The organism is Aeromonas sp. s5 (assembly GCF_040907865.1).
In the GTDB taxonomy this organism is placed as follows: domain Bacteria; phylum Pseudomonadota; class Gammaproteobacteria; order Enterobacterales; family Aeromonadaceae; genus Aeromonas; species Aeromonas dhakensis.
On record NZ_JBFOCO010000006.1, the window covers coordinates 170,793 to 228,463 of the forward strand.

Here is a 57,671-nt window from a genome sequence, read left to right on the forward strand (position 1 = left end):
GTACAGGCCTTGTCGGCACTGCGCAGAAATTCCACTTCATGTGTAGTCGGTGCCGGGGCGGCTGCCGCATCGGCGGCCTGGCCCTGCAGGCTGGTCAGCAGCATGGCTGCCATCAGCATCAGTCGTAAGAAATCCATCGTTAAATCACCCATAGGAAGCCTCCATCCGGCGGCGGGCCCGACACTGCGGGCCCGCCTGCCTCGTCATTGTGCGAGCCGTCCGGCCGCTTTGGCCTCGGCATCCCAGGCGGGGACTGTGGTCTTGAGGAACTGGGCCTTGTCGCTGTTCATCTGCTGCATGTCCATGCCAAGCGCGGCCTGGGCCTTCTCCTTGCTGGAGATGTCAGGAATGGCGATCTCCTGGCTGATCCCCTTGGCGGCCAGCAGGCGAGCCAGCTTGGTGCGGGCATCGGCGGCCTTGTCCAGGGCGGTCCCCAGCATGCGCAGCGCCACTTCCGGGGCGTGCATCTGCACCCCGTGGGAGGCGATGGAGAAGTCCCAGCGCCACTGGGCGTGACGGATGTCCTGCAGAATGTCCTTCATCTCGGCCTCGGTGGCGCCGGCATCCCAGGCGGCCTTGGCTTCAAAGTGGGCGTGCACCAGCTGCTTCTCGACTCTGAGCTTGAGATCGTGAATGGCATCCTTGCGCTGCTTGACCACCCCTTGCAGCATCTCCTTGCTCTGGGTGTGGCAGTTGCGGCAGGTCTGGTCGAAGCGATCGAAGGGGTTGCCCACCTTGTGATCCGTGTAGACCTTGCCCTGTTCGTTCTGCACCTTGGGCATGTGGCAGTCGACGCAGGCGACGTTGTTCTGGCCGTGAATGCCGGCGCGCCAGGTCTCGTACTCGGGGTGCTGGGCTTTGAGCATGGGGGTCTTGGAGAGGGCGTGGGTCCAGTCGGCGAAGCCTATCTCGTCGTAATACTGCTCCATCTGCTCCACCGTGGTGCCCTTGTCCCAGGGGAATTTCACCGCCTTGGTGGGGCCGGTGAAGTAGTACTCCACGTGGCACTGGCCACACACCTGGGACTGCTGATCGAAGCGCCCCTGCTCCTTGAACGGCTTGCCGATGGCGGTCATGGCCCGGTCGGCATAGGGACGGGAGAGGTGCAGGGCGGGTTTGCCCTCCTTGAACTCTTTCGAGGCGGTGTCGTGGCAGTCGGCGCAGCCGATGGTGTTGACGATCTCGGGTCCGCCTTTTGCCCACATCCCCTTGAAGTAGCCATCCTCACCCTTCTCGTCGATGACGCGGGCCACGTCCGGGCCTTTGCAACTCCAGCAGGCCATGGGCAGCGGACCGTCTTCGGCGCTCTTGGGGGCGCCGGTGCGCAGGGTTTCCCGCACGTCGGTCAGCGCATAGAAGTGACCGCGCGGCTTGTTGTAATCCTTGGCGAAGGCGTAGCCGGCCCAGAGCACCACCATGTTGGGGTCCTCGGCCAGGGCATCGGTGCGCTCGCGGCTCTCGCCGGTCGCCTTCCAGCTGCTGAACTGATCGGCGTGATCCTTGGCGAACAGCTCGCTGCGCGCCTCTACCTTGCCCTTGATTTGCGCCTCATCGGCTGCCTGTGCCCAGCCGCTGGTGCCAAGGCAGGTGGTAAGCAGCAGGGCGGTGAGGCCCAGTCTGGTCTGTCTGTTGTGTGAACTCACGATCATCACTCCCAAATCGATCTCATTGCCAAGCCTGACCGTTCCATCCTGGAGCTGGGCATCAGCCCCCGCGCAAGGCAGGAGCAGGCAGGCCGATTAATTGTTATTAGTGAATAAAACCCATGTATTTATGCGATTGCTCGAGCTGGATATTACCAAATGGGTAAAACGAATGATGATTTATCGGGAGCGGGATTGCGCTAGATCAATTGGCGGAGCCGGCAACAAGCGGAAATGAGATCCCGGTTAAATTATGAGGAAACTCAACTTATTGCACCATTGTTAACGCCGCTACCTGGCGACAGTGGGCACAGTTGCCCGCCAGCCCATGTCCGGCAAGGAAATGTGCGTCAAATGGCGCGAGCTTTATTCATTTAGGGATAGAAAATTTATAATGAATATATATGCATTATTGAATTCAGGGGAGGGAGTCATGATGCTCCCCTGATTACCGGATTCAATCAGAGGACTGTCCATGGATACCATGGCTTATTCGAACGATGATCCAGTAAAAAGAGCCGGCGCTTGCCGGCTCTTTTTCTATCTGGTGTTTGCTTGTCGGCCTCTTTGCCGAGCGTTGCAAGGGGATCAAGCCAGAGCCTGGGCCAGCAGGTGGATGGGGTGTTCGCAGCGGAACGCCGTGCTCATCTCGATCTGCCATTTGCAGGTTTCGCAGTCGGTGATGACCAGGTCGGGCTTGAGCCGGTTTATCTGATCAAACAGCCCCTCGCCGATGGCCTGACTGGTCTGGTAGTTCTCCGACTTGAAGCCGTAGGTGCCGGCGATGCCGCAGCACTGGGAGTCCAGCACGGTCACCTTGACGCCGGGGATGGCGCGCAGCAGCTCCAGGGTATAGATGACGCCCCCCATCTTCTCCATGTGGCAGGGGGTGTGGTAGGCGATGTGCAGATTGAGCGGCTTCATCGCCGGCTTGTTGCCCTGGTAGAACTCGTTCCACAGGAAGCGGGTCACCAGCGAGATGCGATCGCGCACCTTGTGGTTGTCCTGCTCCAGCAGGTGGGGATATTCGTCGCGCAGGGTGAAGCCGCAGGTGGAGGAGGTGGCCAGTAGCGGCATCTCGTTGCCGAGCAGGGTGTTCTCCAGCTGCTGGATGTTGAAAGCCGCCTGCTGCTTGGCCTTGTCCATGAAGCCGTTGGCAATCAACGGCACGCCGCAGCACTTCTCCCGCTCCAGCAACTGGACGCCGATGTTCATGGCGTTGAGCACCTGCACCAGCTCCTTGCCGAGCTGCGGGTGGTTGTAGTTGACGTAGCAGCCGTGGAAGTAGGCGATTTGACGCGCAAAGCGGGCCTGAGTCGCTTTCTGCTTTTTGTACCAGCCGCGGAAGGTGCCCTGGGAGTATTTGGGCAGGTCGCGGTGGGAGGAGACCCCCAGCGCCTTGTCCAGCACCAGTTTCATCGGCTTGAGGCCGGTGGTGAAGTTGACCACCGGGGCCATCAGGGTGGACATGCTGCCCATCAGGTCGGTGTGGGAGAGCACGAACTCGCGGATCCCCGGCTTGAAGCCGCTGTACTGGTGCTTGGCCTTGGCGATGATGTCGCCGATGCGCACTCCGCTCGGGCAGGCCACCTCGCAGCGCTTGCAGTTGGTGCAGTACTTGAGGGCGCTGTCAAAGAGCTCCGGGCTCTTGATGCGCAGCCGCTCCCCATCCGGGCCTGCCTGCTTGGGGCCTGGGTAGGCCGGGTTGGCCTTGGCCACCGGGCAGTAGGCGGTACAGACGGTGCATTTGATGCACTGATCGAAGGTTTGGTTGGCATGATCCAGTAGCATGTCAGTTCTCCTCCCGTTGGGTGTGAAGGCACGGGATATGGGTCGAAATCATCATTGGGCTGAACTCAAAATATGACCGGCAGCCTGCCAGCCGGTGGCAACCGCGACACCTGAGCCTGACCCTTCTTTTATGGGGTCATAGTGCGCCAGCACGCTACCGGCGCCGTAGAGGTTGGTGAGTGGCTTGCCGCCACGCAGCACCCTGAGCTTGTCGTCGGTCTTGACCCCGAAGCCCATGAAGGGGTGGTGGTCAAACAGGCGGCGGCCGGCCCAGGCGTCGCGCTCCGGCAGGCTCAGCACATCGGCGTTGAAGATGGGCTCGCGAATACCGCGCAGGCGCGACTCCAGCCCGCGGCTGAAGAAGCTGCCGGAGGCGAGTACAAAGTTATCCGCTTCAAAGAGTTGATCGTCGCCATTCTGGCTGTGCACGCCGATGACCCGATCGCCGTCGTAGCGGGCGCCCAGCACCCGCTCGCTGGTGAGGAAGGTGCCGCCAAGGGCCATGAAGCGGCGCTTGAGGGCTTCCTGCATCCGCATGCCGATGAGTGACGGCGGCATGGTGGCCACCTCCTTGATGATGCAGCCGGTGCGCTGCTCCAGCTCCGTCAGGCGCGGGCCGACCAGCCCCAGTGACAGGCAGGCGGGCAGCACCAGGTGGCGGCATCGCGGCTCGCCGCTCTCTTGCACCATGCGGCTGATCTCGCGGGCCAGATCCGTCAGCAGGTCATGCTGGCCATTGCCCTGCTTGTCAAACAGGCGGGCGATGTCGGCGGAGCGAAACTCGTGGGGATTGCGGCTGAACTCGGCCAGCTGGGGCAGCCGAATTTCCCCGGTCAGGATGCGGCAGTGGGCGAAGCGCGCGTGGGTCGCAAGATTCGCCGCCGCGAGCTCGGGGTGAAAGTCGCGAAATCCCTCCAGGGTGGCCAGCAGGATGGCGTCGGGGGCCGGTGCATCGGTCACGCAGGCGCAGGTGTCGGGGGAGAGCCAGGTGGCTTTGAGGGTGCCGATGGGGGTCAGCCGCTGGTGGTTGCACTCCTGGCGAAACAGCGGCAAGCCCTGGGCGGCACAGTGACGTTGCAGATCATCGAGGCTGGCCGCGATATGGGTCAGCCCTACCTTGCTGTAGGGGTGCTCGGGGTTGGCGGCCATAAAGGCGGGCAGGGCGGCGCGGGGATCTCCCTCGCTCTCCAGTAGATCCACCGAGCCGGAGGAGAAGTGCAGGGCGCTCTGGCCGGAGGCCATCAGCAGGGTCTTCTGGCCGGCCTCGGCTAGGCGCAGGGCCGCGGAGAGGCCCGCCATGCCGCCGCCGATAACGATGCTGTCAAATTTCATGGCTGCGCTCCTTGGTGGGATTGGCGGTGCTGGCGTCCTGCGGGAGGGACGGCTCGGCCACCAGGTGGGGGGCCGTCCACTCGCCAAGGCCGAACAGCCCCTCGTAGATCCAGTAGGTAAATTCGGCTTCGCGCAGGGCATCGCCCCACAGCACGGGGCGGGTGCCCTTGTAGCGCTCCTCCAGGAACTGGCGCAGCATGACGCAGGCCTGGCGGCCGTCGGCCTTGCCGTACTCCTGCATCAGGCCGGCGGCGCGATAGGCGCACAGCTCCCCCTGACAGGGGCCCATGCCCAGACGAGTGCGGCGGCGCAGATCCACCAGGTTGTCCACGTCGAGCTCGCGCAGGGCGTATTCGATTTCACCCGCGGTCACCATCTCGCACTCGCAGATGAGGGCGTTGGCCTTGGGATTGTCGCGGAAAAAGGCGATGACCCGCTCGCCGTGACGGTACTGGGCCGAGCCTTCGGCCGGCACCGAGAGACCGGGGGCGGAGACCTTCTCCGGATCCCGCGAGCCGGGCAGGCTCAGTTCGGCGGTGCGGCAAGGTTTGCTGTTGCCAAGCTTCTTGGCCAGCAGATCGGTGGCCCATTCGGCCATCAGCCGGTAGGTCATCAGCTTGCCGCCGGTGATGGTGTTGAATCCCTGCAGGCCGTCCCGCTCGGCGTGATCCAGCAGCACTATGCCACGGCTGATGTTGCGGCCCGACTCGTCGCCATCCACCGCCACCAGCGGGCGCACCCCGGCATAGGCGCGCAGCAGACGGGTGCGGGCCATGATGGGGGCCAGTTTTATCCCTTCGCGCAGCAGCACCTCCACCTCTTCGGGCTCGACGGTGAGCTGGTCAATCTTGTGGTAATCGATGCGGCTCGAGGTGGTGCCGATGAGGGAGATGGTATCGCCCGGCACCAGGATGTCCGCATCTGCCGGTTTGCGGCAGCGGTTGAGCACCAGCTGGTTGATACGGTAATCCATGATGAGCAGGGAGCCCTTGGCCGGGAACATGCGGATGCCGAGATCGGCGTACTCGCAGATCTGCTGGCCCCAGATACCGGCGGCGTTGATCACCTCCTGGCACTCCACCTCGAACGCTTCACCGGTGCGGGTGTTGATGGCCTTGACCCCGTGCACTCTGTCTTGGGTGCGCAAGAGCCCAAGCACCTTGCTGTGGGTGAAGATGCGGGCGCCGTGCTCCTTGGCATCCAGCACGTTGGCGGCGGCCAGGCGGAAGGGGTCCACCGTGCCGTCCGGCACCTGGATGGCACCGATCAGCGCCGGGTTGACGTTGGGTTCGAGGCGCAGCGCATCGGCGGGATCCAGCTGGCGGGCGTCGATGCCTGCCAGGGCGCAAGCGTCCATGAAGGTATTTTGAAAATGGATGTCATCTTCCGGCAGGGTAATGAAGAGGCCGCCGGTGTCCTCGACGCAGTGGCTGGCGATCCGCTTGAGGATGCGGTTTTCCTGAATGCACTCGCGGGCGGACTCCTGATCCGTCACCGCGTAGCGGGCGCCGGAGTGAAGCAGGCCATGGTTGCGGCCGGTGGTGCCGGCGGCGATGTCGTCCCGCTCAAGCAGGATGCAGTCGATGCCGCGCAGTGCGCAATCGCGCATGATGCCGGCTCCGGTGGCGCCACCCCCTATGATGACGACTTGTGTGGTTATTCTTTTCATTCTTGCCCGTCTCATCTCTTCCAGATGGTGCCAGTGTGGCCTGTCTCTGGGCAGAAATGTTTGATATGGGCCAAGTTAATGTTCGCAAACGCTCATTGAAAGGGGTGTTAATGAGCAAATCGTGATTGTTGTCACACTCTCATAACAGCAGAGGGGGCCACCGGGGCCCCCTCTGTCGACACGGCGCTCAGCCGCAGCACTTCTTGAACTTCTTGCCGCTGCCACAGGGACAGGGGTCGTTGCGCCCCACCCGCAGCGGTGCCGGATCCTGTTCGCCATCGGTATAGACCCAGCGCCCCTGATGGCGCACGAAACGGGATCGCTCATGGAGGCAGTGGCGTTCTTCACCCTCCATGAACCAGGCCTTGAACTCCACCATGCCAAGGGTGTCAGCGGGGCCGCCCTGGCTGGTGATGATCTCGAGCCCGTCCCATTGGGTGTCGGTCCGGGAGAGCTGCTCCGCGGTCAGCCCGTTCAGATAGTCAGGGTGCCAGCTGTGTACCAGATACTCCCCCAGTCCCAGCACGAAGGCGCTGTAGCGCGAGCGCATCAGCTGCTCCGGGGTTTGGGGGGCGGCGCCCCGATGCAGTGATCCACAGCACAAATCGAGAGAAAGAGTTGAACCGCAAGGGCATTTGTTCATGTGACTGGCCATCTGAGTCGATAGAGATAGAGGGCGGGGATTGTAGCGAAAGCGGGTCCCCGTCGACCAGCATCCTATACTGGTCTGGTAGGAACGGAACACTCATAAAAACAGCTGCAAGGATGTAAAAGATGACGCTAAAGCAGAAAATCCTGTTGTTGGGAGCCGTCCCCGTGCTCCTGATGGCCCTGGTGGTCAATCTCAGCAACTACATGATTGCAAAGAGTGATCTGGAAGCCGATCTGGTGGTGGCGCGGGAGAATGCGATCAAGGATCGCAAAGAACTGCTCAGCAGCTATCTGATGCTGGCCAAGACGGCCATCGATGCCGTCTACAGCCAGCCGGACACTCCGGCGGTGCGCAAGCAGGTGATCGAGATGCTGCGTCCACTGCGCTACAGCAGCGACGGCTACTTCTTCGTCTACGACTTTCAGGGCACGGCGATACTCTTGCCGCCCCGTCCCGAGATGGAGGGCAAGAACCGCTGGCAGGACAAGGATGCCAAGGGCAAGCTGCTGATCCAGGAGATCGTCAAGGCGGCGCGCCAGGGGGATGGTTTCTCCGAATACTGGACAGCCAAGCCCTCCATCGGTCGGGACGCCCCCAAACTCTCCTTCAACCTGGTACTCGACAAGTACCAGTGGATCATCGGCACCGGTTTTTATATCGACGACATCGACAACGAGCTGGCGGCGCTGCGCACCGTACGCGAGAGCAACATGCGTGACTCGCTGCAGAGCAGCGTGCTGCTCATCCTGGTCATTCTGGGGGTGACCCTGGCCGCCACCGTGGTGATCGGCAACCGGGTCACCCGGCCGCTGGCGGACGCGGTATCGGCCCTCAACGACATCGCTGACGGGGAGGGGGATCTGACCCAGCGCCTCAAGGTGCAGAGCCATGACGAGATCGGTCAGCTGGCCACCGCCTTCAACCGTTTCGTGGCACGGATCCAGTCGGTGGTGAGCCAGGTGGGGGAGACCAGCAACCACCTGTTCAGCGCGGTGGAGAAGCTGCACCACCTGAGCGAGCACTATGACCATCAGATGCACGGCCACAGCCGGGAGACGGATCAGGTGGTCACCGCGGTGACCGAGATGAGCTCCACCGCCCAGGAAGTGGCGGCCAGCGCCTCCAACGCCGCCACCGCTACCAGCGATGCAGCGCGCGAATCCGATGCCGCCCGCGGCGTGGTGGGCACCGCCATCAACAGCATCAACCGGCTGGTGGGCGAGGTGCACACCGCCTCCGGCGTCATCGAGCAGCTGGCGCAGGAGACCGCCAAGATAGGATCCGTGGTGGAGGTCATTCGCGGCATTGCCGAGCAGACCAACCTGCTGGCGCTCAACGCCGCCATCGAGGCGGCCCGGGCCGGCGAGCAGGGGCGCGGCTTTGCAGTGGTAGCGGATGAAGTCCGTTCGCTGGCCGGCCGCACTCAGCAGAGCACCAAGGAGATCAACGAGATGCTGCAGCGTCTGCAGGGCGGGGTGAAACAGGCGGTTGACGTGATGCAGGCCAGCGAGGATCGCAGCCAGGAGACGGTACAGGAGGCGAGCCACATCGCCACCTCCCTCGACAGCATGGTGATGGCGGTCAGCACCATCAACGACATGAACATCCAGATCGCCACCGCCGCCGAGGAGCAGCATGCTGTCTCCGAGGAGATCAACAAGAACCTGGTGGCCATTCAGCAGATCGTCAGCGAGCTGACTGACGCGGCGGTCGAATCCAACAGCACCACCCGCGATCTCGCCAGCACCGGTGACAAGCTGCGCAAGCTGGTCTCCCAGTTCCGCTACTGATGGGGTGACAAGAGGGGATATCCCTCACAAGATGCGGCCTGGCCCCCGGTTCAGGCCGCACTTTATTTGGGGATTGATCAATAATGTGTGAAAATTGTCGCCCTCTGTGTCAGCTGTTGCCCCTTACCCTATGAATGAGATCGTGAAAGGCAGTATCGATTTGATCCGTCAGCTCAACTATGGCCTGGTCTACGCCAGCCTGGAGGAGCACAAGGAGCTGTCCCGTACCGATCTCTCCCGCCTGACTGGTCTCTCGCCTGCCAGCATCACCAAGATCACCCGCGAGCTGCTCGACGGCGGTCTGGTGGTCACCTGCGGCGAGAGCTCGGTGGGGCGCGGTCGCCGCCAGACCCTGCTGCGCATCAACGAGCGCCGCTTCCAGTTTCTCTCCATGCGCCTGGGTCGCGGTTATGTGGACATGGCATTGTTCGACCTGGCAGGCCGCTCCCTCGCCCGCCATCGTCACGTGTTCAGCGAAGGGGAGCGCGCCGACCTGCTGGCCAGCCTGGTGAGGGCCATCGAGGGCTTCTTGCCTAAAAAAGCGCTGCGTCTGGCCTGCATCGCCCTCTGTTTGCCGGGGCAGGTGGAGCGCCACTCCGGCATGGTCAAGCACTTCCCCTTCTACGATCTGCGCAACTGGCCGCTCGGCCCGACCCTGCAGGAGGCCTTCGCAGTGCCGGTGCTGGTGAGCGGCGACGTGCGCACCTGGATCCAGGCCGAGCGTGAGTGGGGAGCCGCCAAGAACTGCGCCGATGCGGTGCTGGTGTTCGTACACAACGACATCGGGGTCGGCATGGTGGTCAACGGCCAGCTCATTGAGAGCGAGAACGCGCTGCTCGGCGATCTCAGCCATCTGCAGCTCGAACCCTACGGTCAGCGCTGCTACTGCGGCGGCTTCGGCTGTGCCTGCACCCTGGTGACCAATCAGGCGCTCGAAGCCCAGTATCGGGATCTGCGCGAGCGGATGCAGGAGCACGATCTGCCCGAGAGCGTCACCATTCGCGAGCTGTGCGAGCTGGCGCTGGCGGGCAACAGCCTCTGTCAGGACATTCTCCATCAGGCGGCTGGGCGGCTCTCCCGGGTGCTCTCCAACCTCATCTGCTTGCTCAATCCGGGCAAGTTGCTGCTGGGGGGGGAGATCACCCGCGCCGATCGGCTGCTGTTCCCCATGCTGCACCAGTCGCTGGCCAGCCAACTGCCGGCCGAGTACCTGGTACGGTTGCAGATCGAGTCCACCCACTTCTACGAAGATCCCACCAAACCCACCTCGGTGCAGGTGCACAAGGCCCTGCGCGACGGCAGCCTGCTGCTCGACTTGTTGCGAGGCGACAAGGAGGCATGAGGCTGGGGTTGCAAGGACGCATCCTGCTCATGCTCTGTCTGGTCAGTCTGCTGCAGCTGGTGCTGCTGAGCGGGGCCAGTTACTACTATGTGTCCGAGCAGCGCTACCGCGAAGTAGGGGATCAGGCCCTCGACGTGGCGCGACTGGTGGCGCGAGAGTCCGGTGTCATCGCCGGGGTGAAACGGGCCGACACCGCCCGCCTCAACGTGCTGGTGGAGCGGATCCGCGCCGAGGTGGGGGCGAGCTACATCGTCGTCGGCGATAAGGAGGCGCGCCGACTGGTGCACCCCAATGCGGATCGCATCGGCCAGCCCATGATGGGGGATGACCCGCAACGGGCCTTGCAGGGGGAGTCCTACATCTCCCGTGCTCAAGGATCCCTCGGGGTCTCGGTGCGTGGCAAGAGCCCCATCCGCGATGAGCTCGGTCAGATCATCGGGGTGGTCTCGGTCGGTTATCTGGTGCGGGACATCGAGGCCGATCTGCAGGGTTTTCTGCATTTCGGTCTCGCCATGACCTTGCTCATCGTGCTGCTCAACAGCCTGGCTGCCACCTGGCTGGCACGCCGTTACAAACGGGCGCTGCTCGGCTTCGAGCCCGAGCAGATGGGGCGTCTCTACACCGAACTCGACTGCACCCTGCGCACCGTGCGTGAGGGGATCCTCACCATCGACGAGCAGGGGCGGCTCACCTCCCTCAACCCCAATGGCATCCGCTTGCTGCGTCTGGACGAGGCCGCCGCCCGGGCCGCCATCGGCCAGCCGGTTACCCGGCTGCTGCCGGAGAGCCGCATGCTCTCCCTCATTCAGGATCCGCGCCCCCAGTTTGACGAGGAGATAGTGCTCAACGGCCAGTCCCTCATCGTCAACCGGTTGCCGCTGGTGCGCGAGGGCAAGCTGATCGGCGCGGTGTCGAGCTTTCGGCGCAAGGACGAGCTGGCCGAGCTCAGTGCCCAGCTCTCCCAGGTGCAGGCCTACAGCGATCTGCTGCGGGTGCAGACCCACGAGCACCACAACCAGCTCGGCACCATCGCCGGGCTCATCGAGTTGGGTGCCACCGGCGAGGCGCTCGCCTTCATCGGGCGGGAGGCGGCCACCGAGCAGAGCCTGCTCAACTTCCTGATGACCGCCATCGCCAAACCCAAGGTGGCCGGCCTGCTGCTCGGCAAGTACCACAGGGCCCACGAGCTGGGGCTGGTGCTGGAGGTGGACCCGGATTCTCGCCTGCACGACATTCCCCTTCGCGTCAGCGGCTCCCAGCTGGTGACGGTACTGGGCAACCTCATCGACAATGCCTTCGAGGCGACCCGCCGCCACGGCGCCCCCTACCAGCCGGTGCGGGTGGCCCTGAGCGATCTCGGCCAGGATCTCATTCTGGAGGTGGAAGACGGGGCCGGTGGCATCGATCCTGCGCTGGCAGATCGGCTGTTTGAGCGGGGGGTGAGCAGCAAGGCGGAGCCGGATCACGGCATCGGCCTCTCTCTGGTGCGCAAGACCCTGGATGCCCTGCAGGGGCAGATCACCATCGAAGCCACGGCGCAGGGAAGTTGCGTTGTCTGTTACATTCCCAAGGAGGTGTGAGTGATCAAGATCCTGATCGTCGAGGACGATCCGGCTATCGCCGAGATCCACCGCCGCTTCGTGCAGCGGCTGGCAGGTTTCGAAGTATTGGGAGTGGCGCTCACCCTGTTTGATGCCAGGGAGCAGATCGCCATCCTCAAGCCCGATCTGGTGCTGCTGGATGTCTGGCTGCCCGATGGCGAGGGGTTTGCCCTGTTGCGCGAGCTGCGCCAGGCCGGGGCCAGTCTGGACGTCATCCTGCTCACCGCGGCGCGGGAGGCCGCAGCCCTGCAGGAGGCGATGCGGCTCGGGGTGGTGGATTTCATTTTGAAGCCCGTGGTATTCGAGCGGCTGCGCGACACCCTCGACAAATATTGCCAGAGTCGCGCCGCCCTGGCGGCCCTGGCGGACATCGATCAGCAGGCGGTGGACGCCCTGTTTGGCACGCCGTTGCAGCAGGTGGCGGCGGGTGGCCTGCCCAAGGGGATCGACGGCCTCACCCTGCAGCGGGTGCTGGCTGCCTTGACCCAGCAAGGAGCCAGCGCCGAGGAGATCGGCGGCCGGGTCGGGGTGAGCCGCACCACGGCGCGCCGCTATCTGGAGTTTCTGGTGGGCCAGCAACTGGCGAGTCCGGAGCTGGAGTACGGCACCGTTGGCCGGCCGGAGCGGCGTTATCGCCAGCCCTGACTGGCGTAACTCCCCATCCACTTTTGCCAATAAAAAGAGCGCCTGTCGGCGCTCTTTTGCTGTGTGGGATCCGCCAACTCAGCTTGGCTCGGATTGCAGTGTGGCGGCCGGTGCGCGGCGCGCCTGCCACCACTGCCACAGCGGCAACAGCAGCATGGTCAGGGTGATCACCGTGAAGGCCAGGGTGATGGGGCGCTCCCACAGGAAGCTCAGGGAGCCGTCGTTGATCACCAGGGCCCGGCGCAGGTTGTCCTCCAGCATGCCCCCCAGGATAAAGCCGAGCAGCATGGGGGCCATGGGGAAGGTGAGCAGGCGCAGGCCGATGGCGATCAGTGCCACCAGGGTCATCACGTGGATGTCCATGGTGTTGAAGGAGACCAGATAGACCCCGGTCAGGGAGAACAGCAGCACCATGGGGATCAGCACGGGGCGCGGCACCGCCAGTACCTTGGCCAGATAGGGGATGAGGGGGAGGTTCAGGATCAACAGCACCACGTTGCCCAGGTACATGGAGATGATCACCGACCAGAAGACGTCCGGATGCTCCATGAAGAGGCGCGGGCCCGGCTGGATGCCGTAGGCCACCAGGGCGCCCAGGATGAGGGCCGTGGTGCCGGATCCCGGGATCCCCAGGGTCAGCAGGGGCACGAAGGAGCCGGTGGAGGCGGCATTGTTGGCCGCTTCCGGCGCGGCCAGACCGCGCAGGCTGCCCTGGCCGAATTGCTCCTGGCGCTGCTTGCCGGCGATGTTGCGCTCGGCGCCGTAGGCCATGAAGGCGGCGATGGTGGCGCCGGCCCCCGGCAGCACGCCGATGAGAAAGCCCAGCACCGAGGAGCGGGCGATGGGGGGCGCTATCTCCCTGACCTCTTCCTTGCTCAGCTTGAGGCTGCCGAGCTGCTGCATCTGCCTGGCTTCTTCCTCGCTGTTGTCCTTGCCGGGGCGCAGCACCGCCATCAGGATCTCCGCCAGAGCAAAGGTGGCCATGGCCAGCAGCAGGAAGGAGAAGCCGTCGCGCAGGTCCGGCAGACCGAAGGTGAACCTGTCCACCCCGACGCTGCGGTCGATGCCGATGGTGGAGATCATGATGCCGAACAGCGCCATGATCAGCGCCTTGAGCACCTGCCCCTTGCCGGCAAAGGCCGCCACGGCGGAGAGCCCCAGCACCATGAGGGCGAAGTAGTCCGCCGACTGGAAGGAGAGGGAGACCTTGGCCAGCAGCGGCGCCGCCACCATCAGCATGATGGCGGAGAGGGTACCGCCGGTGAAGGAGGCGTAGGCGGCGATGGCCAGCGCCTTGCCCGCCTGTCCCTTGCAGGCCAGTGGATAGCCGTCGAAGGCGGTGACCACGGTGGCGGAGCAGCCGGGGGCGTTGATCAGGATGGAGGAGGTGGAGCCCCCGAAGATGGCGCCGTAATAGACGCCGGCCATCAGGATGATGCCGGAGGAGGGATCCAGGCCATAGGTGATGGGGATCATCAGGGCGATGGCGGTGACGGGGCCAAGGCCCGGCAGCATGCCGATAAAGGTGCCGATGAAGCAGCCAAGCACCACCATCATCAGGTTGACCGGCAGCAGTGCGGTGCCGAGTCCTTGCAAGATTCCGTCTAACATGGTGACTCCTTAGAAACCGAGCAGGGTGAACAGGCGACCCGGCTCCAGATAGACGTTGAGCCCCTTGGTGAGCAGGGCCCAGAAACCGATGGAGAAGGGGACGCTGATCATCAGGCCGTAGCGCAGGCTGGGCTCACCCAGTACCCGGATGCCCACGCTCAGGAAGGCGATGGTCGAGAGCACGAAGCCAAACCAGGTGAGCCCCAGTCCGTAAATGACCATGAGCCCGAGCAGGATAAAGACCCGGCGCCAATCCCCCTCTTCCCGGCGCAGGGGCTCACCCCCGGGAAAGAGCACCAGCAGCAGGGAGAGCAGCGCCCCGATCCCGGCCAGGGCATAGGGCAGGGTACTGGCGGTGAAGGGTTCGTATTCGTCGCCGGGGTAGCCCGGTATCTCGGTGGCGTAATAGCCATAGGCGAGGGAGAGCAGCAGAAACAGCAGGCCCCCCAGTCGCTCCTTGGTGATGTTCATCTCTTGACTCCAACATGAGCGGCGGGCCTGCGCCCGCCTGCGATGTGACAACGAGGGTTACTTGATGAAGCCGAGCTCGCGCATCAGGCCGCCGATCTGCTGTTCCTGGCCGTCGAGGAAGGCGGTGAACTCGGGACCGGACTTGTAGAGGTTGGTCCAGCTGTTGCGGCTGCGGACCACTTCCCACTCCGGCTTGTCGTACATCTGCTTGAGCAGGGCGGCAAACTCGGCGGACTTTTCCGGGCTGATGGTGGGGGAGGCGAAGTAACCGCGCCAGTTGGCGAAGACGGTGGGGTTGTTCTGCTCGCTGAAGGTGGGGATCTGCTCCGCCCCTGGCAGGCGCTTGTCGGAAGTGACCCCGAGGATCCGCATCTGGCCCGACTTGACCGCTTCCATCGCCTCGCCAAAGCCGGTGGAGATGGCCTGGGTCTCCCCGGCCAGCACGGCGGCCATGGCGCTGCCGCCGGCATCGTAGGCGACGTAGCGCAGCTTGCTGGCGTCGGCACCGGCGTTCTTGAAGGTCAGGGCGGCGACCAGGTGATCCAGGCTGCCACGGGCCGAGCCACCGGCGATCTTCACCTTGGCCGGGTTCTCCTCGTAGGCGGCCAGCAGCTGGGCCCAGTTCTGATAAGGGGAGTCCGCCTTGACCGCCAGCGCCTGGTAGTCGGCGATGATGGCGGCCACCGGGGTCAGATCACGGAAGGACTGGGGCAGCTCCTTGGAGAGGGATTTGACGATGATGGGGGTGGAGTTGACCATCAGAGTCTTGTCGGACTGGGCCGAGGTCTCGATGAGGTGGGCGATGGCCTTGGCGCCGCCACCGGCGGACATGTTCTGATAGGAGACGGTCTTGACCAGACCGGACTTGGCCAGCACTTCACCGGTGCCGCGGGCCGTGGTATCCCAGCCGCCGCCGGCGCCACCCGGGATCAGGAAGTGGACTTCGTTGATCTGGGCGTGGGCGCCGAAGCTCAGTGCGAGCAGGCTACCGATCAGGGTGCGCTTGAAGGTTCCTTGCAACATGGTGCTCTCCTTGTGATTGTTGCAGGAAGGTTAATTAATCATGTCTGGCTGGAAAACAATCTGACCGTAATGGCTATTAAGGCTGTTGTGGCCATTTTGTTCATTCTGGTCACGACAGGGAGTACTGCTCGCTCATGGCAGGCCGGAAGGGGGCAGGTTGCACTGCGCCTCCGGCTGAAAAGGCGCGAGGTTCCCCGTCAGAAGGGGAGCCTCGCGAAAGAGGGGGCTGACTTATCCCTGTGATGCGGGGGCGGCGGAGACCTGGTCGCCGCTGGCTCCCTGCTGCTTGAGGGCTTCGCTCGCCTGCTGCTTGCGCTGCATCTGCTCCACCACCAGCTTGTAGGCGATGTAGTACTTGTAGATGTTGCCCACGTAGGTCACGGTCTCGGGCCCTATCTTCTCCGCCGCCACGTACTCGACGTTGTGAAACCAGACGTTGGGATCCAGCCCCCGTTTCTTGGCCTCGGTGCGCAGCCGCGCCACCCGGGCGGGGCCGGCATTGTAGGAGGCGAACGAGAAGAGCGCCTTGTCGAGGGCGGTCATGGGCTCGTCCGCATAGTAGTGGTCGATCATCCAGCGCATGTATTTGACGCCGCCATGGATGTTGGGCTCGAGCTGGCGGATGTCGCCCACCTTCAGGCCCTTGCCGGTGGCGGGCATGATCTGCATGATGCCGATGGCGCCGACGTGGCTGCGCGCCTGATGGTTGAGGGCCGACTCCTGATAACCCTGGGCAGCCATCAGCAGCCAGTCCACCTCGTATTTCTCGCCATACGCGCGAAACAGATCCACCACCTGCAGAAACTTCTTGCGCTCGGCCTCGGCGGCGGCGCTCTTGACGAACTTGTTCTGCTTGAGATAACGGGCGAGGAGCTCGTCCCCGGTCGCCTTGCCGCGCAGCGCCTTGATCTGTTTGTTGAGCATGGCCAGCAGTTGCGGGCTCTCTTTGCGCACCGCCCAGGCGATGACACCCCCTTGCCGGAACACCGGCTGTTCATGGATCCGGATGGCGGGAAAGATTTTCCGCCAGAAGCGCGCCTTGTGCTCGTCCATGACGATGAAAGGGAGCAGGCCGGCGTTGACCATCTCCACCAGATCTTCGTCCTCCAGTGCCTCGGGGGCCGGCTGAATGTCGATGAGCGGCTCTCCCGCCGCCTTGAGTGCCTGGTTGTAGGCCATGAGGCTCTCGAAGTAGCTGGAGGAGGGGCGCACGTAGATGCGCTGACCGGCCAGGTCGGCGGCACTTTCCACCTTGGGGGAGAGGGGGCCGGAGATGAGCAGCTCCCGCACGTTGTCGAGCAGGGGGGCGGTGAATGCCACGCCCTGCTCCTTGCGCTTGTCCGTGATGGTGAGGTTGGCGGCGGCGATGTCACCCTTGCCCGCGATGAGGGCATCCAGCAGGGCTTCGCGCGCCACCGGGATGAAGATCAGGTGCAGCTTGAGATGGCGCTTGAGGTTCTTTTGCTTGCGCAACTGCTCGTTGAGCCGCTTCTCCAGCAACATGAAGGCGTCGTAGGTGACGCCCCGCTGTATCCCCTTGTCGATGAAGTAACCTGTCTTGTTGTAGGTGGTGAGCACCCGGATGGAGCGCCGTGCCAGCATGGCATCGAGATCGCCAAGCTGGGGCTGGGCCAGCTGGTCGCTGTTGAACGTCAGTGCGGCCGGTTCAGCGTCGGCCTGCGTTGGCGTTGCGGCCTGCAGCGGGCCGCACAGCAGTCCGCACAGGAGGAGGATCCATAACCGCGTCATGATACTGCCCTCGTCTGTTTCATTGAGTGTAAGCGGCATGGGGCGGGCGCTTTAGCTCATTGGGTTTGCTCGGCGGGGGGTGGATAGCACCATAGGCCCTATCCGATGAGAGGGCAGGCAGCGGGGAAGTGGGGAACAGAGCAGAGAATAAAAAGGGGAGCCTCAGTGGCTCCCCTTTGAGGGTACTTGGTCGGCGCTAGAACCAGAAGCCGATGATGAAGGAGCCTGCCAGGGTCAGCATGACGTTGGCCACCGCATAGGTGCCGGCATAGCCGAGCGCCGGGATGGAGCTGTTGGCCGCCTCGTTCACCACGTCCATGGCCGGGGCGCAGGTACGGGCCCCGGTGATGGCGCCGAGCAACAGGGCCGGGTTCATCTTCAGCACCCAGACGCCGAACAGGTAGCCCACCAGCACCGGCAAGGTAGTCACCAGCATGCCGGAGAAGAGCACCACCATCCCCACTTCGCTCAGGTGATCCAGGATGCCGCCCCCCGCCTTGAGGCCGGTGCTCACCATGAAGACGGCAAGGCCGAGATCCTTGGCCAGTCGCAGGGCGCCCGGCGGCACATAGCCGACCGTGGGGTGGTTGGCGCGCAGGTAGCCCATCAGGATCCCCGCCAGCAGCAGGCCGACGGCGTTGCCGAGGCCAAACTCCAGCTGGCCGAACACCAGGGAGACGGAGCCAATCAGCAGGCCCAGCACGAAGAAGGTGGTGAAGGCCACCAGATCCGTGGTCTGGCTGTGAATGCTGATGAAGCCGATCTTGTTGGCCAGCAGCTTGACCCGCTGCTTCTCGCCACTGATCTGCAGCACGTCGCCCTTTTGCAGCATGATGTTGCGATCGAACGGCATCTCGATCTGGGAGCGCACCACCCGGTTGAGGAAGCAGCCCTTCTCGGTGAGGTTGAGCTCCACCAGATGGCGACCCACCACGGCGTCGTTCTTCACCACGATCTCTTCGGTGACGATCTGCAGGTCAAGCAGGTTGCGGTCGAACACCTCCTTGCCGTTGCGGTAGTTGACGTCGAGCTTCTCGTGACTCTCTGGGTAGCCCACCAGGGCGATCTCGTCCCCTTCCTGAATGACGGCGTCACCATCCGGACTCGCCAGGATGCCGTTGCGGCGGATCCGCTCCACGTAGCAGCCGGTGTGAGGATAGATACCGGTCTCGCGCAGGGTGCGACCACCGATCCAGGCCGCCAGTTCGGGGCCGACCCGGTAGGCGCGGATGATGGGCAGGTAGGTCTTGCGGCTCTCGTTGTCGGAGAGACCGCGCTCGCGGGCGATCTTCTGCGCCTCGGTGTTGAGGTCGAGCCGTGCCAGCGAGGGGAGGTAGCGCACCACCATCATCAGGCCCACCAGTCCCACCAGATAAGTCAGGGCATAGCCGATGCCCATGTTGTCGAGCACCGACTGCATGTCGGTTTGATGGGGGAGATTGAGCAGGCCGCTGCGCAGGGCATCCTGAGCCCCCACCAGCGCCGGGGTCGAGGTGAGCGAACCGGCCAGGATGCCGGCGGCCATGCCCGGCCCCAGGTTGAAGAACTTGGCCAGTCCCACGGTAAGGAAGAGGGCGGTCAGCAGGATCACCAGGGTCAGGGTGATGTAGTGGATGCCGTCGCGCAGGAAGACGCTGAAGAAGTGCGGCCCCGCTTCGATCCCCACGCAGAAGATGAACAGCATGAAGCCGACGTTCTCCGTGGTGGTGCTGAATTCGAAGCCCATCTGGCCGAACAGCAGGGCGGTAAACAGCACGCCTATGGTGTTGCCGATCTGGAAGTTGCCGAACCTGACTTTACCGAGCAGCAGGCCGAAGGCCAGTACCACGAACAGCAGCAGGGAGTCGCTTTGATGTAGCAGTGTCACGAAATCTATGGTCATGCCCGGAAAAACCGAGGAAAAAAGTGGGGCCGACATTGTGCCGGATCCCTCACCAATAAAGAAGCGTCAAAGGCGCATTAATCGGTACTAACCCGCCACCGCCATGGGGGTCATGAGGGAAACTGCGGGGCACCTGCGGCAATGACCTCTATTTCCCTCTGTCAGCCCCGTTGTCAATTAGTGATTCCTGCTATCTGTGATCCTCGTCTTTGGGGGCCGCTTGAAATTTTACGCTCTGCTGTTTGGTCGGCTGATTTGGCTCTCTGGCAGCATTTTTGACTGATGGGAATGGGATGAGTCTGGCGGTTGGTCGCGGCCCGCCCGTGCAGGGTGACCCATCCGTGGCGGGATGGCGAAAAGATATCTGTAAAAAGCATCTGATGGGGGCACTGGCGACCCATTCGGGGGGCGCGGCAAAAACAGCAGAAAATGAGGTTGGCGAGTCAAACGTGCCGGCCTTGCCGGCAATGGCCTGCCAGCCTAGGCCGTCATTGGCTTTGGCCTACTTACCCACAGAAACTGTGGATAACCCTGTTCATGAAACTTGGTGATCAGGCTGTAGCCCGCGCCAATACTGGGCTGCAAGGGCTGTTCAAAAAATACCAGATAAAGATTGTTTCTATAAAAATCAAATAGTTACGCGCAGCAGAACAAAACGCTGTCGAGGCGGATGGGGGAGAAAAAGGGAGAGGTCACCGCAGGGTGCGGCTTGTGCATTAAAATTGGTAGAGGAAAGCACTAAAGTGGATAACTTGCACCGAGATGGTGAGGAATTGGCTCCCCCGACTGGACTTGAACCAGTGACATACGGATTAACAGTCCGCCGTTCTACCGACTGAACTACGGGGGAACATCAGGCAAGGAGGAGCATCATACAGAGGTCGCATTTCGAGGTCAATAGCCGCTTCTGCTGCCAGAGTGGATACCCAGGCCACCCCATCTCGGAGTACACTTCTGCTCTTGCGTATTTTTTGCCGGGAGTCGTCATGAGCAAGTTATTCAAGCTGGCCAGCCAGTTTCAACCCGCCGGGGATCAGCCGAGGGCCATCGCCCAGCTGCTCGACGGCATCGAGTCTGGCCTCGCCCATCAGACCCTGCTCGGGGTGACCGGCTCGGGCAAGACCTTCACCATGGCCAACGTCATCGCGACCCTCAATCGTCCCACCATGATCCTGGCTCCCAACAAGACCCTGGCGGCCCAGCTCTATGGCGAGATGAAGGAGTTCTTCCCCGACAACGCGGTGGAGTATTTCGTCTCTTATTACGACTACTACCAGCCCGAGGCCTATGTGCCGACCACCGACACCTTCATCGAGAAGGATGCCTCCATCAACGATCACATCGAGCAGATGCGGCTGTCGGCCACCAAGGCGCTGCTGGAGCGGCGCGACGTGGTGATCGTCGCCTCGGTGTCGGCCATCTACGGCCTGGGGGATCCGCAGGCCTACCTCAGCATGATGCTGCACCTCAAAGTGGGGGACGTCATCAACCAGCGGGACATATTGCGCCGCCTCGCCGAGCTGCAGTACACCCGCAACGACATGGCCTTCCAGCGCGGCACCTTCCGGGTGCGGGGGGAGGTGATGGACATCTACCCCGCCGAGTCGGACAAGCTGGCCCTGCGGGTGGAGCTGTTTGACGAAGAGGTGGAGCGGCTCTCCCTGTTCGATCCGCTGACCGGTGCCATCGAGCAGACGGTGGTGCGCTACACCATCTACCCCAAGACCCACTACGCCACCCCGCGCGAGACCATCCTGGGGGCCATCGAGCACATCAAGGAGGAGCTCAAGGGGCGGCGCGAGCAGTTGTTGTCCCTCAACAAGCTGGTGGAAGAGCAGCGCATCAGCCAGCGCACCCAGTTCGACATGGAGATGATGCAGGAGCTGGGTTACTGCTCCGGCATCGAGAACTACAGCCGCTACCTCTCCGGCCGCGCGCCGGGGGAACCGCCGCCCACCCTGTTCGACTACCTGCCGGGGGATGGCCTGCTCATCATCGACGAATCCCACGTCACCGTGCCGCAGATCGGCGCCATGTTCAAAGGGGACAGATCCCGCAAGGAGACCCTGGTGGAGTACGGCTTCCGGCTGCCGTCGGCGCTGGACAACCGGCCGCTCAAGTTCGACGAGTTCGAGGCGCTGATGCCGCAGACGGTGTTCGTCTCGGCGACCCCGGGCCCCTACGAGCTGGACAAATCCGGCGGCGATGTGGTGCAGCAGGTGGTGCGCCCCACCGGTCTGCTTGACCCCGAGGTGGAAGTGCGGCCGGTCAGCACCCAGGTGGACGATCTGCTCTCCGAGATCCGCAAGCGGGTGGCGGTGGAGGAGCGGGTGCTGGTCACCACCCTCACCAAGCGGATGGCGGAGGACTTGACCGAATACCTGGCGGATCACGAGGTGCGGGTGCGCTATCTGCACTCCGACATCGATACCGTGGAGCGGGTGGAGATCATCCGCGACCTGCGCCTTGGCAAATTCGACGTGCTGGTGGGCATCAACCTGCTGCGCGAAGGCCTCGACATGCCGGAGGTCTCCCTGGTGGCCATCCTGGATGCTGATAAAGAGGGCTTCCTGCGCTCCACCCGTTCGCTTATCCAGACCATAGGTCGGGCGGCGCGCAACCTCAACGGCAAGGTGATCCTCTACGGGGATACTATCACCAACTCCATGAAGGTCGCCATTGAAGAGACCGAGCGGCGCCGCGCCCTGCAGCACGCCCATAACCTGGAGCACGGCATCACGCCGAAGGGGCTCAACAAGTCCGTCGGCGATGTGATGGACATGGGGGGCAGCCGCACCGCGGGCAAGGCCGGCAAGGGGAGCCGCAAGGCCGCCGAGCCGCAAGGGGAGTACCACGCCCGCTCCGCCAGCGAGATCGCCAAGGAGATCAAACGAATGGAGGAGCAGATGTTCCAGCATGCGCGAGATCTGGAGTTCGAGCAGGCGGCGGCGCTGCGGGATCAGATCCAGCGGCTGCGCGGCGAGCTGATCGAGTCATGAGCGCCCGACGCTGGCTCATCTGGCGGCGCTTGCGTCGCCTCTATCAGGGCTTTCGCCATCCTGCCACCCCCTGGTGGGCCAGGGGGTTGGTGATCCTGGTGCTGCTCTACGGCATCAGCCCGGTGGATCTGGTGCCCGACCTGGTGCCGCTGGTCGGCTGGCTCGATGATGCCACCCTGCTGTTGCTCCTCCTGTGGGGCTGGGAGCGCTGTCTGCCGGCGCCGGTGCGCAAGGATCTGGAGAGCGCCTCCTGAGCGGTCAGGGCACGACAGGTTTGCGATATCGGGGGGAGGCTGAGGCGGGATAAAGGGTTTCATTCGAGCGACGCCTGGCGGCGAGCACAGGAGGCACTCCACAGCGATTGTGGCCTGCCTGGCATTGGCGTAGACTCCACGCCGTTCACATTATGAGTATGGAAAAATGGATCTGATCCTCTTTGCAATCGACTTTATCCTGCACGTTGACGTGCATCTGAAAGAGCTGTTTGAAAACTACGGTATCTGGGTTTACGCCATCCTGTTTCTCATCATCTTCTGCGAGACCGGACTGGTGGTCACCCCCTTCCTGCCGGGTGACTCCCTGCTGTTTGCCGCCGGTGCCCTCACCGTGGGCAGCGTGCTGGACGTGCACACCCTGGCGGCCGTGTTGATCATCGCTGCCGTGCTCGGCAACGTGGTGAACTACACCATAGGTCACTTCTTCGGCGAGCAGCTGTTTCGCAACCCGGACTCCAAGATCTTCCGGCGGGACTATCTGGACAAGACCCACGCCTTCTACGCCAGACACGGCGGCAAGACCATCATCATCACCCGCTTCCTGCCCATAGTGCGCACCTTCGCCCCCTTCGTGGCGGGCATGGGGGCCATGACCTATCCGCGCTTCCTGGCGTTCAATCTGGTGGGAGGGCTCTTGTGGGTGATCTCCTTTGTCTACGCCGGCCACTTTTTCGGCAACCTGCCGGTGGTGCGTCAGAACTTTACCCTGCTCATCTTCGGCATCATCGGTATCTCGCTGCTGCCCATGGTGATCGGCATGGTGAAAGCCAAGCTCAACGCCGGCAAGGTGGCTTCCTGAGTCAGCCTTGTTGGCCGTGTCATGAGAGGGAGCCGCAGGCTCCCTTTTTTGTTTGAGCATGGTGCTGATTACTGATTTCTCACTGATGAGCCTGGAGGAAAGGCCAATCGGCGAGCAAGCAGGCAGTCACCAGGATGGCTGGCAGGGGAGCGAGACGTTGAAGAGCGATATCAGAGCTCAAGACGCCGCCCGCAGTCTTCATGAAAAAGGGAGCCACTGGCTCCCTTTTCGCGACGGATGATGTTGATCCGACCTAGTTGCAGCAGCGCCCCTTGACCAGGTTGCCGATGGCCACCACAACGAACACCAGCAAGTAGGCGGCGAAGATGGCCACCAGCCACTGGGGCATGGAGAAGCTCAGGAACTGCCAGCTGACCTCGCTGCAGTCGCCATCCGGGAAGAACATCCAGGGGATCCACTGATCCAGCGGTGCCCAGCTCGGGAAGTCGACAAACCCTTCGCAGACATTGAAGGGAGAGGGGTTCACCTGATAGTCCACATGCTTGAGCGCCAGCTTCAGGCCCCAGAAGGCACTGGCGCCCCACATCAGCAGGGCGCTCCAGCGCACATACCATTTCTGCGGAGCCACCATGCCGAGCAGCGCCGCCATGAGGACCCCGAGAGTGGCGAGCCGCTCATAGATGCACATGACGCAGGGATGCAGACCCAGCACGTGCTGGAAGAAGAGGGCGCTCAACTCGAGGAACAGGGCGGAGGCTGCAAGCAGGCCCCATGCCAGGCGATGGGCGGCTATACGGCGCAGAAACTCAATCATCTGGTTGATCTCACAGAAAAAACAGTGGCTGAATTAGAGCAGAGCAGGGGCCAAAAAGAAAGGGCCCAGGCGGGCCCTCATGGCACTCAGTAGAGTGCGGACAGTACCGCAGGCGCGGCGTTGTCGAGCGTCAGCCAGCCGGCCTGATAGTACCAGTCGGTAAGCGGGCCGAGCAGAAACTCCACCGAGAAGAAACCCACCAGACCCAGCACCAGGGTATAGGGCAGCGCCATCCACACCATCCGGCCGTAGGAGAGGCGCAGCAGCGGCGCCAGTGCCGACGTCAGCATGAACAGGAAGGCGGCCTGGCCGTTGGGGGTGGCTACCGACGGCAGGTTGGTACCGGTGTTGATGGCCACCGCCAGCAGCTCAAACTGCTCGCGGCTGATGGCATTGTTGAGCAGGGCGGTCTTCACCTCGTTGATGTAGACGGTGCCGACGAAGACGTTGTCACTGACCATGGAGAGCAGGCCGTTGGCCAGGTAGAAGAGCGCGAGCTGGGCGTCGGGTTCGGCCGCCAGCACCCACTGGATCACCGGCTTGAACAGCTGCTGATCGATGATGACGGCGACCACGCTGAAGAAGACGGCCAGCAGGGCGGTAAAGGGCAGTGCCTCCTGGAATGCCTTGCCGAGGGAGTGCTCTTCGGTGATGCCGGTGAGGGAGGTGGCCAGCACGATGACTGACAGGCCGATGAGGCCCACCGCCGCCAGGTGCAGAGCAAGCCCCAGAATGAGCCAGAGGGCGATCACCGCCTGCACGATCAGCTTGGCCTTGTCCTGAGCGGTGCGCTCGGCCTCTTCATAACGGTTGTAATCCTCCATGATGCGACGTACCGCGTCCGGCAATTTGGCGCCATAGCCAAACCAGCGACACTTTTCGACCAGGACGCAGGTCAGCAGACCGCAGATAAACACCGGAACCGTGACCGGAGACATGCGAATGGCGAATTCGACGAAGTTCCAGCCGGCCTGTTCACCGATGATCAGGTTCTGCGGCTCTCCCACCAGGGTGCAGACACCACCGAGGGCAGTACCGATGGCGGCATGCATCATCAGGCTGCGCAGGAAGGCGCGAAAGTCATCCAGGTGCTGACGATTGAGCTCGTTGACGGTGCCATCATCGGTGTAATCGTGGGAGTGGCCAAACTCCTTGCCGGAGGAGACCTTGTGATAGATGGCGTAGAAGCCGGTGGCGACGCTGATCACCACGGCAATCACGGTGAGGGCATCGAGGAAGGCTGACAGGAAGGCGGAGACCAGACAAAACGCCAGGGATAGCATCGTTTTGGAGCGGATCCGGATCAGCAGCTTGGTGAACACGTAGAGCAACAGCTGCTTCATGAAGTAGATGCCGGCCACCATGAACACCAGCAGCAGCAGCACTTCGATATTGGCGACCAGTTCGTGTTTGACCTGCTGTGCCGAGGTCATGCCGATCAGCACTGCCTCGATGGCCAGCAGGCCGCCGGGTTGCAGCGGATAGCACTTGAGGGCCATGGCCAGGGTGAAAATGAACTCGACGACCAGCAGCCAGCCGGCCATGAAGGGATCGAGATAAAAGGCGATCGGGTTGATCAGCAGGAATAGAAGAATAGCGGCCTTGTACCACTGGGGGGCGTTGCCTAGAAAGTTCCTGGCAAAGGCTTGCCCTAAGCTGATTGGCATAATAATGGGTCTCTGTTTTGTGGTTGGTATCTGCGTCTATGCAGTCAAGACAGGCTCGACCAGAACATCCGGATGTTGTCCCTTATCAGATTGATTCCTCATGATTTTAATCAAAAAGAGCATTAACTATAAATAACATAGTCGCCCTTGCCCATGAGTATGGTGGTTTTATGGACAACACAGGGGTTGGCTGGCACCTATTGCCGGCTGAAATACATTTTTTTAACAAAATCCCCCGCCGATGTGAGCAGAGGACTGACCTTCTGCTTGCCAGCCCTCCCTGCTTTGCTATTATTCGTGAGCCTTTTTTACGTACTACAACAGAGTCACTACATGGTCATAAAAGCGCAGAGCCCCGCAGGGTTTGCCGAGGAATACATCATCGAGTCCATCTGGAACAATCGCTTTCCTCCAGGATCCATCTTGCCGGCCGAGCGCGAGCTGTCCGAGCTGATTGGCGTGACCCGAACCACCTTGCGTGAAGTGCTGCAGCGTCTGGCCCGCGATGGCTGGCTCACCATCCAGCATGGCAAACCGACCAAGGTGAACAACTTCTGGGAGACCTCGGGACTCAACATTCTGGAGACCCTGGCTCGCCTCGATCAGGACAAGGTACCGGATCTGGTGGCTCAGCTGCTGTCGGCGCGTACCAACATCTGCACCATCTTCATTCGTGGCGCGATCCGCAACAACCCGGAGCAGGCCGCCGAGATCCTGCGCGGCGCTGCCGAGGTGGAGAACAGCGCCGAAGCCTATGCGGACTTCGACTACCGGTTGCACCATCAGCTGTCGTTCGCCTCCGGCAACCCCATCTACGCCTTGATCCTGAACGGTTTCAAAGGGCTGTACAGCCGGGTTGGCCGCTACTACTTCTCCGACAAGCAGGCGCGTGAAACCGCGGATGCCTACTACAAGACCCTGCTTGACCTGGCCGAGACCAAGAATCACGAGGCCGTGTTCATGACGGTGCGCCAATACGGCATCGAGTCCGGCAAACTCTGGACCCGCCTGCGCCAGGACATGCCGAGCAATCTCTGCGACAACTGAGCCTGTTCTGATGCAAGAAAAACGCGCCGATTGGCGCGTTTTTTTATGGCTGCAAGGCGAGGGGATTAGACCGGCTTCTTCTCCGGACAGCGCCCTATGATGTCGGGAGGCAGTTCGCCATTGTCCTGCTCCAGTATCACGTCGAAACCCCACAGCTGGTGCAGATGCTTGAGCACCTCGTGACGGGAGTCCCCCAGCGGGATCCGGTTGTGTGGCACATAGCGCAGGGTGAGGGAGCGATCCCCCTTCACCGCCACGTTGTAGACTTGGATGTTGGGCTCCAGATTGCTCAGGTTGTACTGGGCTGACAGGGTGTTGCGCACCTGACGATAGCCTTCGTCATTGTGGATGGCCGAGACCTTCAGGTAGTTCTTCAGATCGTCGTCATCGATGGCGAACAGCTTCATGTCGCGCATCACCTTGGGACTCAAAAACTGGCTGATGAAGCTCTCGTCCTTGAAGTTCTGCATGGCGAAATGCAGCGTCTCCACCCAGTTGCTGCCGGCGTAGTCGGGGAACCAGTATCTGTCCTCCTCGGTCGGGTGCTCGCAGATGCGGCGCAGATCGGTGAACATGGCAAAACCGAGGGCGTAGGGGTTGATCCCCGAGTAGTAGCGACTGTTGTAGGGGGGCTGATAGACCACGTTGGTGTGGCTGTGCAGCACCTCGATCATGAAGCGATCGCTTATCTTGCCCTCGTCATAGAGGTGGTTGAGGATGGTGTAGTGCCAGAAGGTGGCCCACCCTTCGTTCATCACCTGGGTCTGTTTCTGCGGGTAGAAGTACTGGCTGATCTTGCGCACAATGCGCACTATCTCGCGCTGCCAGGGCTCCAGCAGGGGGGCATTCTTCTCGATGAAATAGAGAATGTTCTCCTGTGGCTCGGCCGGATAGCGCCTGTCTTCTACCCCGGAGGCCTTGTGCTGTTTGGGCAGGGTGCGCCACAGCTCGTTGACCTGGGTTTGCAGATAGTCTTCCCGTGCCTTCTGGCGTCGCTTCTCTTCGGCCATGGAGATCTTCTGAGGCCGCTTGTAACGATCCACCCCGAAGTTCATCAGCGCATGGCAGGAGTCGAGCAATTTCTCCACCGCGTCGATGCCGTGCTTCTCTTCGCATTCGGTGATGTAGTTCTTGGCAAACAGCAGATAGTCGATGATGGAAGAGGCATCGGTCCAGGCCTTGAACAGATAGTTGTTCTTGAAGAAGGAGTTGTGGCCGTAGCAGGCGTGGGCCATCACCAGGGCCTGCATCGGCATGGTGTTCTCCTCCATCAGATAGGCGATGCAGGGATCCGAGTTGATGACGATCTCGTAGGCCAGCCCCATCTGGCCACGCTTGTAGTTGCGCTCGGTATGGATGAAGCGCTTGCCGAATGACCAGTGCTGATAACCGATGGGCATGCCGACGCTGGAGTAGGCATCCATCATCTGCTCCGCCGTGATCACCTCTATCTGGTTGGGGTAGGTGTCCAGTCGATAGAATTTGGCGACCCGGGCTATTTCTTGATGGTAAATGTCCAGCAGGTCGAAGTTCCAGTCCGGGCCATCGTCCAGCGGCGCTACTTTTCTTGCGGTTTCTACCATATGACCTCCCTCAAGCCGCTTGCTTCTTGAACAGCTCCCGGAATACCGGATAGATATCCTCGACCTTGCGAATATGCTCCATCGCGAAGTGGGGGAACTGGCTGGCGACCGATTCATACTCGTGCCACAGGGTCTGGTGGGCACGGGTGGTGATCTCGATGTAGGAGTAGTACCGCACCCGCGGCATGATGTCCCGCACCAGGATCTCCCGGCACTGCGGCGAGTCGTCGGCCCAGTTGTCACCATCTGACGCCTGTGCCGCGTAGATGTTCCACTGGTTGGCGGGGTAACGTTCGTTGATGATGTCGTTCATCATCTTGAGCGCACTGGAGACGATGGTGCCGCCCGTCTCCTGGGAGTAGAAAAATTCGTGCTCGTCCACTTCCTTGGCCTGGGTGTGGTGACGGATGTAGACCACTTCGACGTTCTTGTAGGTCCGGCTCAGGAACAGATAGAGCAGGATATAGAAACGCTTGGCCATCTCCTTGGTGGCCTGATCCATGGAGCCTGACACGTCCATCAGGCAGAACATCACCGCCTGGCTGGAAGGCACGGGCCGCTTGACGAAGTTGTTGAACTTGAGATCGAAGGTGTCGATAAAGGGCACCGCATCGATCCGTCTCTTCAGCTCACGGATCTCTTTTTCGAGCTGGGCCATCTCCGCAAAGTGTTCGGTGGGATCGGCGGCCAACAGAGCAAGACGATCCTCCAGTTCGTGCAATTGGCGTTTCTTGCCCGCCTGCAGCGCCATGCGGCGGGCCAGCGAGTTTTGCAGTGAACGCACCACGTTGATGTTGGCGGGCACCCCGTTGGAGGTGTAACCCGCCCGGTAGGTTTTGACTTCCATCAGCTGATTGAGCTGGGTTTTCTGCAGCCTCGGCAGCTCCAGATCTTCAAACAGCAGGTCCAGATACTCATCCTTGGAGATTTGGAAGACGAAGTCGTCCGCTCCCTCTCCCTGATTGGATGCCTGCCCCTCACCGGAGCCCTGACCGCCACCTCCCCCCTTGGGGCGGTCAATCTTGTCGCCGGAGACGAATTGGTCGTTGCCGGGGTGCACCATCTCCCGTTTACCGCCTTGCCCCTGATGGAAATGGGGCTCGCCGATGTCCTTGGTCGGGATGCTGATGCTTTCGCCGGTATCCACGTCCTGAATGCTGCGCTTGGAGACAGCATCAGAGACCGCTTGTTTGATCTGCTTCTTGTAGCGGCGAATGAAGCGCTGCCGATTGACAGCGCTTTTGTTTTTGCCGTTGAGCCTGCGGTCGATAAAATGCGCCATAACTCCCCCTTGAACAGTCAGGGTCAGGATGACTTGCGTACCCTGAGATACCATTCGGAGAGCAGACGCACCTGTTTGCGGGTGTAGCCTTTCTCCATCATCCGTTCGACAAAGTTATCGTGCTTCTTCTGCTCCTCGGCCGAGGTTTTGCTGTTGAAGGAGATAACCGGCAGCAGCTCTTCCGTGTTGGAGAACATCTTCTTCTCGATCACGGTGCGCAGCTTCTCGTAACTGGTCCAGTTGGGGTTACGGCCTGCATTGTTGGCGCGGGCACGCAGCACGAAGTTGACGATTTCGTTGCGGAAATCCTTCGGATTGCTGATCCCGGCGGGTTTTTCAATTTTCTCCAGCTCGCTGTTGAGGGAGGCGCGGTCAAACAGTTGGCCGGTCTCGGGGTCACGGTACTCCTGATCCTGGATCCAGAAATCGGCGTAGGTGACGTAGCGATCGAAGATGTTCTGACCGTACTCGGAGTAGGACTCGAGGTAGGCGGTCTGGATCTCTTTGCCGATGAACTCCACGTAGCGCGGGGTCAGATAGCCCTTGATGAATTCAAGGTAGCGGTCATGCAGCTCCTGCGGGAACTGCTCGCGCTCGATCTGCTGCTCCAGCACATAGAAGAGGTGTACCGGGTTGGCCGCCACTTCCGCGTGGTCGAAGTTGAAGACGCGGGAGAGGATCTTGAACGCAAAGCGGGTGGAGAGGCCATTCATCCCCTCGTCGACACCGGCGTAATCGCGGTACTCCTGATAACTCTTCGCCTTGGGATCGGTGTCTTTGAGGCTCTCGCCGTCATAGACCCGCATCTTGGAGTAGATGCTGGAGTTTTCCGGCTCCTTGAGGCGCGACAGCACGGAGAACTGACCCAGCAGCTCCAGGGTTCCCGGGGCGCACTTGGCATCGGTCAGCTCACTGTTGACCAGCAGCTTCTCGTAGATCTTCACCTCTTCCGACACCCGCAGGCAGTAAGGCACCTTGACGATGTAGACCCGGTCGAGGAAGGCCTCGTTGTTCTTGTTGTTGCGGAACTGCTGCCACTCGGATTCGTTGGAGTGAGCCAGCAGGATGCCGTCGAAGGGGAGGGCGGAGAGCCCCTCGGTACCGTTGTAGTTGCCCTCCTGGGTGGCGGTCAGCAGCGGGTGTAGCACCTTGATGGGCGCCTTGAACATCTCGACGAACTCCATGATCCCCTGGTTCGCCTTGCACAGCGCGCCCGAGTAGGAGTAAGCGTCGGCGTCATCCTGGGCGAAGTGCTCCAGCATGCGGATGTCCACCTTGCCGACCAGAGAGGAGATGTCCTGGTTGTTGTCATCGCCCGGTTCTGTCTTGGCAATGGCAATCTGGTCGAGGATGGAGGGGTTGACCTTCTCCACCTTGAACTTGGTGATGTCGCCACCAAACTCGTGCAGCCGCTTGGCGACCCAGGGGGACATGATAGGGCGCAGGTAGCGGCGCGGGATGCCGTACTCTTTTTCCAGCAGCTCGCCATCTTCTTCAATGTCGAACAGGCAGAAGGGGTGATCGTTGACCGGTGACCCCTTGATGCGATAGATAGGCACCTTCTGCATCAGGGATTTGAGTTTTTCTGCCAGCGAGGATTTACCACCGCCGACCGGGCCCAGCAGATAGAGGATCTGTTTCTTCTCTTCCAGCCCCTGGGCGGAGTGTTTGAGATAGGAGACGATCTGTTCGATGGCCTCTTCCATGCCGTAGAAGTCTTTGAAGGCGGGATAGCGTGCCACGACGCGGTTGGAAAAAAGACGACTGAGTCTGGGATTGGCAGAGGTGTCGACCATCTCAGGCTCACCGATGGCGGTCAGCAGACGTTCGGCGGCGGAGGCGTAGCAGGACTTGTCCTGCTTACACATATCCAGGAACTCCTGGATGCTGTATTCCTCTTCCCTGGCTTTCTCATATCGCTGTTGATAATGCTCGAAGATGCCCATAACTTTGCCCTCGTTATAGTCGCTTACCCTGAAAAGAGTGGATCACTACTTTTGTTCTGTTTACCTCATTAAGCCTAGTCAACAGCCCCCAGTAATCCATCACCAACTATTGGTTTAAATTTGCAAGGGTACTTCCCGACCCGATGCGGGAAGGCGCAATCAGTGACACACCTATGTTACTGACTGTTAAATTATTTTTGCCATGATAGTGAGGCAAATGTCAAAGACATAAAAAATAAATGTTTGTCAAAAAATGGAAACTGCACCGCATTGTTCCTGGCCGGCTGTCGCAAGCGCAGTCAGGGCAAGGGGGAGCGCGCCACGCAGCAGAAATGGCATTACGTTTACGTGCACGTAAGGTTAATTGTTTGGTGTTTTAGCTCTAATTTTTACATTGACGCTACATTGCGACTGCTCTAGATTGGCCCTGTGTCGGGCAGTCAGCGCTTTAGCAAGAGAGTGGCTGGTTGCCGATACAAAGCTCTGTTTAAGCACGTTTCCGTTGGCTTGACCCTCGCAAATGCGAGGGTCTTATTTTTTCAGCGCAATCGACGCTGTCTGGTGAGCTAGTGATCGTGGTGGAGCGGATAAATGCGGGAAACCGCCGCCAGGACGTCGGCGAAGGGGTGGGATGCCAGCTGGCCAAATCCGGCCAGGCTTTTCGCCTTGACCCGGGTGGTGAGTGGCGTGGCGATACCGCACAGAAAGCGGGTCAGGATGCGCGGATGCCGGGTGTGACACAGGGCCACCAGGGGATCGCACCAGGCTTTTAGTCCCTGTTCATTGGGCAGTGTCCGGCCGGGCAAGGGAGGGAGCTCTGCCACTTCGCCCCGACAGACCGAGCAGTGCCCGCAATGAGTGGGCGCGGCCTGATCGGCAAAGTAGCGTGCCAGTTCATGGCTCAGGCAACTGCTTGAGGTGAAGAAACCCAGCAATGCCTGCAGACGGGCCAGCTCGCTGTGTTCTTTCTTTTCAAACAAGCTGTGCAGCTGATCGGTCAGGGTAGTTACGTCAATCTCCTGGCGCAGCACCCGGTAAACCTCGGTCATCTGCTTGCTTTCCAGTTCGATCCAGCCCTGCTGCTGCAGGTAGTCCAAGGCCGCCGCCGCGCGGTGCCGCTCCCCCTGATAGCCTTGCCAGAGCGCATCGAAGTCCATGGTGCACCAGCTGCGGGCCTGCGGGGCGCAGGCGAACAGCTGCTCCAGGAACAGGCGTCGCTCCGGATTGAAGCGGGCCAGGATCTCCGCTTTCTCCAGCACGAACTTGAAACGGTACTCGGCAAAGTAGCTGTAGGCCGGGGCTATGATGCCCGCCATCTCCAGATAGACCAGCAGGGTCTTGAGAGGCAGTTGGCGGATGTTGGTCTCATTGGATAGACGCAGCAGGCTGAATTCCCACTCGCTGCCGCTTTGCAGCAGGATCTCGAGCAGTGCGACGATGGCCGAGCGATCCGGAGTGTCGCCATAGACGAAATTCTCCAGCACCGGCAACTGGCTGCGATTGGCCAGCACGATGCAGCGGGAAGGCTGGCCGTCGCGACCGGCACGGCCTATCTCCTGGCTGTAGTTTTCGATGGACTTGGGCAGATCGTAATGGATCACCCGGCGAATATCGGCCTTGTCGATGCCCATGCCAAAGGCGATGGTGGCCACGATGCAATCCAGCTTGCCGGTCATGAAGTCGTGCTGGATCTGGCTGCGCAAGGTGGCGTCGAGCCCGGCATGATAGGCTCGGGCCCTGATCCCGCGCTGCTGCAACTGGGCGGCACAGGCTTCGGCGGTGTGCTGCAGGGTGACGTAGATGATGGTGGGGGCGGCGGGATCGCGCGCCAGTTCCCCATGCAGCCAGCCATCGCGCGCCTCGGCGGGCAGGGGGACGACGGCCAGGTCCAGGTTGGCGCGATAAAAGCCGGTGACGATGAGCCCGTCATCCTCGATGTCGAATTTGGCCTGCATGTCGGCCATCACGGCCGGGGTGGCGGTGGCTGTCAGCAGCAGCACCTGGGGAATGGCCAGCTCGCGGCGATAGTCAGGCAGCTTGAGGTAGTCGGGGCGAAAGTTGTGGCCCCATTCCGAAATGCAGTGAGCCTCGTCCACCACCAGCATTGACAGCGGCACCTGCTGGATGAAGCGGCGAAAGCGCTCGTTCTTGAGGCGCTCCACCGAGATCATCAGGATTTTGAGCTGGCCGTCGTTGGCCTGCTGCATCACCCGGCGGCTCTCCTCCGCTGTCAAGCTGGAGTCGAGGGTGGCGGCGGCAATCCCCTTGCTGCGCAAAAAGGCGAGCTGATCGTGCATCAGTGCGATCAGGGGGGAGATCACCAGGGTCAGGTGGGGCAGGGCCAGTGCCGGCAACTGATAGCAGAGGGATTTGCCTGAACCGGTGGGGAAGATGGCGGCGGCGTTCTTGCCCGCCAGCAGCCGGCTGATCACCTCTTCCTGTCCTGGCCTCAACCGATCGAAGCCAAAGTGACGGGTCAACAGGGATGAGATCATGGCAAAGGCTCCGCGGCAAAACCGTCATGATACCACCGCCGGGTGGAGGCTGGCGGCCAATCGGGAGGGAAAATGGCATCCATTTGAGCGTTGTTGATATTGTGTTATCTCGGTGTTGTAGATTTTTTGTGAGGCGAAGCGGATATTTTTCAGTGATTCTGTGGAAAAAAGCGGCTGCAGATGGGATATTCCTTGTCCGCAACCCCGTGTGTTTCCGGACAGGCTCGACAGAAGGCTTGCCGGGGCAGACGACGCCAGCCCGTGACATGGGTGTCGCCTGGTGTAGCGGTTGCCAACAGGACTAATGATTCACGCACTTAGGTGCTCAGGGACTATTTGATGACACAACAACACCCCCTCATAAGACTGGTCAACAGCACCAGCCTGGTTAGCCAGATCCTGGTCGGTCTGGTCTTCGGTATCCTCCTTGCCATGTTCATGCCGGAATGGGCCAAAGCGGCGGGTCTGCTCGGCAGCCTGTTCGTCGGCGCCTTGAAGGCGGTGGCGCCGCTGCTGGTCTTCGTACTGGTGATGGCGGCGATCATCGGCCACAAGCAGGGTCAAAAAACCAACATGAAGCCGATCCTGCTGCTCTATCTGCTGGGAACTTTCCTGGCGGCTGCGGTGGCCGTGGTTGCAAGCTTCCTGTTCCCCACCAACCTGCACCTGGTGGCCAACAGTGCCGAGATCACCCCGCCCGGCGGCATCACCGAGGTGCTGCAGACCCTGCTGTTCAACGTGGTGACCAACCCGGTCAAGGCGTTGCTGGACGCCAACTATATCGGCATTCTGGCCTGGGCCATCGGCCTTGGCATCGCCATGCGCCACGCCAGCGAGGGGACCAAGGCGGTGATCACCGACCTGTCCCACGGTGTCTCCACCATTGTGAAAGCGGTGATCCGCTGCGCGCCGCTCGGCATTCTGGGTCTGGTAGCCTCCACCCTGGCGGAAACCGGTTTTGAGGCCCTGTTTGGCTATGCCCAACTGCTGGTGGTGCTGATCGGCTGCATGCTGTTCATCGCCTTCGTGGTCAACCCGCTCATCGTGTTCTGGAAGATCCGCCGCAATCCCTATCCGCTGGTGCTGACCTGCCTGAAAGAGAGCGGCGTCACCGCCTTCTTCACCCGCAGCTCCGCCGCCAACATCCCGGTCAACATGACGCTGTGCGAAAAACTGCGTCTGCCGGAGGATACCTACGCGGTCTCCATCCCGCTGGGCGCCACCATCAACATGGCCGGTGCGGCCATCACCATTACCGTGCTCTCCATGGCGGCGGTCCACACCCTGGGGATGGACGTGGATCCGGCGACAGCCATTCTGCTCTCCGTGGTTGCGACCGTCAGTGCCTGCGGCGCCTCCGGTGTGGCCGGCGGCTCCCTGCTGCTGATCCCGTTGGCATGCAGCCTGTTTGGCATCAGCAACGACATCGCCATGCAGGTGGTGGCGGTCGGCTTTATCATCGGCGTGCTGCAGGACTCCGCAGAGACGGCCCTCAACAGCTCCACCGACGTGCTGTTCACCGCCGCGGCCTGCATGGCCGAAGATGAGACCCTGCTGGACATCTCGCCGGTGCCCAACAGCGAAGCCTGATAGCCGTATCTTTCTATCACAACGACAACGCCCTCATTCGAGGGCGTTTTTTATTGCCGCCTGGATGGGGCGGGTAGCTGTCGTGACTCCTGGCAACCCTCCCGGCAAACAGAGAAGAAGGCTTCACGACCTGAAACCTGGCAGATATCACTGAGTCGGGATGAAGGGGGTGTGCGAGCGTGGAAGAGGGATGGCTTTGCCGTCTCGGATGATGCGGCAGGAGTGATCGACTTGACGGTGGCTCGATACACCAGCCCGAGCAGGGTGGGTCGTCAGAGCGAAAACGTGAGCAGGCATGGCCGGTTTGTTGTGGCTTGCCAGCCAACTCGCGCTCAAGGGGCCCTCTCTTTTTGCCTGGTGAAGATCTGCAATCAGCCCTGCACCATAAAAAAATGCCAGCCGGTTACCCGGCTGGCATTGTTGCTGGTCTCTGTCAGCGTCAGCCGATCAGCTGGTAGAGAATGGCGGAGATGGCAGTCATCCCCATCAGGGCCACGAAGGCGTTGCTGATGTGGCCCTGATACTTCGCCATGGCCGGCACGCGTTTGATGGCGTACATCGGCATGATGAACAGGATGGTGGCGATGATGGGGCCGCCCATCGACTCGATCATGCCGAGGATGGAGGGGTTGATCACCGCGGTGCCCCACAGGGTCAGGATGAAGAAGGCGATGATGAAGATCTCGACCTTCTTGTGGTTCGGCTCCTTGCCGGACTTGCGCAGGTTCTGGACGATCATCCCCTTCAGGCCTTCACGGGCACCCAGGTAGTGGCCGAAGAAGGAGGAGACGATGGCCACGAACGCCACCAGCGGACCGAAGTAGGAGATGATGGGGCTTGAGTGCTGGTTGGCCAGGTAGGAGAGCACGGCAATGTTCTGGGACTTGGCCTCGGCCAGCTGTGCCGGGGTCAGGCTCATCACGCAGGAGAAGACGAAGAACATCACGAAACCGAGCAGGATGGTCGCGGTGCGCTTGAGGATGGCGTCAGACTTCTCGACCGCCTGCTCGCCATGATCGCGGCGCTGGGCCAGGGAGAAGCTGGAGATCGCCGGGCTGTGGTTGAAGGAGAACACCAGCACCGGGATGGTCAGCCACAGGGTGATGGCAAAGTCCTTGCCGGACGGCACCTGGGAGAGGGCGGCACCGGTCCAGTCCGGGATCAGGTAGAAGGAGATCCCCACCAGGATGGCGATGAGCGGGTAGACCAGAAACTCGGTCACTTTGAGCATCAGCTTCTCGCCAGCCAGCATCACCGACATCATGCCCATGATCAGCACGATGGAGAGGATCCAGCGCGGCGGCGCCGTCATCTGCAGCTGGTTGACCATGAAGCTTTCCACGGTATTGGTGATGCCCACCCCGTAGATCAGCACGATGGGGTAGATGGCGAAGAAGTAGAGCAGGGTGATTAATTTGCCGGCACCCACGCCGAAGTGCTCTTCCACCACTTCCGTGATGTCTGCATTGGGTTTGCTTGACGAGAGCACGAAGCGGGCGAGGCCGCGGTGTGCCAGATAGGTCATGGGGCCGACCAGCAGCGCCATGACCACCAGCGGCCAGAAGCCGCCCATGCCGGCGTTGATGGGCAGGAACAGGATGCCGGCGCCGACGGCGGTGCCGAACAGGCTGATTACCCAGCGAGTGTCTTGTTTGGTCCAACCACGCGATTGGACTGAGCGGGTTCCTTGCTCCTGTGAGGTCGCAACATCCTGTGCGCCGGTGACAGTATTAGACATGTGTCTCACCCCTGAATTGTGGTTTTTATAGAATCGGCGCAAGGATACGGGTTTTTTAATCAAAAATGTTGATCAAATTCACCTTTATGGGACTGAAAACCGCACTCTTTTATGGAAATGTGATCGAAAGAAGAATTAATCAATTATTTTTTATAAAATACCACGTTATTTTAGTGTTAACGCATGAATATTGCACAGCCATTTGTTGGCAATATGTTATCTGGAGAGTTGCCGTGACAGCTGGCGGATCATGCTGGCGGTTGCGCCCCAGATAAAATGGTCCTGCCAGGGGATCCAGTAGATGGTATGCAGGTGATCGGCTCTGGGAATGGTCAGGGCGATATGGTGGCGCGGATCCAGCAGGTGGTTGAGCGGCACTTCGAAGGCCTGGTCGACCTCGTCTCGGCTCAGGGTGAGCTGATAGTCGGCCGCCACCAGTCCCAGCACCGGCAGCACGTCATATTGCGAGACGGTGTTGAGGGGAGCGAGGGTGCCAAGCACCTCTATCTGGGCCGGGACTATGCCGAGCTCTTCCTGGGTTTCCCGCAGCGCCGTGTGGATCAGATCCCGGTCGTCGGGATCCTGCCTGCCACCGGGGAAGCTTATCTGTCCCGCATGGTGGCGCAGGTGCGGGCTGCGCCGGGTCAGCAGCAATTGCAGGCCGTCGGCCCGTTCAACCAGCGGCAGCAGCACGGCGGCGGGCTTGAGCCCGGCCACCGTCAGCCGGTGAGAGGGGGCGGGGCGTTGCAACAAAAAGCGGGTCAGCAGTTCTGCTCGTTCCATCTCGATTCTTCTTCACTCCTTCAAGTCGCTGAGATCATTTTGTCAGGTTTTCAACGCAGTGCGTCCAGCAGCGGCAGGATGCGAGCCACCTTGTCATAGGTTTCCTGATATTCGTCGTCCACGTCGGAGTCGGCGATGACGCCGCCGCCAGCCCAGCAGTGGAGCTGGCCCTGTGCGGCGATCAGGGTGCGGATGCAGATGCTGGTGTCCATTCGGCCGTGCTGGCTGAGGTAGCCGATGCTGCCGCAGTAGGCGTTGCGCCGCTGGGGCTCCAGCTCCTCGATGATCTCCATGGCCCGGATCTTGGGGGCGCCTGTGATGGAGCCACCGGGGAAGCAGGCGCGCAGCAGATCCACGCCCTGCCAGCGGGCATCCAGTTCGCCGTGAATGGTGGAAACCAGGTGGTGCACCGCCGGAAAGGATTCCACCGCAAACAGGCTGGGCACGCTGACCGAACCGGGCCGGCTAACTCGGCCGATGTCGTTGCGCAGCAGATCCACGATCATCAGATTTTCCGATCTGTCCTTGTCGGCCTCCGCCAGCTCGCGGGCACTGGCTTGATCCAGCGCAGGGTCGGCCAGCCGCGGGCGAGTGCCCTTGATGGGCTTGGTCTCGATGTGGCGCTGGTCGAGCAGCAGGAAACGCTCGGGGGAGAGGCTCAGGATGGCCCCTTGCGGCAAGCGCAGGAAGGCCGAGAAGGGGGCGCGGTTGGCCCGTGACAACGCCTGGTAAGCCTGCCACTCGTCACCTCGATAGGGGGCGCTGAAACGCTGGGTCAGGTTGATTTGATAGCAATCCCCTGCCGCCAGATAGGCCTGCACCCGGGCAAATTTGTCGCCATATTCGGCGCGGCTCATGTTGCTGCGCCAAGCGCCTGCAAGTGCGAAGGGGTCTGCGGCAAGCTCGTGCTGCGCCTCCAGCCACTGCAGCCGGCGGGCAAGGCCGGCCTCGTCGCCCCAGTGCACCAGATGCCATTTGCCCGTTGCCACCTCCCGCAGCAGGGCCCAGTCATAGATGCCGACCGCCATGTCAGGGATGGTGACGTCGCGGGCGGCCAGGTTCGGCAGACGCTCGAAGCGGCGGCCCAGATCATAGCCAAACAGGCCGAGCGCCCCGCCGATGAAGGGCAGGGGGGTCGCTTGAGTGGTGATCTCTCCCAGCAGGTCGCGCTGGCACCGGGCCAGCAAGGTCAGCGGATCATCTTCACTGGACTCGTGTTGCTCTCCCTGCTCGATGCGGGTCAGCGCCCCGTCGGTCTGCAGGGTGGCCAGCGGATCGGCGGTGATGATGTCAAAGCGGTTGTCCGCACCCAGCGGGCCAGCGGATCCCAGCAACATGGCCCAGGGCAGGTGGTGAAGGCGGGCGAACAGCGCATGGAGCGCCATCTGGTGTTCAAAATGGTGGATATGCAGCGTTGGTTTCATTTTTTGTTACACAGGCAACAGTTTGCAGCCTGCTCCCTAGCCGGTACGGGGTGGCAAGCGTATCATAGGCGCCGGAATTTTTAGAAAAAACGCGCCGTTGTCTTATCGGGCAGACAGGCAGACCGCCTGGCACCACCCCACCGAAGCACGGCTCATATGGAAGCCCTTGCTCCAACCAACACGGGAGACAAGGACCAGTGAGGATGATATGAGCATCATTAAAAAACAGGATTTTATCGATTCCATCGCCGACGCCCTGCAGTACATCTCCTACTACCACCCCCTCGATTTCGTGCATGCCGCCAAGGCCGCCTATGACCGGGAGATCAACCCGGCCGCCAAGGATGCCCTGGCCCAGATCCTGATCAACTCCCGCATGTCCGCCGAAGGTCATCGTCCGCTCTGCCAGGATACCGGCATCGTCACCTGCTTCGTCAAGATCGGCATGCAGGTGCAGTGGGATAGTGACATGACGGTGCAGGAGATGGTGGATGAAGGGACGCGCCGCGCCTACACCAATCCGGACAACCCGCTGCGCGCCTCCGTGCTGGCCGACCCCGCCGGCAGCCGCAAGAACACCAAAGACAACGCCCCAGCCGTGGTGCACATCGACATGATCCCGGGCAACAAGGTGGAAGTGAGTATCGCGGCCAAGGGCGGCGGCTCCGAGAACAAATCCAAGATGGTGATGCTCAACCCCTCCGACGACGTCGTCGAGTGGGTGCTGAAAACCGTGCCGACCATGGGGGCCGGCTGGTGTCCGCCCGGCATGCTGGGCATCGGCATCGGCGGTACTGCCGAGAAGGCGGCCGTGCTGGCCAAGGAAGCGCTGATGGAGCACATCGACATTCAGGAGCTGATCGCTCGTGGCCCCGAGACCACAGAGGAGAAGCTGCGAGTTGAGCTCTACGACAAGGTCAACAAGCTCGGCATCGGTGCCCAGGGCCTCGGTGGCCTCACGACCGTGCTGGACGTGAAGGTGAAGTCCGCCCCGACCCATGCCGCCTCCAAGCCGGTGGTGATGATCCCCAACTGCGCGGCCACCCGCCATGTCCACTTCGAGCTGGATGGTTCCGGCCCGGCCGAACTGACCCCGCCGAAACTGGAAGATTGGCCGGAGATCACCCGCTCGGCTGGCGGCAACGTGCGCCGGGTCAATGTCGACGGCATCACCAAGGCAGAGCTCGCCAGCTGGAAGAGCGGGGATACCGTGCTGCTCTCCGGCAAGATCCTCACCGGTCGTGATGCCGCTCACAAGCGCATTGCCGACATGCTGAAAAAAGGTGAGGGGCTGCCGGAAGGGGTCGATTTCACCAACCGCTTCATCTATTACGTGGGCCCGGTCGATGCCGTGCGTGACGAGGTGGTCGGCCCGGCCGGCCCGACCACCTCCACCCGGATGGACAAGTTTACCGACATGATGCTGGGGGAAACCGGCCTCATCGGCATGATCGGCAAGTCCGAGCGGGGCCCCAAGACGGTCGAGAGCATCAAACAGCACCAGGCCGTCTATCTGATGGCCGTCGGTGGTGCCGCCTATCTGGTGGCGAAGGCCATCAAGAAGGCGCGGGTGGTGGCCTTCGCCGATCTGGGCATGGAAGCCATCTATGAGTTCGAAGTCGAGGACATGCCGGTGACCGTGGCGGTCGACTCCCAGGGCAACAATATCCACGAGACTGGGCCGGCCTACTGGTCTGCCAAGATTGCCGAGCTCGATGGCAAGCTGGCGTGAGTTGAAGATGCCTGAGGGCTGTTCACCTACGGTATGGAGCCGGGTCATTATGCCCTGAGTGCATGGGCGCGATGCGCGACTGCCATGGATGTGGCCGTCATGCAGCCTCAGCCATAACAAACAAAACGAAGGCGACCCCAGGGTCGCCTTTTCTTTTCGTCTGCGTGTCTGTCGTGCGAATTTTAACTGCCAACTGCCAACTGCCAACTGCCAACTGCCAACTGCCAACTGCCAACTGCCAACTGCCAACTGCCAACTGCCAACTGCCAACTGCCAACTGCCGCTCTCTGTGCGTGGTGCACAAGGCTGTCAACGCTGGATCCCACGTCCGTCAGTCGGCTGGCGTCTCTTCACCCTTGCCACGGTTGTCTGGCGGCAAGGGCTCTTTTTACTCTGTGATTGGCAAACGATTCATCACCCAATTAAAAAGTCATCATCAATCTAGTTGAACAACCCATCTCCACACTCGGTTGGGGGTCAGTGATTGAGATAGACATCCTGTCCGCCATAGACCAGCGAGCCACCATGAGCGGGAGAGGAGGCGACTGGCTCGAAGAAACGGGTCAATACGCCACAGCGTTGCCCCAGCTTGCTCAGCTTGGCCCGATCCAGCGTGACCTGTTCCGGCAGCCAGGTCAGCACGGCGGCGCAGCGGCCGTTGCCCAGACTCTGCTCCAGCGTGGATTGCCAATTCTTGATCTTGGGGCTGTGTACCACCAGTACCCGAGCCGGATTGATCCCCTGTGCCTGCAACTGCTTGGCCACGGGCAGACCGGGTGGCGCAATGAGCAGGATCCAGCCCGTGTCACCCTGGCTCAAGCGCACCAGCTCATCGAGCAGCGGCGGCTCCCGGGTGAGGCTCGCAGAGTGGCGATATTCGTCCTGCTTGCCCTGATGGCGGGTGGGCCAGGGGCTGCTCATGCTGGCGACGGAGACAAGGGTGTGGCTCATGGGCTGGCTCATATGCTTTCCTGTATGAATAACCATGCTGTATGCACATACAGTAGTTGTTGTTCGCAGCAGTGACAAGCCGTTTGTGGCCAAAAATGTGATCTGAACGGTAATGAAAGAAGTTAACTAATTGATTTTAAAATATATAAACTTCAATCTTGAGGTGGGTGTTTTCAGGCTATGGACAAAGCGGGCAGGGGCGCCCATGGTTATACAGTATGTCCTGTACAGAGGAGAGATGAGGATGGACGTCAGCACCTTGCAACGACTGGATGCCAATATCCTGCTCGGGATCATCAATGAGAAGCTGCGCCTGGAGTGCGACGGGCTGGAGGAATTGCTGGCCTATTACGACATGACGGAAGACCAGCTTGCCACCCGCCTGTTGCAGATTGGCTACCACTACGATCCCATGAGCAACCAGTTCAAGGCTCACGGTTGAGCGGCGAACAATCCCCGAATGGCACTGTTATATTTTTTCATGAATGGCGCACATTGAAATCGTTTTCAATGTGCGCTGAATTTTCAGCTATTTTCATGGATTTTCAGCGCTTGGCAATCATTGAAAACCTATTCATGAATTTATATTTGCAACACAATATTAAGGTTCTGATTTTAAAGGAAATGATGGGTTTGTATTTGCAGGTTTCAGGAAAGGGTTTTCAAACTTGAACTGTCATTTTTATACGTTAAAGTGTGACTTGCGTTAACTTTTCAAGCTGCGGCTTTAGCTAGTATGCCCACGCCGGAACATATTCTCAGATAACAATAGCACCGGTCCCTGATGGGATAACAATTTATTATTCTGTAACGAAGGAAATGGTTTATGGCTACCAAGAAGAAGACAGACCAGGATCTCCAACTGGATAAAGATCAGCTCAAGGCGAGTATCGTGCGTCACCTGCGTTCTACCTTGGGTACAAGCGAACAGAAAGCCTCGCCAGAAGCGTGGTGGAAAGCGACCTCAGCCGCCGTCAACGAACAGGTGTACGAGCGCCTGACCCGCACTCAGCAGACTCACTTCAAGAAAGATACTCGTGCAATTCACTATCTCTCTGCTGAATTCCTGATGGGGCGCCTGACCTCCAACAACCTGCACAACCTCTCCCTGTACAAGATTTGCGAAGAGGCGTTGGGCGAACTCGGTCTGGAACTGACCGATCTGTGTGAACAAGAGCCTGACATGGCACTCGGCAACGGCGGCCTGGGCCGTCTGGCCGCCTGCTTCATCGATTCGCTGGCGACCCTGAACTACCCGGCGGTCGGCTATGGCATCCACTACGAGCACGGTCTGTTCCGTCAGGAAATTCAGGATGGCCGTCAGATTGAGCGTCCGGACTCCTGGCGCGAATATGGCAACCCTTGGGAGATCTGCCGCCCGGAATCGGTGCAGGAGATCCCGCTCTACGGTTACGTGGAGACCGTCTTTGGTGACAACGGCGGCCTCAAGAAGGTGTGGCACGCCGGTCGCAAGATCAAAGGGGTGCCCTGGGATATTCCGGTAGTCGGTTTTGGCGGTCATACCGTCAACATCCTGCGCCTGTGGGAGTCTCGCGCCTCCGAGTTTTTTGACTGGGACGTGTTCAACGCCGGTGGTTATATCGACTCCCAGGCGGAAAAAGCCCAGGCCGAGACCATCTCCAAGGTGCTCTATCCGAATGACGAGACCGATGCGGGCAAAGAGCTGCGCCTGATCCAGCAGTACTTCTTCTGTGCCTGCTCCATCAAGGACATCATGCGTCGCTACAAGCGGGTGCATGGCGCCGATTTCAGCAACTTTGCCGCCCAGATCGCCATTCAGCTCAACGATACCCACCCCACCGTCGCCATTCCCGAACTGATGCGGGTGCTGGTGGATGAAGAGGGTCTGACTTGGGAAGCGGCCTGGGCCATCAGCTACCAGGTGTTCTCCTACACCAACCACACCCTGCTGCCGGAAGCGCTGGAGAAGTGGTCGGTCAGTCTGTTTGAGAAGGTGCTGCCGCGCCATCTCGAGATCATTTACGAAATTAACGCCCGTTTCCTGGGCGAGCTGGTGGAGCCCAAGTGGCCGGGCAACGACGCCATCAAGGCCAAGCTCTCCATCATCGAAGAGGGATCGGTGCGCAAGGTGCGCATGGGCAACCTGTGTGTCATCGGCTCCTCCAAGGTGAACGGCGTGGCCGAGATCCACTCCAAGCTGGTGAAGGAAGATCTCTTCCCCGAGTATGCCGATCTGTGGCCCGAGAAGATGTGCAACGTCACCAACGGCGTGACCCCGCGTCGCTGGCTGCTGGCCTGCAACCCGGAATTGGCCGAGCTCTACAACGAAGTGGTGGGCAAGGAGTGGCCGCTGCAACTGGACAAGCTGCGCAGCGTCACCAAGTTTGCCGACGACAAGGCCTTCCAGAAGCAGTTCATGACCATCAAGCGCCACAACAAGGAGAAGTTGGTCAAGGTCATCAAGGCGGAAACCGGTATCGAGGTCAGTGCCGAGGCAATCTTCGACGTCCAGATCAAGCGTCTGCACGAGTACAAGCGCCAGCAACTGAACCTCATTCACATCATGGCGCTCTATCGTCGTCTGCTGGCCAACCCCGACTACGACATGCATCCGCGGGTGTTCATCTTCGGCTCCAAGGCGGCGCCCGGTTACAAGCTGGCCAAGGACATCATCTACGCCATCAACAAGCTGGCGGAGCGGGTCAACAATGACACCCGCATTCAGGGCAAGCTGAAAGTGGTGTTCATGCCGAACTACCGGGTGAGCCTGGCCGAGAAGCTGATCCCGGCGGCCGACGTCTCCGAGCAGATCTCCACTGCCGGTTATGAAGCCTCCGGTACCGGCAACATGAAGATGGCCCTGAACGGTGCCATCACCATAGGTACCCTGGACGGTGCCAACATCGAGATCGCCGAAGAGGCGGGGGCCGAGAACTGCGCCATCTTCGGTCTGAACGTGGACGAGGTGAAGGCACTGAAGGGGCGTGGTTACAACCCTTATGACTTCTACTACGCCAACTCCGAGCTCAAAGCCGTGCTGGACTGGTTTGATACCGACTACTTCACGCCGGGTCGTCCGGGTGAGCTCTCCTCCATCAAGCGCTCCTTGCTGGAAGGGGGGGATCCCTACCTGACGCTGGCCGATTTTGCTTCCTACTCGGAAGCACACAAGCTGATCGATACCTGGTATCGGGATCCGGCACTGTGGGCCAAAAAGGCCATCATCAACTCGGCCACCATGGGCAAGTTCAACTCCGACCGCTCCATCCAGGACTATGTGGATCGGATCTGGAACCTGAAGCCCTGCAGCATCGGCTGACAAGAGAGCAAACCCAAACCCCCGCCATGCGGGGGTTTTTTATTGGGCATGGGCGACGTTGGTTGTGTGAACTCGGGAGAAAAGTAGACTGCTCGACTGCTCGACTGCTCGACTGCTCGACTGCTCGACTGCTCGACTGCTCGACTGCTCGACTGCTCGACTGCTCGACTGCTCGACTGCTCGACTGCCCGACTGCCCGACTGCCCGACTGCCCATTGCCACCCTCTGCATACAGTTCTGCTATTTGAGGACGTGTGACGTCGAATGAGGGGGGGGGCTGAGGGCGGGAGAAAAAGGTGTGCACTCGAGAATCGGTAGGCAAGTGAGACAATAAAAAAGGCCCCGTCAGGGGCCTTGGTATTCGGCATATCAGTGAATATGTCTCAGTGCAGTATGTCGCCCATGAAGTAGGCGAGCATGGTCAGAATGACGGTGAAGACCAGGTTCAGCACCAGGCCGGCTCGCATCATCTCACGTTGTTTGATGTAACCGCTGGCGAACACGATGGCGTTGGGCGGGGTGGCCACCGGCAGCATGAAGGCGCAGGAGGCGCCGACGGCGATCAGCACGGAGACAACGATGGGGGAGACCCCCAGTGCCTCGGCGACCCCGGCAAACAGCGGCACCAACAGGGCGGCGGTGGCGGTGTTGGAGACCAGTTCGGTCAGGAACACCACGAACGCGGCCAGGCAGAGCAGGATGATGAAGATCGGCATGGTGGCCAGACCGTTGGAGAGGTGTTCCGCCAGGAAGGCGTTGGCGCCGGTCTGCTTCAGGATGGCGCTTAAGGTGAGGCCACCGCCGAACAGCATCAGCACGCCCCAGTCGGTGTTCTGGTTGATGTCATCCCAGCTGGCCACCCGGCTGATGGCAATGGCAACGATGGCGCCCATGGCGATCAGGGTATCGAACTGGGGAATGCCCCCCATTGCCTTGGCGATGGGTTGGGAGCCGATCCACAGCAGTACCGTGGTCAGGAAGATGAGCAGGGTGATCTTGCGTTGACCGGTCCACTGGATGGTCACCTTCTCGGTGCTGACCTGATGGGAGAGGTCGGGGCGCGTCACCATATACAGCAGGCCGATGCCCACCGGCATGAAGATAAGCACAACCGGGATGCCAAACTTCATCCAGTCGGTGAAACCCAGCCCCATCTGGGCGGCCGCGATGGCGTTGGGCGGGCTGCCCACCAGGGTGCCGATGCCGCCTATGCTGGCGCTGTAGGCGACCCCCAGCAGGACGAAGACCAGGGTGCGGCGCTCCTTGTGGGCGTCGATGCCTTTGAGCATGCCGAGGGCCAGCGGCATCATCATGGCGGCGGTAGCGGTGTTGCTGATCCACATGGAGAGGGCGGCCGTGATGGTGAAGAGCACGATGGCGGCCCAGCCGAGGTGACCCTTGGCAAGCTGCATCACCTTGGCGGCGATCTGGGTATCCAGCCCCTGTTTGGAAAGGGCTGCAGCCAGTGCGAAGCCGCCGAAGAAGAGAAACAGCACCGGGTTGGCGAAATCCGTCAGGGACTTGCTCATGTCAAACACCCCGAGCAGGGTGGCAAGTACCGGGATGGAGAGGGCCGTGATGGTGATGTTGACTGCTTCGGTCAGCCAGAGAACGGCGATGAAGACCAGGATCCCCAGCCCCTTGTTGACGTTGGGGTCAAACGGCAGCCAGGCGAGCATGGCACAGAGCAGCAGGACATCCAGGATGACGATCCCGGATTTGACGTCCAGCCAGCGTGATGGGGTAGTAGAGGGTACTGCAGATGTGTGCATATCGTTCTCTCGGTTAATTTATGGTTGTTGTTGTGTTGCCGAGATTACATTCATCCCCCCGTTTGAAACAGGGGGATCTGGTCAAAGCATGCCGAGACTCACAGAGTCAAGATAAGTTAAAACACAAATAAAACATAAATTAAACAAATTGGTATCATTTGTGGCTGTTGAGGAAGGAGGCAAGCCACTCCTTGAACAGACTGGGGGGCAGGGAGCCGCTGCGCTGAGCCACCATCTTGCCCTGCTTGAATACCATCAGGGTGGGGATGCTGCGAATGGCGTAGCGGGCCGCGATGGCGGCCTGTTGCTCGGTATCGACCTTGACGAAGCGGATTTTTGGCTCAAGTTCACTGGCAACTTGTTGAAAAACAGGTGAAAATTGAAGGCATGGTCCACACCAGCTGGCCCAGAAGTCGACCACGACCGGGATGTCGGACTGGATCAGGGTATCGAACTGCTGCTCCTGGCCAGTGACCGGGGTGGTGGCGAACAGTTCGCTCTTGCAGCGACCACACTTCGCATTTGAATCCACCTTCTCCTCGGGCAGGCGGTTCCTGGTGAAGCAATGGCTACAATAGGTAGTGATAAATGACATAATTGATTCCTGTATGCATAAGCCCTGCAACATCTTTATTGCACTGTCAGGGCAGAGTAACGGTAACATAGCAGTCAATTATCTTTCACAGCCAGTGATCCCGTAGCGACGTGATGTCGGTGGATGCATGGCCATGACATGAGAATCGAGACGGGATGAATAATGTGACACGGGTCAATCGTGTTGTACTTAGCCTGATCATCGTATCGCTGCTGGCGTTTTCCGGCTATTGCTGGCAACTGCTCAGCCAGCAGCAGAAAGCCTCGGAGCTCAGCGTGGCGGCGGAGTTGATCCTCAACCGGGTCAATACCGATACCGTCTATCTGCTGGGGCGCGAGAAGGCCAACGACGGCAATGTACAGCAGCGTCTCAATCAGCTGTCGAGCAACCTCGACAGTTTCGTGCGCCAGGTGCGCAACGACCCCGACTCGGCCGACAATCCTCACTCTCAATCGCTGTTGCACGATATCGACAGCTATCTGCTTGATCTCGCCAAGCTTTACTCCATGGAGATGGCGATCGAGTACATAGAGCAGCCCTTTCAAAAGCAGCTGAACAGCCTGCTGGCAACCCTGCCGGCGGACGCTCCGCTGGCCATCGATCTGACCGAGCTGGCCCAGCTCAGCAATTACCTCAAACGCAGCTGGGACAAAGGCGAGCAACAGCAGTTGCAGGCCCTGCAGCGCCGTCTCAAGACAGCCTATCCCGCTTATCCCGAGGTGGTCGGGTTGGCCCAGCTGAGCGAGGATGTCAGCCATCAGGTCGTGGCGTATCACGTGCTGCGCAACCAGGTCATCGACATGCACGAGCTGGAGGGGTTGTCGCGCTGGAAACAGAGCAAGATGGAGCAGGCCTCCTCTCTCAAGAGCCGCTTCTACCTGATGGTGCTAGGGGGGGCCATGCTCTGCTTCGGTCTGGTGGCGGTGACCCTGTGGCGGCGCAACCAGAAGCTGAGCGAGCTGTCGCGTCAGACCGGTTTGCTGGCCCAGGCCAAGAGCGACTTTCTGGCCAACATGAGCCACGAGATCCGCACCCCCATGAACGCCATCATCGGCTTCAGCTCGCTGGCACTGCAGACCGAGCTGGATCAACAGCAGCGAGATTATCTCAGCAAGATCAAATCCTCATCGGATACCTTGCTGCTGCTCATCAACGACATTCTGGATCTGACCAAGGTGGAGTCCGGCAAGCTGACGCTGGAGGAGATCGACTTCGATCTCAGCGAGCAGATCGACTCGCTGGCGGGCATGTTCGCCGATCTGGCCGAGCGCAAGCACGTCGAGGTGATCATCAACAAGTCGCCGGCGGTGCCCGACTTTCTGCGTGGCGACCCGCTGCGCCTCGGTCAGGTGCTGGTCAATCTGGTCAACAACGCCATCAAGTTCACCGAGCGGGGCGAGGTGGAGGTGTCCATCACCCTGGTCAACCCCCATCCCATGCAGGTGCGTTTCAGCGTGCGCGACACCGGCATCGGTATTGCCGAGGAGAAACAGGCCCAGCTGTTCCAGCCCTTCACCCAGCTGGAGGCGGGCAACACTCGCAAATATGGCGGCTCCGGGCTTGGTCTCAACATCTCCCAGCGGCTGGTGGAGCTGATGGGAGGGCGGATCACGGTACAGAGCAAACCGGGTGCGGGCTCGGTGTTTCAGTTCGAGATCCCCATGACCAAGGCGGTGTACGGCGTCTCCGGGCGGCGGGTTTTCTTCGAAAACCAGCCGCTGGTGCTGGTGATGGATGACAACGAGCTGGTGCTTGACCTGGCCAAGGATATCCTGGGCCGGGCCGGGGCCAGGGTGATGGCGGTCAACAGCCTCTCGCGGGCTCGTCAGGTGCTGCGGGAAGAGGGGCAGAACGTCCGGCTGGCCATTCTCGACTGGCGCATGGGGAAGGAGGATGGGCTGGATCTGGCGCTCGAGATGTACCAGCACAGCCAGTGGCGCCGACTGCCCATCCTGATGACCAGTGCCTGGGCCAAGGAGGGACTGCACGGGCGGATGGAGAGCATGGGGCTGACCCACTTCCTGCCCAAGCCGATGACCGAAAATGCCCTGCTGGCCAAGGTGGACGAGCTGCTCAACGGCAGTTCACACGATCAGCAGTTCCGCCAGGCCGAGGTGCAGGGCGACCAGCAGCATTTTCGCGAGCTGCTGCAAGGCACCCGGGTGCTGCTGGCGGAGGACAACCGGGTCAACCAGCAGCTCATCATCGAATATCTGCGCCGGGTCGATGCCCTGGTGACCGTGGTGGGCAACGGCCGGGAGGCGGTCGAGCGGGTGGCCGAGCAGCCGTTCGACGTGATCCTGATGGACTTGCAGATGCCGGTGCTGGACGGGCTGGATGCTACCCGCCAGATCCGCAAGATGGTGGACAAGCACGATGTGCCCATCATCGCCCTGACGGCCAGCGCCATGCCGGGAGACAGGGAACGCTGTCTCGGCGTGGGGATGAACGGCTATGTCACCAAGCCGGTCAGCAAGCTCGATCTCTACAACAACCTGTTGCAGTGGGTGAAGAGTGCCAGCGGCGAGCGGTTGGTGCCGCTGGAGGTGAAGCCGCCCGACCTGATGGGGGTACTGGATCTGGAGGATGCCCTCAGACGGCTGGAGCAGGACAAGGAGGCGCTGCAGATCCTGTTCAAGCTGTTCATGTCGGAGCACAAGGATGACCTGTGGGAGATCCGCTCCGCCCTGCGTCGCCAGCAGCCCGACATCGCCTGCCGGTTGCTGCATACCCTCAAGGGGGTTTCCGCCAACATCTCCGCCTCCCGCCTGCAGATCCTCGCCGGCGAGCTGGAGTGGCGACTGCGCCAGCAGGAAGAGCTCACCGAGCAGGATCTGGAGCAGTTGCAGCAGGTCTTCAGTCTGACCCGGGAGGAGGTGTCTCACTTCCTGCTGACCGGAGAGCAGCATGAAGCATCGTATGGTGCCTTTGAACAGCGCGATGATCGTTTGTTGTAACAAGTGAAATAGCAATAATTCTCAAGCCTTCTGCTTCAGGCTATCATGACCTCCTCGTATCGCCCCCAGCCGGGGGCGATTGCATTGGGCTTTCCATGACGGGCGGCAGCCTCGGCCTGCCGCGACAAAGGATATCTACGTGAGCGTATTTGCAAGGCTGGGCTGGTTCTTCAAGGAGCAGTGGCAGCGTTACCTGGTCGCCATCTCACTGTTGATGATGGTGGCCCTGTTGACCGTGATCCCGCCCAAGGTGGTGGGCTGGGTGGTGGATGGCATCGCCAAAGGGTCGCTGGACAGTGCCACCCTGACCGGTTATCTGGCCGGCTTGTTCGGCCTGGGTCTGCTCATCTATCTACTGCGCTACGTGTGGCGGGTCATGCTGTTTGGTGCCTCTTACCGGTTGGCCTATGTGCTGCGCAACCGGCTCTTTGGCCACTTCACCCGCATGAGCCCGGACTTTTATCAGCGCCACCGCACCGGCGATCTGATGGCCCACGCCACCAACGACATCCAGGCGGTGGAGATGACCGCCGGGGAAGGGGTGTTGACCCTGGTGGACTCCATGATCGTCGGGATCCTGGTGCTCTCCATCATGTGCAGCCAGTACTCCTGGCAGCTGACCTTGCTCTCCCTGTTGCCGCTGCCGGTGATGGCGTTCTTCATGAACCGCTTCGGCACCCAGATCTACAAGGAGTTCAAGGCGGCGCAAGGGGCCTTTTCCCGGCTCAACAACAAGACCCAGGAGGCGCTCTCCGGCGTGCGAGTGCTCAAGTCCTACGCGGTGGAGTCGCTCGAAGATCGTGGTTTTGCCGAACTGACCCGGGAGGCGGGTGCCTGCAACATGGCGGTGGCCCGTATCGATGCCAAGTTCGACCCCGTGATTTACCTGTGCATCGGCTGTTCCTACTTCCTCGCGGTGGCCGGCGGCAGCGCCCTGGTGCTGCGTGACGAGCTGACCCTGGGGGAGCTCACCAGCTTCACCATGTACCTCGGTCAGCTGATCTGGCCCATGTTCGCCATCGCCTGGCTGTTCAACATCATAGAGCGCGGCAGCGCCGCCTATTCGCGGATCGAGAGCCTGCTGGCCGAGCGCAGCGATATCGAAGAGCCGGCTCACCCGGTGGCGCTGGCCTCGGCCTTTCCGCTGCGCGCCGTGGCGCTCAGCTACCAGCTCGAACAGCGTACCCTGCTGCGCAATGTGGAGTTCACCCTGCAAGCCGGCGGCATGCTGGGGATCGTCGGGCGCACCGGGGCGGGCAAGAGTTCCCTGCTCAAGCTGTTGATGCGACTGGCCAACCCCACCGCGGGGGAGATCTGCATGGGGGAGGTGCCCATCTCGCAACTGGCGCTGGGTGAGCTGCGCAGCCAGTTTGCCTATGTGCCGCAGGAGCCGTTCCTCTTCTCCACCACCATCGCCGCCAACATCGCCCTCGGCCGCCCCGATGCCAGCCGGGAGGAGATTGAGCGGGTTGCGCGTATCGCCTGCGTGCACGACGACATCAGTCGTTTCCCTAAGGGCTACGAGACCGAAGTGGGGGAGAAGGGGGTGACCCTCTCCGGCGGCCAGAAACAGCGGCTCGCCATCGCCCGCGCCCTGCTGCTGGAGGCCCCCATCCTGGTGCTGGACGATGCCCTCTCGGCGGTGGATGCCCACACCGAGCAGCAGATCCTGCACGCCCTCAAGGCCCACAAACGGACCCTGATCCTGGTCAGCCACCGGATGACGGCGGTGGAGCAGGCTGACGAGATCCTGGTGCTGGAGCAGGGCCACATCAGCGAACGGGGTCGCCACGGCACCCTGATGGCCCACAACGGCTGGTATGCGGACATGGTCCGTTATCAGCGTCTCGAGCAAGACGTGGAGGAGAGCCTGTGAGTCCACTCATCAAGCGCGTCTTCACTCGGTGTGGCGCTGAGCCTGAGTGCTGGTATGCCAGCCTGGTGCCTCGTCATCAGCTGCTGAAACAAGACGTGGAGGTGCGCCTGTGAACCCGACCATCAAACGACTGCTCGGGTACTGTGCCCGTTACCCGCGCTGGCTCATTCAGGCCGGGATCTGCCTGCTGCTGGCCACCGGCGCCGAAGTGGCCGGCCCCCTGCTCATCAAGCTGTTCATCGACGACTATCTGGCGCCACGCCAGCTGGTGTGGCCCGCCATCGCGGCCATTGCTGCCGGTTATCTCGGTCTGCAGGTATTGTCTGCGGCCGGTTTCTACCTGCAGTCCCTGCGCTTCAACCGCATCGCCCAGGCGGTGGTGCAGCGCCTGCGCGAGCAGGTATTTGCCACCGCCATCCGGCTGCCGGCCCGCTACTTTGACCAGCACCGCTCGGGTTCGCTCATCTCCCGCATCACCAACGACACCGAGGCGATCATGAACCTCTATGTGCAGGTGATAGGGCTCTTGGTGCAGAAGGTGGTGCTGCTGTGCGGCATCCTCATCTCCATGGCGCTGCTGGATCTGCGGCTGATGCTGGTGTGTGCCTGCCTGCTGCCGGCGGTGGGCGGGGTGATGTGGCTCTATCAGAAACTGAGTGTGCCCGTGGTGCGGGCGACCCGCAGCCTGCTCTCCGATATCAACAGCCGCCTCAACGAGTCGCTGCAGGGGATGCCGGTCATTCAGGCCATGGTGCAGGAGCGCCACTTCGCCAACGCCTTTGCCGAGGTGAACCAGCAGCACTGGGCAGCGCGCCTCAAGAGCCTCAAGATCAACGGCATTTTGCTGCGCCCGCTCATCGATCTCTTCTACATGATGGTGCTGATCGGCCTGTTGGCGCTGTTTGCCCGCGAGGGACTGAGTGCGGAGGGCGCCATCCAGGTGGGGGTGCTCTACGCCTTCATCAGCTATCTGGGGCGGATGATCGAGCCGCTCATCGAGATGACTAACCAGCTCAACCAGTTGCAGCAGGCCATGGTGGCCGGGGAGCGGGTCTTTGCCCTGCTCGATGAAGCGCGCGAGAGCACCGCAGGCGAGATGCGCCCGCTCAAGGGAGAGGTGAGCTTCGAGCGGGTAAGCTTCTCCTACGATGGCGAGCAGCAGGTGCTGCGGGATGTGAGCTTTGCTGCCCGTCCCGGCCAGATGCTGGCGCTGGTGGGCCACACCGGCAGCGGCAAGTCCACCATCATCAGCCTGCTGATGGGCTTCTACCCGCTGGATCAGGGCACCGTCCGTTTCGATGATCACCCGATGGCGAGCCTGTCGCTCTCGGCGGTGCGCCGCAGCATCGGGCTGGTACAGCAGGATCCCTTCATCTTCGTCGGCACCCTGGCCGAAAACCTGCGCCTTGGCCGCGACGGCATCCTTGATGCGCAGCTCTGGCAGGCGCTGACCGAGGTGCAGCTGGCCGAGTTCGTGCTGAGCCTGCCGGAGGGCTTGAACACCCTGATGGAGGAGGGGGGCAAGAACCTCTCCGCCGGCCAGCGTCAGCTGCTCTCCTTTGCCCGCGCCCTGGTGGGAGATCCGCGCATCCTCATTCTGGACGAGGCGACCGCCAGCGTTGACTCCCAGACCGAGCTGGCCCTCTCTTCGGCGTTGGCGGCGGCGCGCCGTGGCCGCACTACCATCGCCATCGCCCACCGCCTCTCGACCATCGTCGACGCAGACGAGATCCTGCTGCTCTCGCGCGGTCAGGTGAACGAACGGGGCACCCATGGCGAGCTGATGGCGCTGGGCGGCCACTATGCCCAGTTGTTCGAGATGCAGAGCCAGGGGGCTTGGCTCGAGGAGAAGCGGGCCTGACAGCCACAGGAACGAGCAGAGGGAACCGTTGCGGTTCCCTCTTTTTTGGGCTGGAGAAATGGCGGCAGCGTGATCCGCGTCCTTGTCGAACGCCAGCCATGCTGGCAACATGTTGTTTACATCAACTCATCGGATCAGTTCGCATATGGATTTGCAACGTTTGAAGGCCAACCTGGCGCTGCGGCTCTTTGCCTGGCGCTACATTCCCGTTATCGGTTTTTGTGCCCCCGTCATCGAAGAGATGAGCGCCAAGGCGCTGCGCATCCGCATTCCGCTCGGCTGGCGCACCCGCAACCACCTGGGCAGCATGTACTTTGGCGCGCTGGCCACCGGCGCCGATCTGGTGGGCGGTCTGCTGGTGATGGAGAAGGGGCGGCAGCGGCGCAAGAAGGTGCACTTCGCCTTCAAGGATGTGCAGGGGGAGTTTCTGAAGCGGCCCGAGGGGGATGTGCAGTTTGACTGCGCGGCCGGGGAGGAGATCGACGCCATGATCGACGAGTCGCTGGCCAGCGGTCAACGCATCAACCGCCCCATCCAGGTGGTGGCCACCTGTCCGACACTGAACGGAGATGAGGCGATGGCGCGCTTTGTGCTGACCCTCTCCATCAAGGCCAGTTGAATGCCAAAGGGCGCGTCGGCGCCCTTATTCAAGATTCAAGCGAGGTCAGAGGATCTCGGGGCTGACGCCTTCTTTCACCACGACCTTCATGCCGTTGAAGTTGACTACCTGGCCGGCCACTATCTTGCAGCGCTTGCGGGTCTCCACCTGACCGTTTACCTCCACCAGACCGTCGGCGATCAGCGCCTTGGCTGCGCCGCCACAATCAGCCCACCCCTGATGTTTGATAAGGTCACACAGGGCAATAAAGGGGTGCCCTTCGAGCAGAAACGTCTCCATGGAAAATCCTCTCGTGGATAAATGGCTGAAACAGCAGGGCGATTATTCTAGGCAGTTCGGGCCGTCAAGGAAAGGGCAAGGGCGCTGTCTGCGGGCAATAGTGGCTTAAGAGCATTTTGGGGGAACGCGCCATAGCAGTCAGCCCGGCACTGGCCGGGCTGACTGAGATCATGGAGCAAACCGCGTTCAGCCAAACTTCACCACGGCTTCCCCGCTGACGGCGATGGCACCGGTTGCCGTCAGGATGCGGGTGGCCAGGGTGATGATGGGCTTGTCGCTGCGCAGGGCGATGATCTCCACCTCTGCCGTCACCTCATCCCCCACAAACACCGGCTGTTTGAAGGCGAGGCTCTGACCGAGATAGATGGTGCCCTTGCCTGGCAGTTGCTGACCCAGCAGCCCCGAGAAGAGGCTGGCCAGCAGCATGCCGTGCACGATGGGGCGCTCGAACGGCGTGGTGGCGGCGAAGGCGGGATCCAGGTGCAGCGGATTGAAATCCTCCGACAGCCCGGCAAAGGCCGCGACCTCTGCCGCCCCGAACCGCTTGGTCAGGCTGGCCTTTTGGCCCACCTCGAAGGGGAGAGTGCTCATGCGGGCTCCTCCTCGGGTGTCGGCACAAAGACCGGGTTGAGCCGTACCTTGACGTAGCCACCGGGGGCCGCCTCCAGCCCTTCGCCTGGGATGCGGGCGGGGATGGGGGCGGGATCCTCTTCCCGGCTCTGGATGAAGGCTGCCATCTGCGGCCACCAGGAACCCGGGGTGTGGGTCGCGCCGGCGAGCCACGCCTCGGGGCTGGCGGCTTCGGTGTCGTTCTGCCAGAAGCCGTACTTGTTGGCATCCGGCGGATTGATGATGCCGGCGATGTGGCCCGATTCGGCCAGGATGAAGCGCTGCTCGCCACCGAACAGCTTCATGCCCTGCCAGGTGCCCTGCCAGAGGGCGATGTGATCGTCCATGGCAGAGACCAGCAGCACCGGGGTCTTCACCTTGGCGAGATCGATGCGGGTGTGGCGGATCTTGAGCTCCCCCTTCACCAGCTGGTTCTCCAGATAGAGCCGGCGTAGCAGGCTGTTGTGGGTCTTGCCCGCCACGTTGGTGCTGTCGCTGTTCCAGTGCAGCAGATCGAACGCCACCGGGCTCTGCCCCTTGAGGTAGCTGTCGATGTAGTAATTCCAGTAGAGGCTGTTCTCCCGCAGCAGGCTGAAAGAGACCGCCAGCTGGCGCCCGTCCATGATGCCTTTGGCCTCGTTCTGGGCCTCCAGCGCCGCAATGATGGGCTCGTGGATGAAGATGCCAAGCTCCCCCGGCTGGGAGAAGTCGAGCAGGGTGGTGAACAGGGTGGCGGAGCGAACCCGCTGCTTCTGGCGCCGGGCGGCCAGCCAGCCCATGGCCAAGGAGAGGGCGGTACCGCCGATACAGTAGCCGATGCCGTGCACTTCCCGCTCGCCGGTGGCTGCCTCCACGCCATCCAGCGCGGCGATGACGCCGTCCACCACGTAGTCGTCGAGATCGATGTCGGCCTGGGCCGGCCCCGGGTTGCGCCAGGAGATCATGAACACCGTCTGGCCCTGGGCAACCAGCCAGGCCACCAGGGAGTTCTGGGGCCGCATGTCCATGATGTAGTACTTGTTGATGAAGGGCGGCACGATCAGCACTGGCGTTCTGGCCACCGTCTCCGTGGTCGGGCTGTACTGGATAAGCTCATACAGCTCGGTGCGTTGCACCACCCGGCCCGGGGTCAGCGCAAGATCTCGACCCAGCTCGAAGGCGGATTCGTCGGTCAGGCGGATGTTGAGGTGATCGGCGCTGCGCTCGAGATCTTCGGCCAGCAGGGTCAGCCCGCGCACCAGATTCTGGCCGTCTGACTCCAGGGTGAGCTTGAGCAGCTCCGGATTGGTAGCCAGAAAGTTGCTGGGGGCCATGGCGTTGATGTACTGGCGGGTAAAGAAACGCAGCCGCTCCCGGCTCTTCTGGGGGACCCCTTCGAGGGCATCCACCGAGTCCAGCAGGTGTCTGGCGGTCAGCAGATAGGATTGCTTGAGGTAGTCATAAATGGGCTGCTCGCTCCAGGCGTCGGCCTTGAAGCGGCGATCGCTGCGCTCCGGGGCGATGACCGGCTCGCTC

At 61.3% G+C, this 57,671-nt stretch carries 42 protein-coding genes and 1 tRNA gene (2 of these 43 cut by a window edge); 16 read left to right on the forward strand and 27 right to left on the reverse strand.

Features of this window, described 5'->3' with window-relative positions; translation table 11 throughout:
• The 6 genes from nrfB to AB5Y94_RS05055 form a co-directional block, all read right to left on the reverse strand.
• Positions 1-152 carry the 5' portion of a cytochrome c nitrite reductase pentaheme subunit gene (gene nrfB, locus AB5Y94_RS05030; protein ID WP_368205122.1) on the reverse strand. The gene continues 442 nt to the left of window position 1, outside the view, so 152 of the gene's 594 nt are visible here — the first part of the coding sequence; the start codon lies at positions 150-152; its stop codon lies beyond the left edge, outside the window.
• Between the two features lie 51 nt (positions 153-203).
• Entirely contained in the window at positions 204-1,649 is a 1,446-nt protein-coding gene (gene nrfA, locus AB5Y94_RS05035) for an ammonia-forming nitrite reductase cytochrome c552 subunit (protein WP_368205123.1), read from the reverse strand.
• A gap of 582 nt (positions 1,650-2,231) precedes the next feature.
• A complete protein-coding gene (gene glpC / locus AB5Y94_RS05040) occupies positions 2,232-3,434 on the reverse strand; it encodes an anaerobic glycerol-3-phosphate dehydrogenase subunit GlpC (protein ID WP_216972952.1) in 1,203 nt (400 codons plus the stop codon).
• Positions 3,435-3,485: 51 nt separating this feature from the next.
• Positions 3,486-4,766: a glycerol-3-phosphate dehydrogenase subunit GlpB gene (gene glpB / locus AB5Y94_RS05045; RefSeq protein ID WP_368205124.1), complete on the reverse strand. Its 1,281-nt coding sequence runs from the start codon at positions 4,764-4,766 to the stop codon at positions 3,486-3,488.
• Entirely contained in the window at positions 4,756-6,435 is a 1,680-nt protein-coding gene (gene glpA / locus AB5Y94_RS05050) for an anaerobic glycerol-3-phosphate dehydrogenase subunit A (protein WP_368205125.1), read from the reverse strand. The genes glpB and glpA overlap by 11 nt, the downstream gene beginning before the upstream one ends.
• A 187-nt stretch (positions 6,436-6,622) precedes the next feature.
• A complete protein-coding gene (locus tag AB5Y94_RS05055) occupies positions 6,623-7,090 on the reverse strand; it encodes a YchJ family protein (RefSeq protein WP_338153589.1) in 468 nt (155 codons plus the stop codon).
• Between the two features lie 119 nt (positions 7,091-7,209).
• On the opposite strand from AB5Y94_RS05055, the gene AB5Y94_RS05060 reads away from it, so the two are divergent.
• From AB5Y94_RS05060 to AB5Y94_RS05075, 4 genes are all read left to right on the forward strand, one after another.
• A complete protein-coding gene (locus AB5Y94_RS05060) occupies positions 7,210-8,877 on the forward strand; it encodes a methyl-accepting chemotaxis protein (protein ID WP_017785459.1) in 1,668 nt (555 codons plus the stop codon).
• Positions 8,878-9,007: 130 nt separating this feature from the next.
• Positions 9,008-10,219 (forward strand): ROK family transcriptional regulator, encoded by a 1,212-nt coding sequence (locus tag AB5Y94_RS05065; protein WP_005300317.1) that lies wholly within the window; start codon positions 9,008-9,010, stop codon positions 10,217-10,219.
• On the forward strand, positions 10,216-11,799 hold the full coding sequence (locus tag AB5Y94_RS05070; protein ID WP_368205126.1) for an ATP-binding protein: 1,584 nt from the start codon (positions 10,216-10,218) through the stop codon (positions 11,797-11,799). Before AB5Y94_RS05065 ends, AB5Y94_RS05070 begins: the two co-directional genes overlap by 4 nt.
• Entirely contained in the window at positions 11,800-12,465 is a 666-nt protein-coding gene (locus AB5Y94_RS05075) for a response regulator (protein ID WP_042049372.1), read from the forward strand. It abuts the gene before it with no gap.
• A 78-nt stretch (positions 12,466-12,543) separates the two neighbouring features.
• On the opposite strand, the gene AB5Y94_RS05080 is transcribed toward AB5Y94_RS05075, so the two are convergent.
• The 6 genes from AB5Y94_RS05080 to AB5Y94_RS05105 form a co-directional block, all read right to left on the reverse strand.
• Entirely contained in the window at positions 12,544-14,076 is a 1,533-nt protein-coding gene (locus AB5Y94_RS05080; protein ID WP_017765438.1) for a tripartite tricarboxylate transporter permease, read from the reverse strand.
• A gap of 9 nt (positions 14,077-14,085) precedes the next feature.
• The gene (locus tag AB5Y94_RS05085) at positions 14,086-14,547 is read right to left on the reverse strand and encodes a tripartite tricarboxylate transporter TctB family protein (RefSeq protein ID WP_005300329.1); all 462 of its coding nucleotides are present in this window, start codon (positions 14,545-14,547) and stop codon (positions 14,086-14,088) included.
• Between the two features lie 57 nt (positions 14,548-14,604).
• Positions 14,605-15,570 (reverse strand): tripartite tricarboxylate transporter substrate binding protein, encoded by a 966-nt coding sequence (locus AB5Y94_RS05090; RefSeq protein WP_005300332.1) that lies wholly within the window; start codon positions 15,568-15,570, stop codon positions 14,605-14,607.
• Between the two features lie 231 nt (positions 15,571-15,801).
• Positions 15,802-17,319 carry a transporter substrate-binding domain-containing protein gene (locus AB5Y94_RS05095; protein ID WP_368205127.1) on the reverse strand — a complete coding sequence of 506 codons (1,518 nt, stop codon included), beginning with the start codon at positions 17,317-17,319 and terminating at the stop codon, positions 15,802-15,804.
• Between the two features lie 196 nt (positions 17,320-17,515).
• The gene (locus AB5Y94_RS05100; protein ID WP_368205128.1) at positions 17,516-19,201 is read right to left on the reverse strand and encodes an aspartate:alanine antiporter; all 1,686 of its coding nucleotides are present in this window, start codon (positions 19,199-19,201) and stop codon (positions 17,516-17,518) included.
• Between the two features lie 774 nt (positions 19,202-19,975).
• A tRNA-Asn gene (locus AB5Y94_RS05105) sits at positions 19,976-20,051 on the reverse strand.
• 136 nt (positions 20,052-20,187) lie between these two features.
• On the opposite strand from AB5Y94_RS05105, the gene uvrB reads away from it, so the two are divergent.
• From uvrB to AB5Y94_RS05120, 3 genes are all read left to right on the forward strand, one after another.
• Positions 20,188-22,200 carry an excinuclease ABC subunit UvrB gene (gene uvrB, locus AB5Y94_RS05110; protein ID WP_010634128.1) on the forward strand — a complete coding sequence of 671 codons (2,013 nt, stop codon included), beginning with the start codon at positions 20,188-20,190 and terminating at the stop codon, positions 22,198-22,200.
• On the forward strand, positions 22,197-22,454 hold the full coding sequence (locus AB5Y94_RS05115) for a YkvA family protein (protein WP_005300343.1): 258 nt from the start codon (positions 22,197-22,199) through the stop codon (positions 22,452-22,454). Before uvrB ends, AB5Y94_RS05115 begins: the two co-directional genes overlap by 4 nt.
• A gap of 166 nt (positions 22,455-22,620) precedes the next feature.
• Positions 22,621-23,274 (forward strand): DedA family protein, encoded by a 654-nt coding sequence (locus AB5Y94_RS05120; RefSeq protein WP_005300347.1) that lies wholly within the window; start codon positions 22,621-22,623, stop codon positions 23,272-23,274.
• A gap of 253 nt (positions 23,275-23,527) precedes the next feature.
• On the opposite strand, the gene dsbB is transcribed toward AB5Y94_RS05120, so the two are convergent.
• Together dsbB and nhaB are read right to left on the reverse strand one after the other, a co-directional pair.
• Positions 23,528-24,049, reverse strand: a complete 522-nt coding sequence (gene dsbB / locus AB5Y94_RS05125) for a disulfide bond formation protein DsbB (protein ID WP_005300350.1) — start codon at positions 24,047-24,049, stop codon at positions 23,528-23,530.
• A gap of 86 nt (positions 24,050-24,135) precedes the next feature.
• Positions 24,136-25,716, reverse strand: a complete 1,581-nt coding sequence (gene nhaB, locus AB5Y94_RS05130) for a Na(+)/H(+) antiporter NhaB (RefSeq protein ID WP_005300353.1) — start codon at positions 25,714-25,716, stop codon at positions 24,136-24,138.
• Between the two features lie 333 nt (positions 25,717-26,049).
• Between nhaB and fadR the strand changes: the two genes are divergently transcribed.
• Positions 26,050-26,763: a fatty acid metabolism transcriptional regulator FadR gene (fadR, locus tag AB5Y94_RS05135; protein WP_123246058.1), complete on the forward strand. Its 714-nt coding sequence runs from the start codon at positions 26,050-26,052 to the stop codon at positions 26,761-26,763.
• Positions 26,764-26,828: 65 nt separating this feature from the next.
• On the opposite strand, the gene AB5Y94_RS05140 is transcribed toward fadR, so the two are convergent.
• The 4 genes from AB5Y94_RS05140 to AB5Y94_RS05155 all read right to left on the reverse strand — a co-directional run bounded on the left by AB5Y94_RS05140 (position 26,829) and on the right by AB5Y94_RS05155 (position 34,069).
• Positions 26,829-28,346 carry a SpoVR family protein gene (locus AB5Y94_RS05140; protein WP_005300359.1) on the reverse strand — a complete coding sequence of 506 codons (1,518 nt, stop codon included), beginning with the start codon at positions 28,344-28,346 and terminating at the stop codon, positions 26,829-26,831.
• A 10-nt stretch (positions 28,347-28,356) separates the two neighbouring features.
• Entirely contained in the window at positions 28,357-29,628 is a 1,272-nt protein-coding gene (locus tag AB5Y94_RS05145; protein WP_010634123.1) for a YeaH/YhbH family protein, read from the reverse strand.
• A 23-nt stretch (positions 29,629-29,651) separates the two neighbouring features.
• Positions 29,652-31,574: a PrkA family serine protein kinase gene (locus tag AB5Y94_RS05150; RefSeq protein ID WP_005300364.1), complete on the reverse strand. Its 1,923-nt coding sequence runs from the start codon at positions 31,572-31,574 to the stop codon at positions 29,652-29,654.
• A 566-nt stretch (positions 31,575-32,140) separates the two neighbouring features.
• Positions 32,141-34,069 (reverse strand): ATP-dependent DNA helicase RecQ, encoded by a 1,929-nt coding sequence (locus AB5Y94_RS05155; protein WP_368205129.1) that lies wholly within the window; start codon positions 34,067-34,069, stop codon positions 32,141-32,143.
• Between the two features lie 339 nt (positions 34,070-34,408).
• Between AB5Y94_RS05155 and sstT the strand changes: the two genes are divergently transcribed.
• Positions 34,409-35,659, forward strand: a complete 1,251-nt coding sequence (sstT, locus tag AB5Y94_RS05160; protein ID WP_010634121.1) for a serine/threonine transporter SstT — start codon at positions 34,409-34,411, stop codon at positions 35,657-35,659.
• 439 nt (positions 35,660-36,098) lie between these two features.
• Here sstT and AB5Y94_RS05165 read toward each other — a convergent pair whose 3' ends face one another.
• From AB5Y94_RS05165 to pabB, 3 genes are all read right to left on the reverse strand, one after another.
• On the reverse strand, positions 36,099-37,397 hold the full coding sequence (locus tag AB5Y94_RS05165) for a serine/threonine transporter (protein ID WP_095592849.1): 1,299 nt from the start codon (positions 37,395-37,397) through the stop codon (positions 36,099-36,101).
• 216 nt (positions 37,398-37,613) lie between these two features.
• Positions 37,614-38,180 (reverse strand): CoA pyrophosphatase, encoded by a 567-nt coding sequence (locus AB5Y94_RS05170; RefSeq protein ID WP_201988648.1) that lies wholly within the window; start codon positions 38,178-38,180, stop codon positions 37,614-37,616.
• 50 nt (positions 38,181-38,230) lie between these two features.
• Positions 38,231-39,565: an aminodeoxychorismate synthase component 1 gene (pabB, locus tag AB5Y94_RS05175; protein ID WP_201988694.1), complete on the reverse strand. Its 1,335-nt coding sequence runs from the start codon at positions 39,563-39,565 to the stop codon at positions 38,231-38,233.
• Between the two features lie 247 nt (positions 39,566-39,812).
• Between pabB and AB5Y94_RS05180 the strand changes: the two genes are divergently transcribed.
• Complete coding sequence (locus AB5Y94_RS05180; protein WP_010634118.1) at positions 39,813-41,336, forward strand: fumarate hydratase; 1,524 nt, start codon at positions 39,813-39,815, stop codon at positions 41,334-41,336.
• Between the two features lie 477 nt (positions 41,337-41,813).
• Here the strand turns inward: AB5Y94_RS05180 and AB5Y94_RS05185 are convergent, their stop codons facing one another.
• Complete coding sequence (locus AB5Y94_RS05185; RefSeq protein WP_010634117.1) at positions 41,814-42,299, reverse strand: cell division inhibitor; 486 nt, start codon at positions 42,297-42,299, stop codon at positions 41,814-41,816.
• 232 nt (positions 42,300-42,531) lie between these two features.
• Between AB5Y94_RS05185 and AB5Y94_RS05190 the strand changes: the two genes are divergently transcribed.
• On the forward strand, positions 42,532-42,729 hold the full coding sequence (locus tag AB5Y94_RS05190) for a DUF4250 domain-containing protein (RefSeq protein ID WP_005300391.1): 198 nt from the start codon (positions 42,532-42,534) through the stop codon (positions 42,727-42,729).
• Between the two features lie 384 nt (positions 42,730-43,113).
• Positions 43,114-45,588 (forward strand): glycogen/starch/alpha-glucan phosphorylase, encoded by a 2,475-nt coding sequence (locus AB5Y94_RS05195; RefSeq protein WP_368205130.1) that lies wholly within the window; start codon positions 43,114-43,116, stop codon positions 45,586-45,588.
• A 383-nt stretch (positions 45,589-45,971) separates the two neighbouring features.
• Here the strand turns inward: AB5Y94_RS05195 and AB5Y94_RS05200 are convergent, their stop codons facing one another.
• Positions 45,972-47,360, reverse strand: a complete 1,389-nt coding sequence (locus AB5Y94_RS05200; protein ID WP_368205131.1) for a DASS family sodium-coupled anion symporter — start codon at positions 47,358-47,360, stop codon at positions 45,972-45,974.
• Between the two features lie 154 nt (positions 47,361-47,514).
• On the reverse strand, positions 47,515-47,955 hold the full coding sequence (trxC, locus tag AB5Y94_RS05205) for a thioredoxin TrxC (RefSeq protein ID WP_368205132.1): 441 nt from the start codon (positions 47,953-47,955) through the stop codon (positions 47,515-47,517).
• Positions 47,956-48,110: 155 nt separating this feature from the next.
• On the opposite strand from trxC, the gene AB5Y94_RS05210 reads away from it, so the two are divergent.
• The 4 genes from AB5Y94_RS05210 to AB5Y94_RS05225 all read left to right on the forward strand — a co-directional run bounded on the left by AB5Y94_RS05210 (position 48,111) and on the right by AB5Y94_RS05225 (position 55,268).
• The gene (locus AB5Y94_RS05210) at positions 48,111-50,912 is read left to right on the forward strand and encodes a response regulator (protein WP_368205133.1); all 2,802 of its coding nucleotides are present in this window, start codon (positions 48,111-48,113) and stop codon (positions 50,910-50,912) included.
• Positions 50,913-51,051: 139 nt separating this feature from the next.
• Positions 51,052-52,788, forward strand: coding sequence for an ABC transporter transmembrane domain-containing protein (locus tag AB5Y94_RS05215; RefSeq protein WP_368205134.1), 1,737 nt, complete (start codon positions 51,052-51,054; stop codon positions 52,786-52,788).
• Between the two features lie 109 nt (positions 52,789-52,897).
• On the forward strand, positions 52,898-54,649 hold the full coding sequence (locus AB5Y94_RS05220; RefSeq protein WP_017782650.1) for an ABC transporter transmembrane domain-containing protein: 1,752 nt from the start codon (positions 52,898-52,900) through the stop codon (positions 54,647-54,649).
• Positions 54,650-54,794: 145 nt separating this feature from the next.
• Positions 54,795-55,268 (forward strand): DUF4442 domain-containing protein, encoded by a 474-nt coding sequence (locus tag AB5Y94_RS05225; RefSeq protein ID WP_319906977.1) that lies wholly within the window; start codon positions 54,795-54,797, stop codon positions 55,266-55,268.
• Positions 55,269-55,313: 45 nt separating this feature from the next.
• On the opposite strand, the gene ybcJ is transcribed toward AB5Y94_RS05225, so the two are convergent.
• The 3 genes from ybcJ to AB5Y94_RS05240 all read right to left on the reverse strand — a co-directional run.
• A complete protein-coding gene (gene ybcJ / locus AB5Y94_RS05230; protein ID WP_005300419.1) occupies positions 55,314-55,547 on the reverse strand; it encodes a ribosome-associated protein YbcJ in 234 nt (77 codons plus the stop codon).
• A gap of 186 nt (positions 55,548-55,733) precedes the next feature.
• Positions 55,734-56,138, reverse strand: a complete 405-nt coding sequence (locus AB5Y94_RS05235; protein WP_005300422.1) for a MaoC family dehydratase — start codon at positions 56,136-56,138, stop codon at positions 55,734-55,736.
• Positions 56,135-57,671, reverse strand: the 3' portion of a protein-coding gene (locus tag AB5Y94_RS05240) for a class I poly(R)-hydroxyalkanoic acid synthase (protein WP_368205135.1). Its footprint extends 248 nt past the window's final position; the window shows 1,537 of its 1,785 coding nt (coding positions 249-1,785); the start codon falls outside the window, past its right edge; the stop codon is at positions 56,135-56,137. Before AB5Y94_RS05240 ends, AB5Y94_RS05235 begins: the two co-directional genes overlap by 4 nt.

Excerpts from the sequence above, each read along its gene's own strand:
- AB5Y94_RS05140 (WP_005300359.1), bottom strand. The coding sequence starts at position 28,346 with ATGGTAGAAACCGCAAGAAAAGTAGCGCCGCTGGACGATGGCCCGGAC.
- AB5Y94_RS05080 (WP_017765438.1), bottom strand. The coding sequence starts at position 14,076 with ATGTTAGACGGAATCTTGCAAGGACTCGGCACCGCACTGCTGCCGGTC.
- AB5Y94_RS05190 (WP_005300391.1), top strand. The coding sequence starts at position 42,532 with ATGGACGTCAGCACCTTGCAACGACTGGATGCCAATATCCTGCTCGGG.
- AB5Y94_RS05055 (WP_338153589.1), bottom strand. The coding sequence starts at position 7,090 with ATGGCCAGTCACATGAACAAATGCCCTTGCGGTTCAACTCTTTCTCTC.
- AB5Y94_RS05165 (WP_095592849.1), bottom strand. The coding sequence starts at position 37,397 with ATGTCTAATACTGTCACCGGCGCACAGGATGTTGCGACCTCACAGGAG.
- AB5Y94_RS05100 (WP_368205128.1), bottom strand. The coding sequence starts at position 19,201 with ATGACCATAGATTTCGTGACACTGCTACATCAAAGCGACTCCCTGCTG.
- AB5Y94_RS05085 (WP_005300329.1), bottom strand. The coding sequence starts at position 14,547 with ATGAACATCACCAAGGAGCGACTGGGGGGCCTGCTGTTTCTGCTGCTC.
- AB5Y94_RS05120 (WP_005300347.1), top strand. The coding sequence starts at position 22,621 with ATGGATCTGATCCTCTTTGCAATCGACTTTATCCTGCACGTTGACGTG.
- sstT (WP_010634121.1), top strand. The coding sequence starts at position 34,409 with ATGACACAACAACACCCCCTCATAAGACTGGTCAACAGCACCAGCCTG.
- glpC (WP_216972952.1), bottom strand. The coding sequence starts at position 3,434 with ATGCTACTGGATCATGCCAACCAAACCTTCGATCAGTGCATCAAATGC.
- AB5Y94_RS05070 (WP_368205126.1), top strand. The coding sequence starts at position 10,216 with ATGAGGCTGGGGTTGCAAGGACGCATCCTGCTCATGCTCTGTCTGGTC.
- AB5Y94_RS05225 (WP_319906977.1), top strand. The coding sequence starts at position 54,795 with ATGGATTTGCAACGTTTGAAGGCCAACCTGGCGCTGCGGCTCTTTGCC.
- AB5Y94_RS05145 (WP_010634123.1), bottom strand. The coding sequence starts at position 29,628 with ATGGCGCATTTTATCGACCGCAGGCTCAACGGCAAAAACAAAAGCGCT.
- AB5Y94_RS05065 (WP_005300317.1), top strand. The coding sequence starts at position 9,008 with ATGAATGAGATCGTGAAAGGCAGTATCGATTTGATCCGTCAGCTCAAC.
- AB5Y94_RS05235 (WP_005300422.1), bottom strand. The coding sequence starts at position 56,138 with ATGAGCACTCTCCCCTTCGAGGTGGGCCAAAAGGCCAGCCTGACCAAG.
- AB5Y94_RS05210 (WP_368205133.1), top strand. The coding sequence starts at position 48,111 with ATGAATAATGTGACACGGGTCAATCGTGTTGTACTTAGCCTGATCATC.
- AB5Y94_RS05060 (WP_017785459.1), top strand. The coding sequence starts at position 7,210 with ATGACGCTAAAGCAGAAAATCCTGTTGTTGGGAGCCGTCCCCGTGCTC.
- glpB (WP_368205124.1), bottom strand. The coding sequence starts at position 4,766 with ATGAAATTTGACAGCATCGTTATCGGCGGCGGCATGGCGGGCCTCTCC.
- dsbB (WP_005300350.1), bottom strand. The coding sequence starts at position 24,049 with ATGATTGAGTTTCTGCGCCGTATAGCCGCCCATCGCCTGGCATGGGGC.
- fadR (WP_123246058.1), top strand. The coding sequence starts at position 26,050 with ATGGTCATAAAAGCGCAGAGCCCCGCAGGGTTTGCCGAGGAATACATC.
- AB5Y94_RS05200 (WP_368205131.1), bottom strand. The coding sequence starts at position 47,360 with ATGCACACATCTGCAGTACCCTCTACTACCCCATCACGCTGGCTGGAC.
- AB5Y94_RS05185 (WP_010634117.1), bottom strand. The coding sequence starts at position 42,299 with ATGAGCCAGCCCATGAGCCACACCCTTGTCTCCGTCGCCAGCATGAGC.
- AB5Y94_RS05095 (WP_368205127.1), bottom strand. The coding sequence starts at position 17,319 with ATGACGCGGTTATGGATCCTCCTCCTGTGCGGACTGCTGTGCGGCCCG.
- nrfA (WP_368205123.1), bottom strand. The coding sequence starts at position 1,649 with ATGATCGTGAGTTCACACAACAGACAGACCAGACTGGGCCTCACCGCC.
- AB5Y94_RS05115 (WP_005300343.1), top strand. The coding sequence starts at position 22,197 with ATGAGCGCCCGACGCTGGCTCATCTGGCGGCGCTTGCGTCGCCTCTAT.
- AB5Y94_RS05195 (WP_368205130.1), top strand. The coding sequence starts at position 43,114 with ATGGCTACCAAGAAGAAGACAGACCAGGATCTCCAACTGGATAAAGAT.
- nhaB (WP_005300353.1), bottom strand. The coding sequence starts at position 25,716 with ATGCCAATCAGCTTAGGGCAAGCCTTTGCCAGGAACTTTCTAGGCAAC.
- glpA (WP_368205125.1), bottom strand. The coding sequence starts at position 6,435 with ATGAAAAGAATAACCACACAAGTCGTCATCATAGGGGGTGGCGCCACC.
- ybcJ (WP_005300419.1), bottom strand. The coding sequence starts at position 55,547 with ATGGAGACGTTTCTGCTCGAAGGGCACCCCTTTATTGCCCTGTGTGAC.
- uvrB (WP_010634128.1), top strand. The coding sequence starts at position 20,188 with ATGAGCAAGTTATTCAAGCTGGCCAGCCAGTTTCAACCCGCCGGGGAT.
- trxC (WP_368205132.1), bottom strand. The coding sequence starts at position 47,955 with ATGTCATTTATCACTACCTATTGTAGCCATTGCTTCACCAGGAACCGC.
- AB5Y94_RS05155 (WP_368205129.1), bottom strand. The coding sequence starts at position 34,069 with ATGATCTCATCCCTGTTGACCCGTCACTTTGGCTTCGATCGGTTGAGG.
- pabB (WP_201988694.1), bottom strand. The coding sequence starts at position 39,565 with ATGGCGCTCCATGCGCTGTTCGCCCGCCTTCACCACCTGCCCTGGGCC.
- AB5Y94_RS05180 (WP_010634118.1), top strand. The coding sequence starts at position 39,813 with ATGAGCATCATTAAAAAACAGGATTTTATCGATTCCATCGCCGACGCC.
- AB5Y94_RS05150 (WP_005300364.1), bottom strand. The coding sequence starts at position 31,574 with ATGGGCATCTTCGAGCATTATCAACAGCGATATGAGAAAGCCAGGGAA.
- AB5Y94_RS05170 (WP_201988648.1), bottom strand. The coding sequence starts at position 38,180 with ATGGAACGAGCAGAACTGCTGACCCGCTTTTTGTTGCAACGCCCCGCC.
- AB5Y94_RS05090 (WP_005300332.1), bottom strand. The coding sequence starts at position 15,570 with ATGTTGCAAGGAACCTTCAAGCGCACCCTGATCGGTAGCCTGCTCGCA.